Below are 54,763 nucleotides of genomic sequence, written 5' to 3' on the forward strand. Positions count from 1 at the left end.
GGACCAGCTCTATCATCTCTTTTCCGAGTTGGGCTTAAGCTACATACAAACACAGGCCAACTTTGTATTGGTTGACCTTGGTCCAGATGCGAAAAAGGTAAATGATGAGCTGCTGACCAAAGGAGTTATCGTCCGTTACGGAAATACATGGGGCATGCCGGAGCATGTGCGGGTTTCCATCGGCACACAAGAGGAAAACCAGTTCTTTGCAGAAGCACTGCGATCCATTCTCAATAAATAACAACGGAGGTACAGACATTGAATCAAATTGCAAAAAAGCTTAATGAGATGATTGAAGAAAAGAATGAATATATTTATGATATGCTGTCAGATTTAGGAAGGAGTATTTTCTATCCGAAGGGGATCCTCAGCCAGAGTGCGGAGGCGAAAAGTAAGGCAACATCCAGATTTAATGCTACCTTGGGAATTGCTACAGAAGAAGATACACCAATGCACTTCGATCACATCCAGGAAAAGCTGCAGGACTATGCACCGGAGGACATTTATCCATATGCCCCGCCACAGGGGAAAGAATCTCTTCGTAAAGCTTGGAAAGAGAAAATGCTTCGGGAAAATCCTTCACTGGAGGGCAAAGAATTCGGCCGTCCCATTGCTACTAATGCCCTTACCCATGGTTTGAGCATAGCTGGCGACCTGTTTGTTAATCCTGGTGACCATATTATTGTTCCTGATAAATTCTGGGGTAATTACAACCTGACATTTAATGTGCGCAGAGGCGGCAACTTCTCGAAATTTACTTTGTTTGATGAGAACGGAAAATTCAATGTGGAGGCTTTTCGGGAGACTGTGATGGAACAGAAAACCTCCGGAAAAGCCATCGTCATCCTGAACTTCCCGAACAACCCTACCGGCTATACCCCTCATGAAGAGGAAGTAGAAGGGATAGTCTCGGTATTGAAGGAGGCTGCAGACTCCGGAATCAATCTGGTGGTACTTCTTGATGATGCCTACTTTGGCTTGTTTTATGAGGATTCCGTTAAGGAGTCTATCTTCGGTCGCCTGATCAGCCTGCATCCTAGGCTGCTTCCGGTTAAAATTGACGGAGCTACTAAAGAGAATTATGTATGGGGACTGCGTGTGGGCTTCATTACTTTCGGTGTGGAACACAAAGCAGTACAGGATGCCCTGGAACAGAAAACAAAAGGGTTGATAAGAGGGACAATCTCCAGCGGCTCCCATTTGTCACAGACTGTTATTTTGAAATCTCTGGAGTCCGATGACTTTGAAAGAGAGAAAAAGGAAAAATATGCGTTGATGGAGAGCAGGGCAAGAAAAGTAAAAGAAGTACTGGCACAAGAGAAATATCAACAGTCCTGGAAGGTATATCCCTTCAACTCTGGATACTTTATGTGTCTGGAATTGATCAACACAGATGCAGAAAAGCTCCGTGTCCACCTGCTTGAAAAGTATGGGGTAGGCACGATTGCAGTAAATGATACCGATCTCCGCATTGCGTTTTCCAGTGTGGAAGAAAGGGATATTGAAGAGATTTTCGAGCTCATCCACAAGGGAGTACAAGATTTGTCCAATCGTTAATAATAATCGAAGTCCTGGCTGCTATGCTGCCAGGGCTTTTCTTTGGCGCGATTAGACTTAGATATCAGGTATGTCCGGCATTCTTCTGGGTATTCTTTTACTTTTGAGGAGAACATGCGATAATGGGTGAAAAATGTGATGGGATGGAATGATAACAATGGTGATTGAACTGGAAGTACAAAGTCAGGATATAAAAAAGTACCGAAACGGCTATCCGCTGATCAGAAAGGATTCCCTGTCCAATCCTGGTGCCTTGAAGGAAGAGGGGAGCATCATCCATTTGGTAGACAGCCAGCGTCAATTTATCGCCAAAGGCTACTACGGTAAACAGAATAAAGGGCTTGGCTGGGTGCTGTCCCTCAACCAAGGAGAAAAGATAGATTATCTTTTCTTCAAAGATCGGATTCTTAAGGCATTTAATAAACGGGCCTCCTATTATCAGGATGAGCAGACTACTGCGTTCCGTGTTTTCAATGGCGAAGGCGACGGAATCGGTGGGTTGACTATTGATTACTATGATGGTTATTATCTGATCAATTGGTATAGCGACGGAATATACAGCTTTAAGGAAAAGGTCCTTCGGGTTCTGGACGAGCTTGGTGATTATCAAGCGGTATATGAGAAAAAACGTTTTGATTCAAAGGGGAAATATATGGAGGATGACGACTTTGTGAAAGGAGAGCGGGGCGACTTTCCTATTATTGTAAAGGAAAACGGCATGAATTACGCGGTGGACTTAAATGACGGGGCCATGGTTGGGATCTTCCTTGATCAGCGGGAAGTAAGGAAAGCCATCCGCGATAAGTATGCGGCTGGGCGACGAGTCCTTAATACTTTTTCCTATACTGGAGCTTTTTCTGTTGCTGCTGCCTTAGGAGGAGCTGCCAGTACAACCAGTGTAGATCTGGCTAAACGCAGCAAGCCCAAGACTATTGAACAATTCAGTATGAACGGTATCGATTTTGACCAGCAGGACATTGTTGTCATGGACGTATTTGATTACTTTAAATATGCGAAAAGGAAGCATCTTTCCTTTGATATGGTGGTACTTGACCCTCCTAGCTTCGCCCGTTCAAAAAAGCGTACATTCAGTACGGCAAAGGATTACCCTGGGCTTATCCAGGATGCTTTGGAGATTACTGAAAAGGACGGAATCATTGTTGCCTCCACCAATAACGCCACCTTTGGAATGAGGAAATTCAAAGGTTTTATTCAGAAGGCATTCCAAGATAGCGGCAAACGTTTTAAAATTTTAGAAGAATTCTCCCTGCCCGGTGATTTCCAAACAAACCGAAATTACCCGCAGAGCAATTATCTAAAGGTACTGGTCGTCAAGAAACTCGACTGATGCTTAACTCCTGGTTTAAGGTGTATTCCGTGGGGAAAGGGAAAACACAGAGTATCGGAATAAGGAGGGAGAGCGTTGGATATTCTCCGGAACGATTGGCAGCCGAGGTTGGATAAGGAGTTCCGTAAAGACTACTACCAAGAATTGCGTTCTTTTTTAAAAAAAGAGTATGAGACAAAAACCGTTTATCCGGATAAGCATGATATTTTTAATGCGCTGCATCATACGACATACGAAAAAACCAAAGTAGTGATTCTCGGGCAGGATCCATACCACGGCCCGGGGCAAGCCCATGGGCTAAGTTTTTCCGTACAGCCTGACGTAAAAATACCGCCGTCACTTCGGAACATTTTTAAAGAGTTGAAGGAAGATACAGGTGCTCGTATTCCAGATCATGGCTGTCTTACGAACTGGGCTGACCAAGGTGTGCTACTTTTGAATGCTGTTTTGACAGTGAGAAAGGGAGAGGCAAACTCCCATAAAGGGATCGGTTGGGAAAATTTCACGAATGAAGTGATCAGGGAGGTGAATGCAAAAGAAGACCCTGTAGCCTTCATTCTGTGGGGAAGAAATGCCCAGGCCAAGGAAGAGCTCATCACATCTTCCCATCATCTAATCATTAAATCGCCTCATCCGAGCCCTTTTTCGGCGAATAAGGGATTCTTTGGCAGCCGGCCATTTTCCCGTACGAATCAATTTCTAAGGAAAGTAGGCCGTCCAGAAATCGATTGGAGTATTCCGCCAGCGGAAAGATAATAAAAGTGATAAGCAGTCGCAGGGAGCGGCTGCTTATTTTGCAAAAGAACGTATAAAGGTATAAGACTTATCGATTCTAAGGCTAATGGCTCCTGCCAAGACCAGCGCCCGGCAAGTATTTCTTATCATAAATGTTAACCCGGGCACCTTGCTCTTATGACCCTGGCAAGCGAGGTCGTTCTGGTGTTTAAACCCATCCTTTCAGGGAAGAATTTATAAAGGAATGACATTTCAGAAAGGATGAGGCTGTTGGTAAAGACTGATTCACTTTCCCGGGAGAAGGGAATTGACCATAGTTTTGCTCTTATGAGGGAAGGCTATAATTTTATTCCTGACAGAAGACGCAGCTTCCAGTCGGATATCTTTGAAACCCGCCTTCTTGGTCGGCGGGCTATATGTATGGGCGGAAAGGAAGCAGCGGAATTGTTCTACGATAATGATAAATTCAAAAGGTCAGGTGCGGCTCCTGGAATGGTAAGGAAGACGCTGCTTGGAGATAAGAGTGTACAGAATCTTGACGGTGATATGCATTACAACCGCAAGAAAATGTTCATGTCCCTAATGACTACCGACCGGCTGGCAGTAATGGATCAAATCACCACAGAACAGTGGGAAGCTGCACTGGATCGCTGGCTAGAGAAAAAAGAGGTCGTCTTGTACGAAGAAGCAAAGGAACTCATGCTTAGGATTGCCTGTAAATGGGCAGGTGTGCCCTTATGGTCCCATGAAGTCTCTTTACGCAGAGATGATGTGGCTTCCATGTTTGAAGGGGCGGGATCACTCGGGCCAAGGCACTGGAAGGCGCGGAAAGGGCGTGCTCGTTCGGAAAAGTGGATCGGCAGCTTAGTGGAGAAAGTGCGCAGCGGCGAATTGGATCCTCCTGAACAAACAGCTCTTCATACTATTTCGTTATACAGAGATGTCAATGGGGAATTGCTGGATACTCATACAGCAGCAGAGGAAGTATTGAATATAATCAGGCCCATGGTCGCCATCGCCATTTATATCAACTTTACAGCACTTGCTGTTCATCAATACCCCGAGGAGACGAAAAAACTGGAAAGTGGAGATGAAAAGCAGAATTTGATGTTTGTACAGGAAGTACGCAGATACTATCCTTTCTTTCCATTCCAAGCAGCGAAAGTTAAACAGGATTTCACATGGAAAGGGTTTACGTTCCGCAAGAATGATCTCGTACTCATGGACTTTTATGGGACAAACCACGATCCGAAACAATGGGATAATCCCCAGGTTTTCAACCCTGAAAGATTTGCTGATTGGGAGGAGAACCCCTTCGACTTCGTTCCACAGGGCGGGGGAGACTATAACATGGGTCATCGCTGTGCAGGTGAATGGGTGACTGTCCAGGTAATGCAAATTTCGTTGGAATACCTGGTAAATAAGATGGCTTACCATGTTCCTTTACAGGATTTGAGTTACAGTATGGTAAGATTCCCGACCGTATCCAACAGCAAATTCATCATCAATAAGATCGGCCGGAAGGTAGTATAACGGTCAATACACGGAAGAACGCGTGGCATTTCAAACTCACTCGAAAATAAGAAAAAGCTGCAGAATTACTCTGCAGCTGTTTCTTTAACCTCTTCAATTTTGCTGACTTTTAATCCATCTGGATCGATTTTTAATTGGACAACTCGGTAATCCGGCAGTTCTTTCGCCATTTTAACCGCTATCTTCTGTCCGGAGCCTTTTGGGGCAAGGGAGACCATAGAGGGCCCAGCTCCGCTTATGGCCGTGCCATATGCTCCTGCCTGCCTGGCCTTTTCCCTGATTGTGTGGTACAGGGGAAGGAGTTTGGCCCGGAATGGCTCGTGGAGGAGGTCTTGTTCCATCATTTCTCCTGCCTGTTTGAGATCCCCAGTCAATAAGAAAGAAATCATCATGTTGCTAATACTGCTTGCCGCAATCGCTTCTTGCCTGGAAAATCCATCGGGCAGTACGTTACGCGCATCTTCCGTCTTCAATTCAAAATTCGGTATATAGCCAACCACATCTAACATGGGAACCGGAAGTTTTGCCCATTTGACCTGATCCGTTCCAGTCTGGGCTGTTACGGTGAAACCGCCTAGAAGGGCTGGGGCAATATTATCCGGATGGCCCTCTTCTGCGGTGCCGAGAAGCAGCTTTTGCTCTTCGGACAGAGAGAGGTTGCACATTTGGTTTGCCACTTCAATCCCCGCGAGGACAGCGGACGCACTGCTCCCAAACCCCCGTGCAAGGGGAATGTCGCTAAATACCGTTATATTGCATGGAGGAAGTGCCCTGCCATATTTTTTGGCGGTATTCTCTGCCACCTGATAAATGATGTTTTCTCTGTACGGGATATCATCAGGTAAAAAAGCGGAGCGGTTTTCTATGTTCCATGATTCAGCTTCTCTCACATCAAGTGTCAGGTAGAAATCCAAGGCAATACCTGCCGAATCAAAGGCAGGTCCTAAATTAGCGGAGCTTGCCGGAATGGAAACCCTGAAGTTCTTCATGCTTTCACCCGGTTTTCTACATAATCTCTCACTGCTTGCTCATCGTTCGGCAAGGATACCGGATTGACCTCTACCTGTTCAATGGCAGTCTGAGGGTCCTTTAATCCGTTCCCAGTAAGAACGGCTGCTACTTTGCTTCCTTTTTTGATGGTTCCGTTCTTACATTGTTGGATAAGTCCGGCGATCGAAGCACAGGAACCAGGCTCAGCAAAGATTCCTTCTTTTCTTGCCAGCAGCTGCTGGGCATGGAGGATTTCTTCATCGGATACAGAGTGGATTTGCCCTCCAGATTCATCCCTTGCTTTTACAGCAAGCTCCCAGCTTGCAGGGTTTCCGATTCGGATGGCCGTGGCCACTGTTTCCGGTTCAGTAAATATCCGGTTTTCTACAATGGCAGCTGCGCCTTCTGCTTCAAATCCAAACATCTTAGGAAGCCCTGTCTGCTTCTGCTCGTGGTATTCTTTGAAGCCTTTCCAATATGCGCTGATATTTCCTGCATTCCCTACCGGAATTGCCAGTACATCAGGTGCCTGTCCAAGCTGCTCACAGACTTCGAAGGCAGCCGTTTTCTGGCCTTCTAGACGGTAAGGATTTACAGAGTTCACTAAGGTGATTGGGGAGGTTTCACTTAATTTGCGAACGATTTTTAAAGCTTCATCAAAGTTTCCGTCAATTTCAACAATCTCCGCCCCATACATCATAGCCTGGGCCAATTTCCCCAAGGCAATTTTCCCTTTAGGGATGACAATGATCGCTTTCAAGCCGGCCTTTGCCGCATAAGCAGCAGCTGATGCAGAGGTATTGCCGGTAGATGCGCAGATAACGGATTTACTTCCCTCCTCCGCTGCCTTGGCAACGGCCATAACCATCCCTCTATCTTTGAAGGAACCGGTAGGGTTTATTCCTTCTACTTTCCCATATAATTCTATTCCTAATTCTTCCGAGAGGGCAGGGAAATGAATCAATGGCGTATTGCCCTCATGTAGTGTTAGCTCTGGTGTATTTTCTGTAACGGGCAGATATGATTTATAGTGTTTCAGTAGTCCTTGCCATATCATTATCCCCATCTCCTTCCACTTTGTAATAGCTTTTGATTTCGATGACATTTTCCAAATTCTTCAATTCATTCAACGCTTTATTGAAATTCTCCAAAGTTGTTTCGTAAGTAATGAACACTATTTCAGCTAATTCATTGTGTTCGACAGGTGTCTGCAAAATTCGCTGGAAACTTATGCCAAGCTCATGGAACAGCGAGGAAATAGAAGAAAACACACCAGCTTCATCTTTTACATACAGACGTCCGTAGAATTGGCCAAAACGCTGATCGGCAGGTTTCAATTCCTTCTTGAAATGAGGCTCAGCTACTTGGCTTCCTGTCACACCGAGACGCATATTCTTGATGGCTGCTACGACGTCAGCCATTACTGCGGTTGCTGTTGGAAGGCTTCCAGCCCCAGGCCCGTAAAACATGGTTTCTCCGACAGCTTTTCCGTAAACATAGACTGCATTATATTCATTTTTGACATCTGCCAGAGGGTGTTCTTTGGAAAGCAATGTAGGCTGGACGTTCACTTCCAACTTTTGGTTATCAAAATTGGCAAAACCAATGAGTTTCATGGTATAGCCCAGTCTATCACCGTTCTGCAAGTCCTCAAGCTCGATGCCTTTGATTCCGGTTACTTCAACATCGTCTAGTTCAACATCTGTGGAAAACGCGAGGCGTCCCAGAATCGCCATTTTTCTGGCTGCATCCAGTCCTTCGACATCAGCGGTAGGATCTGCTTCCGCGAAGCCGAGTTCCTGCGCCTCCTGTAGTGCATCTTCATAGCTCATCCCATCTGAATTCATCTTCGTCAATATGTAATTGGTGGTGCCATTGACAATGCCCATCACTTGCTGGATGCGGTCGGAAGAAAGCCCTTCAGTAATCCCTCTTAAAATGGGGATTCCGCCAGCAACACTTGCTTCATAGAAAAAATCACATTTGTTCCGGGCAGCCGCCTCTTGCAGCTCCTTCCCATGTAATGCGACCAGGTCCTTATTGGCTGTAATGACATGCTTTTTGGCGGAGAAGGCTTGTAGAATATACTCTCTTGCCTTATCGATGCCTCCCATTACCTCCACAACCACGTCGATTTCCGGGTCGTTCAACACATCATCGGGATTGGTCGTAAGGTGTGTACGTTCTCTATCGATATTGCGTGCTTTATCGGGATTTCGCACCAGGGCGCTTTTCACTTTAACTTTGACTCCCAGCTGGTGTACGAGCTTTTCTTGATGGTCTTCAACCAGTTTGATTACGCCTGAGCCGACAACTCCCAGGCCGAGAAGTCCGATTGATACACTATCTCCCACATTATCACCTCATATTTCCTTTTAATTAACAGAGTAATTATTAGTATATTTAATACATTTAAACACGAATGGGGGAGTATAGCAATAGTGAATTTTTAAACTATTTACATCAAGCGCTTACATTGCGAAAAAGTTGGTACAATATGGTTGGCATCGACCGAGAAGCGGTCTAATTACTGGGCAAATCAAAAAAAGTGGGTGCGATATGGTACAAATAAATGATAGGCTGAAGGAGGCTGATAAACTAATAGATTAGAGGATAAAGGGTAAACATGGTATGAGATGTTAGCGGGGCATAGCACGGAAAAGTGGGGCTTGGGCTTGGACCTATGCCAAGATTTTCGTCGGAAGGATAAGCGATAGGTTATGCAGCTAACGGCATTTCTCTCATTAAAGCAGGCCTTAGGCAGTAAAGGGGACGAATAAGAAGATATCGTCGAGCAAATTTGCTATACTTATAAATAGCAGAAGTGACAGGAGGAGCAAACAGCAAATGAAGGACGCTCAATTACAAAAAGAAGCGATGCGGGTCCTGAAAGAGACCAGCAGAACATTTTATATTCCGATTAAACTGTTACAGCCGACCTTGAAACGAACAGTAGGGTCTGCCTATTTATGTATGCGGGCAATTGATGAAATAGAAGATCATGAAGAACTGGGTTCCGAGGCGAAGCAGCATCTACTGCGCACGATTAGCGATTTAGTGGAAAATGAGCCATTTGATGATATGGCTTATCAGGAACTCATCAAACCTTACAAGGAAATCCTGCCGGAGGTCACCCAAAGACTAAATGATTGGATTGCTTTCTGTCCTGACGGTATTATACATAAAGTGAAGGAATCTCTCAGTATTATGGCACGTGGGATGGCAGACTGGGTGGAAAGAGATTGGCGGGTCGATACGAAGGAAGACCTGGATGAGTATACGTACTATGTTGCTGGCCTTGTCGGTGTCATGCTATCCGATATATGGGAATGGCATGATGGCACCCAAACTGACAGGGGATTGGCTATAGGCTATGGTAGAGGTCTCCAGGCTGTGAATATCCTTAGAAACCAAGAAGAAGATGCTGAGAGAGGGGTCAGGTTCGTGCCGGCCGGGTGGACCAGAGACGACCTCTTTGAATATGCTAACGAAAATCTCAGACAGGCTGATTTGTATATGAAGGATATACATACCCGGAACATTCTTTTATTCTGTAGAATCCCATTGGAGCTGGCAAAGAAAACACTCCGGGCTATGGAGAAAGGAAGAGAAAAAATATCCAGGGATGAAGTGGAGGAAACGGTGGATGATATACTGAATGATTAAGGGGCAGGACCGACCTCCTATCAGAAAGCCGAAAAAATTAAACCAAACTGCGTTTAAAAAATAAGGTAGCCTTAACAGGACACGGAGTGATAATTTGAGGGGCGGAGGGAATGAAATGATAGACCAAGAGGTGAAGCGAGTAGGGGAAAGGTTCGAAGCTGTTCTAAGCGACCTGTTGGATAGATATCCAGGCAGTTTCTTTGAACCGCAAGAAATCAAGGAGAATGTGTTGGAATGCTTGAATCTTTTTGCCGAGGCGTTGCAGGAAAGGGAAAGGCTTTTCGATGATCGTACTTTAGAATATGGGAAAAAAACTGGGGAAATGGCGTTGCGTCATGGGAAGCACCTTGATGATTCCATTACACAGCTGGCAGCGGCCAAAAGAGAGACTTGGCAGCAGCTGAAGGAAATAATGTTGGACTTAGGGGTTTCTGTTGAGACTGCTTTGCAGATAGCAGATATTTTCGATCCTATATTTGACCAAGTCATTTCTTCTTTTACAAGGGCATATATCAAATCATATGATGAAAGCATCAAACATGCTGAAGATGAATTTCTCCGCTTGTCGGCACCGGTAATCACTATTTTTGATGAAGTGGCTGTGCTGCCGATTATTGGAGGCATTAATGAAAAACGAGCGGAGCTGTTGATGAAAACTGCGCTGGATGAAGCGGGGAAAAAGAATCTGAGCCATTTATTCATTGACCTTTCCGGTGTGAAGCTGGTAGACACGATGGTGGCTTATAATATATATAAAATTATTCAATCTTTGGAGCTGGTCGGAGTTGAAACGGTTATTGCCGGAATACGGCCCGAAGTATCCCAGACAATGGTAAGCCTTGGGGTGGACTTTTCAACGATAAGGACTTATAGCTCCTTGAAACAGGCACTTGACAGACATATGCATATTTCTGTACAAAAATAGCAGCTTTTCCTTCATAAATTGACGTTTACATAAAATCTGCCTATAATAGAAAACTACAATAGAGAATCTGGGCGAGTTGGTGGGGGCTGGCAATGGCATCATGCCAGTATTTTTTACAGTTGGCATCATCCCCATCCAACGGTCTTTAATGACGAGGCAATATCATCTTTTAGACACTTGCTTCTCGAAACACTTTAGGAGGAAAAGCGTGGAATCAAACAAGAAGAAGAATCGACTGGACTGGCCTGTTTTCATAGTAAGCGGGGGTTTTTTAATTGCGTTTATTATTTTATCCCTAATTAACAATGAGATGGTCTCAGATGCGGTCAATACATTATTTGCCTATTCATCAGACCTATTTGGAGCATATTGGCAGCTCTTACTGCTTGGTAATTTCTTAGTCGGATTGGGGCTGGCAATCTCTAAATATGGAAAGGTCCGCCTTGGGAACCAATCGGAGCCCAAATATAATTACTTCCGTTGGGTTGCAATGATTCTTGTAACCCTCTTGGCAAGTGGAGGAGTCTTCTGGGCTGCTTCTGAACCGATGTATCATTATATGGACACCCCGCCATTGTTTGGCGGAGGACAATTCAATAATCCGGAAGCAGCCTTTGCGCAAGCCTTCCTGCACTGGGGATTCACCGCATGGGCTATCCTTGGCACCCTTGCAGTTATCGTCATGATGTATGTGCATTACACCAAGGGTTACCCTTTAAAGCCTCGCGGGCTCTTATTTCCCCTTTTCGGTGAGAAGATTTATCACAAAAATGCCTTGGGGTCTGCGGCAGATATCTTTTCTATTATTGCTACTGTAGCAGGTACACTAGGCCCGCTCGGTTTTCTTGGTTTGCAGATATCCTATGGCCTTAACCATATGTTCGGTGTACCGAACACTTTGACCGTAAGTATTTTGGTTGTTTTCTCCCTTGTGATTATAGCAGCTGTTTCGGCTGCGACCGGGGTAGATAGAGGGATTCTTACATTAAGCCGCTATAATGTCGGATTCACCATCTTTTTAGCTGCTGTCATATTGGTAATCGGTCCTACCATGTTTATTATTGATGCATTTGTCGGGGGAACCGGTTTTCATATTCAGAATTTCTTTACGATGAGTATGTACAGGGGCGATGAAGGATGGCTGTCCTTTTGGACGATCTTTTTCTGGGGCTGGTTTATCGGATATGCTCCAATGTTGATCGTTTTCATCAGCAGAATTTCCCGGGGCAGAACCATCAGGGAACTGATCATTGCGGTTTCCATTGTTGCACCTATTGTAAATAACTTTTGGTTCTCTGTGGTTGGGGGAACTGGGGTGCATTTTGAGATGGAGAATCCTGGATCTATATCCAATGCCCTAAATGAAGGGGGAATGCCCGCAGCAGTTATGGCGATCACTGACCAGCTCCCAATGGGCACGCTGATGGGTATTGGGTTTTTGCTCGTTTCCATCATTTTCGTAGCTACTACTACTGACACGATGTCCTATACCGTAGCAGCTACCTTGACGGGGAATGACCATCCAAAACGCTGGCTTCGGGTATTCTGGGCGCTGATTTTTGGTGCAACTACCATGGTGATATTAACTATAGGAGAGAACAGCATCGCCTCCATTCAGAACTCCATTGTTATAACGGCTGTGCCAGTTTCACTACTATTACTCCCGCCGTTATGGACTGCTCCTCGTATTGCCCGCCAGATGGCATTGGAGCAAGGATTGGTCTGGCAAAGGGAAATGAAAAAGAAAATGGATAAATAAGCATCTATAGTTTGCTCTGACTGTTAAGCAGTCAGGGCATTTTTAATGGTTCTGGAAACAGGTCGGGCAAAAAATGTTGGGATGATTGATCTAAAAATATAGCCACATCCTTCGACCAGCCGTCCAGTTCTGGGAAAAATAAAAGGCTGCCGGAGATACCGGCAGCCTTAGGGCTTTGCCTCATCAGTTAATAACATTGGAAAGATTCAATACGGTCCAGATCAATACCAAAGTAGACCCATCTGCGTCCTTGCCAGCGGTATCCAGCAATGGAGTTCCGGCCGACAAAGGTAGGATAAAACCAAAAAGAATCTCTTCTTAACCAAATGTAGGTGAACCTGTAAAGGCATCCACGGATTCCTCCAGGATCCACCGCATACAACTGAAATTGATTCTGATCTGGAGTAAAAGGTGGTGGCGGGGTGCTTGGAGCACCTGCAGGCTGTCCTCCCGGTCCACCCGGGAAACCTCCTGGCCCTCCAGGGAATCCACCCGGAGGACCGAGGCCTGGTCCTCCTTGGCCGAACAATTGGTTCCAAACGAACTGTGGTAAATTAAATTGCCTCTCTTCATCCGAAGGCGGCCATGGACGATGGTTCATAGAATGCCCTCCCAAAAAATGTTTTCCATATACTATATGGGAGAACGACCTACTATGGGAGTAAAATTAACATAATAGGCAGGAGCGGAGATCGTTGACTGGAATTATTTACAAACAGTCCACCACGGAAGCGATGTTATCTGCCCGGGTAATAGCAGAAATCACCGAAACCCCGTCTGCTCCAGCCTTTATGACTGAAGAGGCGTTGGCCGGGGAAATGCCGCCTATTCCGACAATGGGCATGGCAGGATGCTTTTCCCTCAAAGTACTGATCCACTCAGTACCTACTGGCCTTTTGGCATCGGATTTAGTACTTGTAGAAAAAACCGGACCTGCACCGATATAATCAACAAAGGAAAGCGGGCTCGTGGACAGTTCTTCTTCATTGGATAGGGAAAGTCCGATGAGTTTATCCGGGAAGAGCCTCCTGACTTCTTCTGCAGGCTTGTCGTTCTGACCTATATGGATGCCGTCAGCATCCAGCTCATTGGCCAAATGGAGGTCGTCATTCACAATGAATGGAATATGATGGGAACGGCATATGTGCTGCAGTTCTTTTCCCAATGCTCTTTTTTCGTCTCCTTCAAGCGAGCCCTTCCCTTTTTCCCGGAATTGGAAGGCGGTTATCCCAGCCTCAGCGGCTTCTGCAAGGATGACCCGCGGATCACGGGGGCAGTCCTGGCTCCCCATGATGAAATACTTTCTGAGCAGCTGATGGACTTTATCATTCATCTATATCCCTCCTGTTCAACTTGGCGGGGTCCTTGGAAAGAGCATCAATGAACCGGGACATAAATGTGCCGGGCCCTTTAACATCCGGAGAATCTGCAGCATATTCGGCTGCCAAACCATAGAAATTGACGGCAGCAAGTGCTTGTTGATCGGCAGAATGGCCAGTTGTCAGGCAGGCAGCCAGTATGGAGCCCAATAAACATCCTGCGCCTGTCAGTTTTGATAGATAGGGGTCTCCTGTATTATTTTCAATAATTCTGTTGCCTTGGCAAATAATATCTTTTTTCCCTGTAACTATAGCGGTGGTGTCATAGGTGTCTGCAACTTGAGCAGCAATGTTTTCGGTGTTTCCCTCACCAGTCGAATCTACCCCTTTAGTTTCCCAGGGGATGTTTACAAGGTGGGCCATTTCTCCGGCATTTCCTTTGATGGCGGAAGGATGCACCTCAGCCAAAATTTTTTTAACAGCTTGGCTGCGCCAAGTGGTGGCCGCTGCTCCTACAGGGTCTAATACTACCGGTATGCCTATTTGGTTGGCAGCTTTACCGGCAGCAATCATGGCTTCCAGGTCACCGGATGTCAGTGTTCCGATATTTAGGAGCAGTCCATCCGCATGGGAAGCCATTTCTGCTGCTTCCTCTTGGGCCTTGGCCATTACTGGAGAGGCCCCGAAGGAGAGAAGTCCATTTGCCGAGAAATTCATGACTACCTGATTGGTTATATGATGTATTAATGGCTGATGTTCTCTTACTTCTTTAATGATCTCTACCTTCATTGTCTAAAACCTTCCTCCCTGATAGCCCAATGGTTTGTCGGTCCGTTGCCAGTACCAAGATCAAAAGCATGCTGAAGAGATGCTGTAATAAACCTCTTTGCATACTCCACCGACTCTATCAATGGTTTTCCCTGGCTGAGGTAAGCCGTTATGGCTGCTGAGTAAGTACAGCCTGTCCCATGGGTACTGGTAGTGTGAATTCGATGAGCGGAAAAGGAATGGATATCTTGGCCGTCATACAGGAAATCTATTGCCTCGCCTTTGATATGGCCGCCTTTAATTAATGCAGCTCCGACTCCATATGTGTGTACTAGCTCTTTAGCTGCCAGTTTCATATCCGTAACAGTTTCAACTTTTTTATCCAGCAGAAATTCTGTCTCTGGTATATTTGGTGTTACCAAGTCTGCATGTGGCAGCAGGTTTTCGCGGAGGAAAGCACGGGCTTCTTTTTCAATGAGGGCATCCCCGCTGGTAGCCACCATTACTGGGTCCATCACATACGGTCCCTTGATGTCTATGATTTTCTCTGAGATGGCTTCCATCATAGGAATGTTGGCGATCATGCCGGTTTTGAATGCGTGGACCGGCATGTCAGTAAGGACAGAATCAAGTTGCCGGGATATCATTTCCGGTGTCATATGCAGGACATCCTGAACACCTGTTGTGTTTTGGGCGACCACCGAAGTGATCACTGACATTCCATAGCTTTTCAATTCCTGGAATGTTTTCAAATCAGCTTGAATTCCCGCTCCGCCGCTGGGATCGGTACCGGCAATTGTCAAAGCGCATGGTATTTGTTTCATTGTGTATTCCTCCCTGTAATCTCCAATGCATTATTGGTTGATAGCTTTGTCACGATAAACCAGCCGATAATGGCTCCTGTAGTGCTGCTAATGATAAATGGCGGGATAAATGCAAGGGCACCCGCAGAACTGCCCATCAAAATGTTGGCAAAAGGGACGGCAAACAAAGCCCCGATAACCCCGCTTCCCAAAGCTTCTCCGGCTGCAGCCCAGATTCTCTTGCCGAACCAGCGGAAAAGCAGGCCGGCGAACAGGGCTCCCACCATTGCCCCAGGAAAGGCCAATAAGGTGCCGAGTCCCAGCATATTCCTTAATAGGCTGATCATGAAGGCAATAATTACCGCCGGGCCAGGGCCCAGGATGACGGCAGCCATGACATTGATAGCATGTTGTACCGGATAGGCTTTGGCTATGCCGGCTGGAAACCAGAGCAATTGGGAGGTGATAGTGCCAATTGCAATGAATACAGCCATTAATGTCAGTAAATGTGTACGATTCATCTGTATTCTCCCTTCTTTCGGAAACCAAAAAAGCCAGATCCCATGCAGGACCTGGCTTGAATAAGCTGAAAATAGATTGACAAATTGTCGACTACTTCCCTCCGCTGGTATGATCCAGATCAGGTCCGTAAGGGTCGGAAAGTCCATCTTTCCTCTCAGCCTGTATTTCGGCACCCCTAGTAGTTCTTGCTTTTATAGAATTTTCTATATTAGCATAACAAAAGTGTAGCTATTTGTCAGCATACTTGTTCAGTTCTAAGGTTTGAAGATTACTTTGATGCTGTTATCCTCTTTTTTATCGAACATATCATAAGCATCAGCAGCGTCTTCTATCTTCATTTTATGCGTAATAATATCTGTCGGGTCAAATTCCTTATTTTCAATCCTTTTATATAACTCAGGCATCATATGAATGACGGGAGCCTGCCCCATCTTTAAAGAAACATTATGGGTAAAGAAGTCTCCAATAGGGAAATTATTTGCTTCTGTAGCATATACACCTGTAAGTTGAACAGTACCGAATTTACGTACAGCCTGGGAAGCAGTTACAATTGGGCTGATGGTGCCGAACTGGTTATCTTTTTCAGAGCCGAACTCTGTGTTAGGCGGAACAGTCCCGTCCATACCAACACAGTCGATGACTACGTCGGCTCCACCTTTGGTCTCTTCCTTGAGCAACTCCCCGATTTTTTCCTCTTCTTTAAAGTTATAAGTCTCAGCCTGGTTGGTTTTCCTGGCATGTTCTAGTCGATAATCCATTTGGTCAACTGCGATCACCCGCTGAGCGCCTTTCAACCGGGCAAGTTTCTGCGTCATAAGGCCGACAGGTCCAGACCCAAGTACCACAACAGTATCTCCCTCTTTTACACCACTGTTTTCTACGCTCCACCAGGAGGTTGGGATGACGTCGGAGAGCAGCAGTACCTGCTCGTCTTCCAGTTCACTTGATTCAGGAACTTTAAAAGCGGTGAAATCTGCATAAGGAACACGCAAATATTCAGCCTGGCCACCCGGATGGTTGCCGTTCTGCTCTCCGAAACCAAATAATCCACCGACTTCCCCGTGCGGGTTGGAATTGTCACATTGGCTTTCCATTTGGTTTTTGCAGAAAAAGCATTCTCCGCAGCCAATATTGAATGGAATGACTACACGATCCCCTTTTTTGAGTTTGGTTACTTCAGAACCTGTTTCCTCTACAATTCCCATGGGCTCATGTCCGACCACGTAATCTTGTTCAGGGGTGATTCCCCCTTTATACAAATGTAAATCAGACCCACAAATGCCACTTGCCGTAATTTTGATGATAACATCCGTGTTTTCTTCTATATCCGGAGTGTCCACTTTCTTTGCCTTCATAGACTCTTTTCCTTGGAAAGTAACTGCTAGCATAAGTACACTTCCTTTTCAATAGTTTACAATGGATATATCCGCATGGAAGGAAAGGTAAACAAAGGAATTGCAGAGGGAAATAAAAAAGAGAAGCTTCCTTATAGTAAGGAAGCTTCTCTTTGGTGATGGAGCATAGCGGGCTCGAACCGCTGACCTCTTCGCTGCCAGCGAAGCGCTCTCCCAGCTGAGCTAATGCCCCATATCGGCCATCACAAGAATAAATTATATATGGGATTGAACAATTTTTCAAGGGTTTTCGCAAAAAATTTACGTTATTTTATAAATCGATAGGTACCAATAACGGTTTTTTCTATTTGTAGTTATATAGCACTAAATTTGACAAAATTTTACAAATAATTAATAGTATTTTATCAATGGATATGTAATATTAGAAGGGAAAAATACTATTAATAGGAAAGAGAGGTTGATTATGGACTATTTTTCCCGGAAAAAGATGATGTACTTAGTGCTAGTCTGTTTGGTGGTGTTATCCAACCTGTCTCCGGCAGCCACTGTCAGTGCAGCCGGAACGGAGCAAGAGGCCGGCACAGCAGCCGATGAGTTGTTCATTTCGGAATATGTGGAGGGAAGTTCTCATAACAAAGCAATTGAAATTTATAATGGGACGGGAAGTGAGGTGGAACTTTCCGATTATCAGCTTGAACTGTACAGTAATGCGGCGCAATCTCCCAACCACAGTATTACATTGAAGGGCAGCCTGGCAAATGGGGATGTCCTTGTGTTGGCCCATTCGGATGCAGATACAGCCATCCTTGACAAAGCCGATGAAATAGTGTCCTCTGTCATCAATTTTAACGGCGATGATGCAGTGGTACTCAGTAAGAATGGAGAGGCTTTAGATGTACTAGGGCAAGTTGGGGTCGGGGAGACATACGGCCAGGAGGTAACAATGACCAGGGAACCTTCTGTAATTTCTCCAACTTCCACTTATAATCCAAACGAATGGGCTGTTCATGATGAGGACACCTTCGATTATCTCGGCAGCCATACGATGGATGGCATGGATCCGGTGAGTCCACCGGTAGATTCAGGCGACAACCCTGAGCAGGATGCGGAAGAATATAGTATTGAAGAAACACGGGAGCTGGTGGATGGAACTTCCGTTATCGTGCAGGGTGTTGTCACGGCCGACAGCTCCGCCATCAGTAATGGAGAACAGTTTACGACCTACATACAGGATGAGACAGCGGGGATCAACCTGTTTTCCTTTGAACAAGGGGAAATTCCTGACGTAACTAAAGGGGACCTGGTCAAGGTGACGGGTAAACTTGATTCTTATAAGGGTTTGAAGGAAATCATCCCTTCTGAACTTGAAGTGCTGGAAGAAGGATATGATTTGCCGGAGGTACAGCAGATTACCTTAAAAGACCTGCAGGACCCGGCCATAGCAGAGAATTATGAGGGTGAATTGGTCGAGGTGAACGGGTTTATCAGCAATATTCCCGATTCTCCTGCGGGTGGCGGCTACAATGTGTCCATGGTAGATGCGGATTTCCATGGGACGACACTTCGGATTATGGAAAATTCCATGGATATAACAGCCATAGAAGCTGATAAATGGTATAACGTAACAGGTATTGTCAGTCAATATGACAGTTATCAGCTAATACCGACAGGTCAGGAGGATATTCAGACAGCGCAGGATCAGCCTGAAGCTCCGACAGCAGCCGGATATTATGAAGCAACAGTAGCAAGTGTGACGGACGGGGACACCATCCGGGTGGAAGAGCCAGTTTTTGGAGAGACGAGTGTACGGTTTGTGAATATGGATACGCCGGAAACCTACCCTTCAAAAAATGGTGACCCGGACAGGGAGGAAATCAATGAGAACCAGAAGCATTTTGGAGATTTGGCCACCGGCTATCTCAATGAACTAATCCAGCCTGGTGATGAGATATTCCTCAAAGTCGGGGATCAACCGACCGATGATTATGGCCGGATCTTAGCGGAAGTGATTAGGAAAGATGATGACCTCAATATCAATCTGGAAATGGTGAAACAGGGTTATGCATCGACTTATTTCATCGCACCGGTTGATGAAGAGGCATATCCTGCATACCAACAAGCGGTAAAAGAAGCGAAAGAGGCCGGACAGGGGATTTGGGATCCTGAAGAACCATTGATGGAGCTTCCGTTTGTCTTCCGTGCCAATGATGACCAAAAGGGATTCCAGCGGTATGTCGGAAATTCTGAAACCAAGATGTACGTTCAGCCGGAAGATTGGGAAGAAGTTCCAGTAGGAAACAGAATTTTCTTTGCAAGTCCCGAAGAAGCTGAATCATTCGGTTTTGCGCCTGTACAGGATGGAACGGAAACCGACAATCTGGAGGTGCAGCTGCTCGGTGTCAACGACCTGCATGGGAAAATTGATCAGGAATACATGTTGGACGTGGATGGTGACGGAAACAGGGAATTGTACGGCCGAATCGATTATACCTCGGCGGCCATGAAGGCTCGGGAAGAGGAGAATGAGCATACATTAATGGTTCATGCCGGGGATATGATCGGCGGCAGCTCACCGGTGTCAGGGCTGTTGCAAGATGAACCAACGGTAGAAATCATGGAAGAAATAGGGTTTGACGTAGGTACCGTCGGGAACCACGAATTTGATGAAGGGGTGGATGAGCTGCTCCGTATGGTGAATGGAGGTGAGCATCCAGAAGGATCTGGTACAGCGGGGTATGATGGAATGGACTTCCCTGTCCTTTGTGCCAACTGTGTGGATGAGGAGTCAGGGGATGCCTTACTGGATGCCTATCATATTGAAGAAGTCGATGGGGAGAAACTAGGTTTCATCGGCGTGAACACACAAGAAACAGTTAATATGGTCATGCCCTCTTCCCTGGAAGGTGTGGAGTTTACCGATGAAGCAGAAGCAGTAAATACTGCTGTAGATCAATTGACTGCCCAGGGTGTGGAAGCAATTGTTGTCCTTGCCCATATGCCGGCATATCAATCAGGAGAAAGTGCAACAGGTGAGGCGGCTGAATTGGCAAACACCGTAGATGATGGGGTTGACGTGATATTTGCGGCCCATAATCACCAGGTCAATAATGCAATAGTTGATAATAAATTGATTGTCCAAGCCTCAGAGTATGGAAAAGCTTTTTCGGATGTGGATTTGGAAATCGACCGGGAAACCGGGGATGTTGTAAGTAAAGAAGCAGAGGTTGTCTTTGTCAGTCAAAGTGAATATGAGAGAGACCCTGCTGTTACAGAAATCCTGGAAAAGTACGCGGAGGAGATCAGTCCAATCATCAATGAGGTCATCGGTTATAATGCCGAAGATCTAACAGGGGATTACACCAATGATGGTGACCATGGGCTAGGCAACTTGATTGCCGATGGAATGAAATGGAAGATGGATAGTGACTTTGCTATGATGAATGGCGGCGGGATCAGGGACGATCTGCTTGCTGGGGAAGTAACCTGGGGAGACCTCTATAACATTCAGCCATTCGGTAATGTTCTTATGCAGGTGGAAGTAAAGGGAGAGGATCTCTATCCGATTCTCAATGAGCAAATTTCACCTAAGTATGGCCCTGACTACAGTATTTCCGGTTTACATTATACTTGGAACCCCGAGTTGAACGAGGTGGTGGAGATCACCTTGCCGGACGGTACACCGATAGATGAGGAGAAAGTCTATACTTTAACGGTGAATAATTATATGGGTACTTCAGATGGTCCGATAAAAGAACTTGGGAAGAATCCGATCATGGGGCCGGAGGATATTGATGCAACGGTGGATTATGTAGACAGCTTGAACAGTTCGGAGGAAAACCCGATCGTTTACGGTCCGGAGGGAAGGATTACGGAAACGGACAAAGTACCGAATGAATCGGACGAAAACCATGAACCCGCTGTAGAAGTGGCTCCGCGGAACGATAGGGGAACGGCCCATTTACGGACGAGCGAACTAGCTGTCCTTGGCCAAGGGGACAAGATAGTCGTCCCGATATCGCAAGAAAGCAGATCAAGAAAGCTAATAGTGAATAAAAAACAAGTGGATATCTTAAGGGATAAGGAAGTTGTATTAACTGTCATGAATGGCAAATATTCGAAAACGGTGAATATGGCGGATTACGAAGGCAATGTATTGAAGGTTGAATGGAAGAAGTAATCGGCTGTAGATTTTAAGGGATCCTGCTACCAGGCAGGGTCCCTTTATCTATGAAGAAATGAAACGTGCAAAGATAGAGGGATGTCAGATATACTGGGGGAATGCCACATGATATTTACATATTAAAATTGATAGGTTATATTGATAGAATAGTAAAATTTTTTAGAAATGGGGGATGAAAGGTGGCTGGCAAGTCGGAAAGAAAGGATGACCGGTATAAAATCGCCAACAGGGAAGCGTTGATTGGAGTGGCATTGGTTATTTTCAATTTTATCTGGTGGTACGGGTTCGCCTATGGGCTCGGCAGCAAAGATCCGGAAGACTACTCCTATGTCCTAGGGCTTCCCGCATGGTTCTTTTATAGTTGTGTACTGGGGTTTATTGTAATGGCTGTATTGGTGACAGTGATCGTCAAGAAGTTTTTTGTGGAAGTATCTTTGGAAGATGAGGGAGAAGAGAAATGAATTGGCAGGCGTTAATACCTTTAATTATACTTTTAGTGTTGATGTTCGCGGTAGGGATTTGGTCCAGCAGAAATGTTAGGTCATCCGAGACATTCCTTGAGTCCTATTTTTTGGGCGACCGGGGAATGGGAGGTTTCATCCTGGCAATGACCATGACGGCTACATATGGAAGTGCAAGCAGTTTTATTGGGGGTCCCGGCACCGCGTATACACAGGGGCTCGGCTGGGTATTGCTGGCGATGACACAGGTGGTTACCGGTTATTTTGTGCTTACAGTACTTGGAAAGAAATTTGCTATCGTCACCAGGAAGTATAAAGCGGTAACAATGGTTGATTTCCTGAAAGAACGGTATCAATCCAAATGGGTGGTGCTTTTCTCCGCTTTAAGCATCATCATTTTTCTTTTCTCCGCAATGGCTGCACAATGGATCGGTGGGGCACGGCTGATAGAATCATTGACAGGCCTCCAATATACGACGGCCCTGTTCATATTTGCTTTATCTGTCTTGGTCTATGTAATTATCGGCGGTTTTCGTGCAGTGGCTTTGACGGATGCTATCCAGGGAAGTGTGATGTTCGTCGGTACCCTGATCCTCCTGATAGCAACCATTATTGCAGGGGGAGGAATCCCGGCTATCATGGACGACCTGGCCAGTGAAAACATCAATTTGATTACTCCTTATGGGGCAGAAGGAACATTGACACCGACGTATGTATCCTCTTTCTGGATTCTCGTGGGAGTTGGGGTGGTTGCCCTTCCTCAGGTAACTGTAAGGGCTATGTCCTATAAAGATTCCCGTTCCATGCATAGGGCGATAATTATCGGTACTATTGTTGTCGGATTCATTATGCTTAACATGCATTTAATTGGTGTGTTTGCCCGTCCGATACTTCCAGGTATTGAAATTGCTGATCAAGTAATGCCGCTGATCGCTTTGGAAGTGCTTCCTGCCTGGGTAGCGGGATTGGTGCTAGCTGCTCCGATGGCTGCCATCATGTCGACTGTGGACTCTTTATTGCTATTAGTAAGCTCGACCATTGTCAAGGATGTCTATTTGAATTACATAGAAACGAAGGCATCTCAGCAAAAAGTGATGAAGCTGAGCATGGGGGTTACTGCTGTTTTGGGGATTGGTGTATTTCTCATGTCATTAAATCCTCCAGATCTGATTATCTGGCTTAATCTATTTGCATTCGGAGGCTTGGAAGCGGCATTTATCTGGCCTATCATACTCGGCCTCTATTGGAAGAAGGGTAATAAATATGGTGCACTTGCTTCCATGGTTACCGGAGTTGGGCTGTATATCCTGTCTGACAGCTTCTTCCCACAGCCTTTGGGGCTTCATTCGGTTGTCCTTCCGGTTGTCTTCTCCCTCGCTTCTTATATATTAGTAAGCTTTGGAACACAGCATAAACAGAGTCCGGCGCCGGAAATTTAATAACACACCTAAAAAGACAGCCTCCTATGACGGCTGTCTTTTTAGGTAAGGGGAAAGTTTGTTTATAGCGTGTGCTGGAACTTTTCTGCAAATTTGATGAAGTATTGAAGGGATTCCTTGTTACTTAATGACCCCATATTGACAACTTGATCGGCAGGCTGCCCCATCAATATTTTCTTGACTGGTATCTCCAGCTTTTTGCCATTTAAAGTTTTTGGGATATCTTTTATTTGATAGATTCCTGTCGGTGTATGGCGGGGAGAGCATTGTTCCCGGATATGCTGTTTAATTTTGTTCCTGACTGCTTCCGTAAGCTCTGTTCCTTCCTTCATGACGACAAACAGCGGGGTGGAGGAGCTGCCCTCTTGATCAGGAACATCAACAATCAGGCTATCCTCCACTTCATTTACCTGATCCACTGCCCTATATATCTCACTGGAACCGATGCGTATTCCTCCCCGGTTGATGGTTGCATCTGAGCGGCCATAAATTACACCTGTGCCCCGCTCCGTGATCTTGAGGTAGTCGCCATGGCACCAAATCCCGGGGTACACGTCAAAATAGCTGTCGTGCAAACGGCTTCCATTGGGGTCATTCCAAAAATAGATCGGCATGGATGGGAAGGGTTCTGTCAATACCAATTCTCCGACTTCTCCGATTTTGGGCTCTCCTTTCTCATCATAGCTTTCCAACTTGGCACCGAGTCCTCGGCATTGCAGTTCTCCGGCATAAACGGGAAGTGTTGGTGCTCCAAGTATGAAAGCTGTACATACATCGGTTCCTCCGCTAATGGAAGCAATCCAAATATCTTCTTTTACTTTGTCATAGCACCATTGGAAGCCTTCTGGCGGCAATGGCGATCCGGTGGAGCTTATATTTCTTAAATAGGTTAAATCGTGGCTCTTGCCTGGATGGAGTTCCCCTTTCATACAGCTGGTAATGTAGCTGGCACTTGTGCCGAACACCGTCATTTTTGTATCCTCTGCAAATTTCCACAGAACATGTTTATCCGGATATGTTGGGCTGCCGTCGTACAGGATAGCAGTACTGCCGGTCAAAAGGCTTCCTACAAGGAAATTCCACATCATCCAGCCGGTTGTGGTGTACCAGAAAAAGCGGTCCTCTTCTCTGAGATCCTGGTGGAAAGTCAGCGCCTTCAGGTGTTCCAGAAGGATTCCGCCTTGACTATGAACAATGGGTTTTGGTTTACCGGTAGTTCCCGAAGAATATAATATCCATAACGGGTCATTGAACGGTACGTATTCATAGTGAAGCTCGCCGCTATGATTCGTCTTGGCAGCTTCTTGCCATGTCACAGCGTTTTTCAGCTTATTGAAATCAGCCTTGCCGTTAAGGTAGGGGACCCCGATGGTTGCTTCCAGTGTTGGAAGCTCCTTTTGAATCTCCTCCGCCACAGGCAACCGGTCAAAATCTTTTCCTCCGTATCGATAGCCGTCTACTGTGAACATGAGCTTTGGTTCTATTTGCTTAAAACGGTCAATGACACTTTGTGTACCGAAATCGGGAGAAGCGCTCGACCAGATGGCACCGAGGCTTGCTGTGGCCAGAAATGCCACGATGGTCTCGTAAATGTTTGGCAGATAGGCTGCCACCCGGTCTCCTTTTTGAATGCCATAATCTTTCAATGAATTCTGTAACGCAACTGTATCATTGTACAGCTTCGCCCAGGAGACTTCGGCTTTGTCCCGTAATTCGGAGGCGTGAATAATAGCTGTTTTATTCTCTTTATGGTTTCTGAATACATGTTCCGCATAGTTGATTTCTGCTCCTGGAAACCACTTGGTTCCAGGCATTTGATGAGAGGATAAGACGGTCTGGTAGGGTTTCTTCGATTGTATGTCAAAGTACTCCCACTGTGTCTCCCAAAACTCCTCCAGTTCATCGACAGACCAAGCCCATAGAGAAGCGTAATCTTCAAAATTTAGATGTTTATGTTCCTTCAGCCAATCCTTATACTTATTGAGGTTGGCTTTCTCTTTGCGAGACTCGCCTGGTTCCCATAACAGCGTGCCTTCTTCCATCCTGCTCATCCTATCCCCTCCCGAATTTTATGATAATTAACACTATTATATGAACTCGTTCCCGCTATGTAAAGCATCCTTGTATGAAACGGAAAAAAAACCCCCTTATATCAAGAGGGTTCCCTTATTGTCCGGCCAGTTTGCCCACAAAAGCTTCCATATACGCAGGAAGATCTGGTGGACGGCGGCTTGAAATGATATGGCCGTCGATGATCACTGCTTCATCATGCCATTCTGCGCCGGCATTCTTCATATCATCTTTGATTCCGGGAGTGCTTGTCACAATCCTGCCTTGTAAGATATCCGCTGAGATAAGTACCCAGCCTGCATGGCAGATCTGTCCTATTGGTTTTCGGGATTCATCCATCTTTTTGATCAATTCAAGCACCTCAGGGTAGCGGCGTAATTTATCCGGCGCCCATCCGCCAGGAACTAAGATGGCATCATATTCATCAGCCTTTATGTCTTTAAAAGCAAAGGCGGATTTTGCAGGAACCCCATATTTTCCTGTATAGGTTTTTTCTGCTTCCTTCCCTGTTAAATCCACCGTGGCCCCCTCTTCCTGCAGACGCAGGACAGGATACCAAAGCTCTAAGTCTTCAAAGTCGTCTTCTACTAGGGCAATTACTTTTGTACCCTCTAGCCGCATACAGATTCCTCCCATTCATGATATGCCAATTGTACCAAAGGAAGGCGATGAAGGCGAACTATCTGCAGAATGGATAAGATCAACTCTGCCTCTGTTGATATTCTGCAAATTTCACAAACGTCTTTTCATCTTCAATTAGGCCGCAAGACCCGCATTGCACTTTGTATTCGGGTCCGTGGTAGAGGGTGTGGAACACTTCAGGAGCTTCACTGATATAGGTGGCGACAGTGTCGCCCGTCTGCGGATCCAGCTTTACGGGGGTTGCCTTTTGCTCTATAATGTTAAACCGTGTGCTATTTGTCTTGCAATTAGGACAACGGTATGGCTGTGCCATTACATACACCTCCTGATTTTTAGTATTCTCATTAATCATCAATTTATGATAAAAACATACAGGTCTTTTAACGTGTTTTGTTCGATAGAATGCGTACATTTTATTTTTGATGGCCTTTTCCTGGTTGGCTGTATTCTCATATAATCCTACCAACCAGGAAAACATAGGATAAAGGGAGAGATTTTATGAAGAATGTCACAAATGTTTTTTGGTACTCTATTGCTATATGCCTGGCTGTAGTAATTTGGGGCTCTACAGCCCCGACTCATTTGGAGGAAGTTTCTGCAGCGGTAACCGGGTTTATTTCTGTGCGTTTTGGCTGGTATTATCTGCTGATTGTTGTACTTATGCTTGCTTTCTGTATTTATATTAGTTTTTCCCGTTATGGAAGGGTGAAACTGGGCAAAGAACACGATAAACCGGAGTTCAGCCTGCTTACATGGTTCGCTATGCTCTTCAGTGCAGGCATGGGAATGGGACTTGTATTCTGGACGACAGCCGAACCAATTTCCCATGCTTTTATCAGCACACCCACCGCGGAACCAGGGTCTGATGAAGCGGTAAAGGAGGGGCTGCAATATTCATTTTTTCATTGGGGCGTCCATGCATGGGCGGTATATGGAATTGTAGCCTTGGTGTTGGCCTACTTCAAGTTTCATAAGGATGCACCAGGTCTGATCAGTGCTACTCTTGTTCCGATTTTTGGGGAAAAGAGCATGAGGGGACTTGCGGGAAAACTTATTGACACACTGGCTGTTTTCGCCACAGTAGTTGGTGTGGCGGCTACATTAGGATTTGGCTCTGCACAGATTACAGGAGGACTATCCTTTCTGTTCGGCACGCCTGAAACTTTCCGTGTTCAGCTGCTTGTACTGGTCATAGCAACCGGGCTATTTATTATCTCCGCCTGGTCCGGAATCGGAAGAGGGATCAAGTACTTAAGTAATATTAACATGGGGCTGGCAACAGTTCTCTTGCTCATGCTTTTTATAGTTGGGCCGACGTTGTATATACTGAATATGTTTACTAGCACGTTGGGAAGCTATCTATCTGATTTCTTTGATATGAGCCTCCGTTTGGCACCGCTTGATGAGGAAAATCGGGGATGGATTAATGCCTGGACGATCTTCTACTGGGCATGGTGGATATCGTGGGCACCATTTGTCGGCATCTTCATCGCCAGAATTTCCAAAGGCCGTACAGTAAAAGAGTTTATGTTGGGAGTTCTATTGGTTCCAGCTATTGTCTGCTTTATATTCTTTGCTGTGTTTGGTGTATCTGCCTTAAATTTAGAACAAAATGGAATAGCTGCCATCTCCGAGTTTTCGGTGGAAACTTCAACTTTTGGAGTACTTGCCGAGTATCCATTAGGCACCTTGATGTCCATGATCACTATTGTAGTAGTAGCTATATTTTTCATTACGTCTGCCGATTCGGCTACCTTTGTACTCGGGATGTTAAGTACAAACGGCCTGCTTAATCCCAAAAATTCGGTGAAAATTACATGGGGTCTTACACAGTCTGCGGTCGCTGCGATTATTGTCTATTTTGGCGGCACTCAAGGCTTGCAGAATATGCTGATCATTGCCGCCTTGCCGTTTTCACTGGTTATCCTTCTAATGGGAGGAGCCTTTTATAAATCAGTTAGGGCCGAATATGGGCCGAGAAAATAGAGGGCTTCCAGGAGGCAGATAATCGAAGTTTTTCGCCTTGCGCGGGAAACAACAGCAAAAAGTGAGTCAAAATAAACCCCGTACAAGTTCATCTATAAACTTGGACGGGGTTTTTAGTTTGTTTAGGAATGTAAACCGATAGCATGCCTCTGACGCCGAACCACCCGTGAAAGTGAAAGAAGTCGGAAGAGCGCGCCTCTTTTTAAAACCATTTTTTAAGTTTGGACAAAAGGGAAGAGGATTCTTCCTTTTTATCATCTGAGTCGGCTGCAGTTTTTTCTTCCATAAAAATATTTTCCTTATCAATTGCATAGTCGTAAGTAAGCACAGCTCCGATATCTGTATCATTTTCTTCATCCGTAATAGTTGTGTAAGGTATATTATACTTTTTGGCTAGCTCTTTTTCTTCTTTGAGAAAACGATGGGAGACATGACCATTGATCAACAAGCTTGCATCTGGATGGGATTTCATCTCTTCCTCCAGTGCTCTCAGGCCGGAATCACTCATTATCTGCCCCTTATTAAGAGCAAGAACAATCCTTTCTCTTAGAGTTCCAAGGAATTTCTTCCTTTCCTCGTCCTTTGGCAGCCGGACGCCATACATGCCTTCCGTTAGATAATCGTCTACATTTTTGTTGGTCATAGCGATTCCTCACTTTTTTACCTTTTTAGGCCATTTTAGCAGAAGTTTGAGCATCAGCAATCATAAGAGGGTATCCCATCAAGGAGATACCCTTTATTTTGTAAGGAAAAACTATTTTTTCTTTGCCCGGAGGTCAGCTTCTCTGCTTCTTTGCTGGGCAACTTTATCATCGGTGTCTGCAAATTCTTCGGCAAATTCAATATCCCGGCCGTCAGAAATCTGATTTTTTGGTGTTTGAGACAAAAAGTTGTTCTTCCGTTTATTATGCTCATCTCTGCCCATCTGCTCACCCCTGATTAAAGTATTACAGGTATAGTATGGCTCTCACAGCAAGGTCTATCCCTGCCAGTATCTTCTGCCTCTGCTTAATTCATAAAAAAAGCCCTATTCAGTAATACTAAGGCAAAAAAGGAGGAGTGATCATGATGGGAAGAGATGAATTGTGCAGGGCATGTGAAGGGACTGGAATGCTGGCGGATGATGAGGGATGGCAATACACCTGCAGCATTTGCAGAGGAGACGGCTCCTATAGTAAAGATGATGCAGCCAAAGGAGCAAGAGTGCTGGAAGTGGATGAAACCAACCGGCTGTTAGACTAAAGGAAAACTGCCTGCTACTGTAAAATGTCCTTCGATATCAAGGTATTTTACGTGTGGCAGGCAGATTTTCAATTGTTAAGGAATCTGTGGGGATGGGGACAGATTCTGTTTACTGGAGCATGCCAACCTATCCGTGGGCGGTCTCCGGCATGGTCCTTATGCCGTTAACCGGGCCATTGTGTCTTTAGTTGATTAATGAGCCATCGGATTTTGGATGGGAGCAAAGCTGTTCATATAATTCTGCATATCCTGCTGTTTTAACTGAGGCACTTGATAGTACTGGTTTTTATTTTGGTATTGGAATACCTCATATGCCATTTCAATAACGTGAGGAATGCTGTCTGCAAATACTCGGCGCAGAACCGGATTAGTTGCTTCCAAAGCAGTCATGGTAAATGCGGAAGCACAGGTCTTCAGATGGCCCATCATGAAGCTGGAGATACTTTGGTCATTCAATTCATTGACAGACTGAGCCGGCGTTTTAGGCTGGGACGGCTGCATGCCGTATACCACATCGTTGCCTTGGGCCATATTGTAAGTCTGTGTCTTAACAGCTGGTTCCTTCCCGGTCTGGAGTGTTTCCACTATGGTATTGTATGTCTGGGAAAGATAAGTTTTATGCTGTTGGAGCATGGTTTTTAGTTCGGGATCCTGGATATGGTTCTGATACAATAAATAATGCTCCAGCGTTCCCACTACTCCGGAAACTGCTTCATGGACATCGAGCATTTCATGGCCGCCATGGCTCTCCTTGGCTGCCATTTGAGAGGAATCCTGCAAGTTTTGGTTTTGTTGCTGATTGTTCATTATCATAACCTCCTAATCATTTTCCTGCTTATTTTAAACAGATTGGTTCAGGTTATTCATATGAAAACAAGCGATGATATCGCCTTGCAAGAAAAGTCTGGAAATGCGCGACCAATAAATGAAAATTATGATATTATGAGAAAAGAGACAGAATTCGTTTTTAGGAGGCTGCTTATGGAGGAAAGAGAGCCAATACGGCTGGATGATCGTATACATTTGATTGATGGATTCGATTTAGGGGTGCCAGACCGTACAGGTACGTATGTGATTGACGAGGAAGATTTGACAATTATTGAGACAGGGCCGAGTCCTTCCGTAAAATATGTCAAAAAGGGGTTGGAGGCACTTGGTTTTTCCCTTGATCAGGTGAAGTATATTATCGTTACACATATTCATCTTGATCATGCAGGAGGGGCTGGGCTATTATTGCGCGAGTGCCCTAATGCAACTGTGGTTGTTCATCCAAGAGGTGAAAGGCATTTGATCAATCCAAAAAAACTGGCTGCAGGGGCGAGGGCCGTCTACGGAGAGAGCTTCCAAGAACTGTTTGAACCAATTGTTCCGATTCCCCAGGACAGACTGCTCCTAAAAGAGGATGGTGAGACATTGCAAATCGGTTCCGGCTGTCGCTTGGAATTTCTCGATACTCCCGGCCATGCAAAACATCATTTCAGTATATATGACCCGGTTAGCAAAGGAATATTTACTGGAGACACAGTAGGCGTGCGTTATGAACATCTGGCCAGGGAAGGGGTGCAATTATTTCTTCCCTCTACTTCTCCGAATCACTTTAATCCTAATTCGATGCAGGCTTCCATTGACCGTATCTCCGACCTGAAGCCGGAGCGCATTTACTATGGCCATTTTGGAATGACAGAACAGCCGGAGGAAGCGTTGCAGGAGGTTTCTGAATGGCTAGGAATATTTATGGAGGAAGGGGAACAGGCACTTGCTGAGGGGAAGGGTTACGATGAACTGTCCAGGAGCATGCTTGGTAGAGTCCGAAAGCATTTGCAGGATGTAGGGATAGCTGATGATCACGAAGCGTATATCATTATCAATTTGGATATGCAGATTAGTGCCCTTGGGATCATCGATTATTTTAAGACCATTAAACAGTAAGAAGAAAATCACCCGTTCCGAAGAGGAATGGGTGATTTATGTTATTTTTCTCCGTCCAGTCTCATGAATGTGAGGATCAGGAAAAATAAAAAGCTGAGTAATAGGATGGTGCCTCCTGCGATGAAAAAAACGGTGACAAATGTGTCGGGCAAGGAAAATGGGCGCACATAATAGAGCCACATTCCACTAGTCAAGCCAATGGATCCGATGATCGCAGACCAGACATGAAGGGAAGCCATAATTCTGGAAGCCGGGGTGAATACCCTATAGAAGACGGCCCAGGAAAAAAGGGATAGCCAGCCGACAACCAAAATATGGGCGTGAACCGTTTTGAATTCCAGCCCCCCTGCCCCTGCCATATGGGAGCCAATGACGGCGCCTAGAAACGCAAAGGCAGCTGAAAAACGAAGCAGTATTTTACTGTAGGATTTCATTTGAATCTCTCCTTATTTAAGTTGATCTTTGGTTTCCAGCAGGATCGGGCAATGGTCACTTCCCATCACTTTTGCGTGTATTCGCGAATCAATGAGGGATTCCACCAGCCGATCAGAAACGATGAAATAATCAATCCGCCAGCCTATATTCCTTTCTCTGATGGTTTTCATATAAGACCACCAAGTATAGAGGCCGTCCGTATCCGGGTAGAAATGGCGAAGCGTATCGGTAAACCCTGCATCAAGGAGGCGGCTCATTTTGCTCCGTTCTTCTACGGTAAACCCGGAATTCCCGTGGTTTGTCTTATCATTTTTAAGATCAATTTCTTGGTGGGCTACATTTAAATCACCGCAGTATACGACCGGTTTCTGTGCATCAAGCTCTTTGAGGTGCTCATACAACTCATCCTCCCATTGCAGCCGGTAGCCGAGTCTGCTCAGATCCCTTTTGGAGTTGGGGGTGTAGACATTGACCAGATAAAAATTTTCAAACTCGAGGGTGAGAATCCTTCCTTCTTCTTCTGAATCATCTTTTCCTACCCCATATTGGACAGATAAAGGCTTTTCCTTTGTAAAGACTGCTGTCCCAGAATAACCCTTACGTACAGCATAATTCCAATACTGGTGATAATCATTGATCTCCAGATCGATTTGCCCTTCTTGCAGCTTGATTTCCTGCAGGCAGAAAATATCTGCATCAATATCGTGAAAGTAATCCAGAAAGCCTTTGCGTACACAGGCCCTTAATCCATTTACATTCCAAGATACCAGTTTCATAGATACCACTCTTACCCCTTCATAATTCTTCTCTATGACGTTTATTTTAGCATACAGATAGGGGAAGTTCGAAATTTGTCGAGGAGTTTTTTAAGGAGAAATATTGACTTTCTAAGTGTATTAGCCATATAATACAGATCAGTGGTGTATGAAGTGATTAATACACCATTTTTGCCTGAAGTGTATTAATTGGGTAATACACTCTAATGAGCTGTTAGGAGCTGTTGCTATGGAAGTGAAATTCAATAATCGTGACCCGGTATATATACAGGTTGTCCGGCATTTCAAGGAGCAGATTGCTACGGGTAAGCTGGAGCCGGGACAGGAAATACCTTCCCGCAGAGAACTGGCAAACAAGCTGAAGATCAATCCGAACACGGCCCAGCGGGCATATAAGGAGATGGGGGAAGCTGGCTTGATCTATACAGAGAAGAACCTCCCAAGTAAAATCACCAAGGACGTAAAGGTTCTGGAAGCAGTAAGGGAGGAACTTATTACAGAAGCAGTGGAAGATCTGGTGGCATCGGTTCGCCCAATCAATGTTCCTTTAGAAGAACTGATTGGCCTGATAAGGGAAAAATATGGTGAGTCTTAAAGATTCAAAGGGGGGTTACGAGAATGATTGAGGTAAATGGGATCACAAAGAAATATGGAAGGAAGAAAGTGTTGGACGGTGTTTCTTTCACCGCGGAAAAAGGTGAAATTACTTGTCTGATAGGAATCAATGGAGCGGGAAAGACGACGATCATGAATGCAATTATGTCGATGACTCCTATTAAAGGCGGGAGCATTCTCATGGATGGTGATGAAATAGGCAAGGACAGCTATGAGAAAATTACGTTCATTCCTGATGCTATAACTATGCTTCCGCAGATGTCTATTGCAGATGCCATGCAATTCATGAAGGATTTCTACAAGGGATGGAACGAAAAGCGGGCTGATGAGCTTCTAAGCTTTTTTCGGTTGAAGCAGGAAGATAGGATTTCCAGTCTTTCGAAGGGGAACAGGGCAAAGGCCAATTTACTGTTGGGATTGGCTTTGGATGTGGATTATTTACTGATGGACGAACCATTTTCTGGTATTGATCTGTTCAGCAGGGAGCAAATCGCTGAAGTGTTTGCCAGCCATTTAGTGGAAGATAGAGGAGTGCTCATTACCACCCATGAAATCAATGACATTGAACATCTGATAGATAAAGTAGTCATGCTGGATGATGGGAAGGTTCTTACAGAATTCAGGACAGAAGAAATGCGGGAAGAAGAGGGGAAATCTGTAGTCGATGTCATGAGGGAGGTATATCAGTAATGAACAGATTTTTAAAATTGGTCAACTTTGAACTGGGCCGGTTTATGAAAATTTATCTGGTTCTGGTTGGAATCACGATAATTTCACAATTTGCTGGGGTCATTGCCCAATCGAAGGATTATCTAAATCATGCAGAGACAGTTATGTTTGAGCGGGCAATGAATATGGGGGCCTATGTAGAGGCATATGGAGCGATGAGCATGAGGCAGGTAACGGCCAGTCTATGGTTTATGGGACCGATCGCCCTGTCTGCAGCAGCATTGATATTTTACTGCTTTTTTATTTGGTACAGGGATTGGCTGGGAAAGAATACATTCATTTACCGTCTGCTGATGCTTCCTACAGCCAGGCTGAATGTTTTCCTTTCAAAGGCAGCAGCCATTTTTCTAATGGTACTTGGCCTGATTTCCCTGCAGATTGTTCTGCTGCCGTTATTAAGTACAGTACTGCAATGGACGGTACCTGCCGACTTGCGTCTGGATATGAATGTACATGAAATCATTAATAATATTTATCAATTGCAGATCATCATTCCAGATACTTTTGTAGGATTTTTGGTAGCCTATGGCATCGGATTTATGGCAGTATTCGTGGTATTTACAGCAATTCTCTTTGAACGAAGCTTTCGCTTGAAGGGGGCTTTAATGGGGGCGGGATATGCCATTTTGTCCGGAGTTATCTTTTTGGGGCCTGTAATCCTGCAGATATCTCCTAATACAAGATTTCTATACCCCGGAGAATTGTTTGCTGTAGAACTGGTCCTATTATTGCTCGTTTCAGGTGTTTCCATCTGGCTGAGCCATTTCCTGTTAAAGAAAAAAATCACTGTTTAAGGGAGGAGGAAGAATATGCGTTATTGGAAACTGATAGTTATTCCTGCATTCATTGTTTTAGTCACAGGGGTATATTACATACAGCACGCTATGGCGGGGCATGGCTATCCGGAATTCAAGTTGACCAAGGTCAACGGGGAGGAAGAGGTTGCAAGAGATATAACCGTATTGGCTAATTACCAAAAAAACATCAATGATATTGCGTTGAAAATCTCAGGGGATGGGGCAGTGTCTTCCAATGACCTTTCCTATTTCGACCGGCTGTCAGGGGGGCTGTATAAGGATCCTGCGATTGAAAAACTTCAGGAGGAGTACCGGAATTTTATGAGAGGGAAAAATGAGAGCCCCCATTACTTCAGTAAGTATGGTGATCTCTTGGCATATGTATCTATGAAGGAATCAGACCAAGCATTTATGATAGCTGTGGAGACATTAAATACAAACACGGAGGATACTGCTTCCTTCCATATAGAAGTGCCAGGCAGCAGAAAAAACCAAATGATATATATGGAAGCGGTGGAACTCAGCGATGGGGTCTTAAATATATTTACCAGAAACTTCACTAATGGCGGTGATAATTTAAACTATTATCGTATTGATATGGAAACTCGAACATTAATTGATTCAAAGTCATTGCTGTCTGCAACATCTTCTGGTAGAGAAAGTTGGACGGAAATGAGTTCTCTGACTATGGGGAGGGGAATCAGTGCAGCAGAGTACAGCCTATTCCTTGTCAGTGAATGGGAGGAGGTACCAGGTCCCTATGGTCATCCACAACCCGAATCAGTAGCTGAGGAGCTTATCCTTGTAAATAATGCAACAGGTGAGGCAGAAGAAGTGGAAATTCCAGAGAATCTAAAAGATTCCATCCATACAGCGGCCATGGAAGGTTCGGTCATATATCTCAGTAATATGAATGAAGAAGGTATGGAAGTACTCGCATACAATCTGGAAAGTGCGGAAAAGGGAGAAGCGCAGCAGGTGATACAGCTGCCGTTGACGAAAACGGAGAGGAGGGGAGGACCACCTTCCGTTGTGAAAGGTGGAAAGCTGTATTTGGCGGGTTACCAGGAATCAGTTCCAAGTGTTTTCGTAGTGGATTTATCTGACGGTAATGTCTTGTATGAAGGTATAGTGGAGGCTGGCCAGAATAGAGGAAAATTGCACATCAATGAATTAATGGTGTATTAGAAAATGCGGCCGGATTTTCATTCGGCCACATTGTTATATAATTTATCCAGTTTCTCTTCCAAAAGACCCATATGAATAATTCGTGCTTCCCGCAGATATTCCTTGCCATCCCAGAAAACAAGCAAAACCGGTACAGTGAAAATGGAAAAGCGCCCTGCCAATTCCTCTGTCTGCTGCACATCTGCGTGCCCCAGCTCCATGGCAGGGTACTTATCCATCAACTTCTGGACTTGGGGTTTGAGACCATGGCATACGCTGCAATTAGGTCGGGATATATATAGGAGTGCCAGCTCATTTTCAGCAATCCATCGATCAACTTCTTCCAGGCTGCTAAGGTTGTGGAATTCTCTCAAGAACATTCACCTCCATTTATAGTTTGAAGCGATTATAGCAAAGTATTTGACCTAAGGGCATCTGAAGAGGTTTATCATCTCCAATTATAAGGAAAATGTCTATAAAACCTGAAGAATGGGGTGAAACAATGGGTGCAAAAGACAAGGAAAGGATTAAGGATAATAAAAGCAGAGCAAATGAAGAAGAACGAAGTGAATTGGATGGATTCAAAGAACAACAGCTGGTTGATGATATGCCGATGGAGGATTTGAAGATAGAGCAGAAACACGAAAAGGAAAAGCATAACTCTCAAGATGCTTCTCAAAGTGAACGCAAATATACCACAAATGATGGAAAAGACAATTAAAATCACTAAAACCTAGTAAACCCCCTGTACCCAAATTGGTGCAGGGGATTTTTTAGAGTGCAAGAAAGTTGCCTAACATACAGATATCATACCAATAGAGATCAAAACTTCCTACATAATTTTCGCCCGATTGTGTTATCGCTGCATTTTTTGTATAATAAATGCTCATGTGAAATCGAGGAGGAAGAGGAGAAAGATGGAGAGAGTGAAGTCAGGGCGGAACAGGAAATTTGAGTTTCCGCATGTATTTGTTATTCTATTCAGCCTAGTGGTTATAGTAGCTATTGCTACATATTTTATTCCTGCGGGAGAATATGAGCGGGAAATGAGTGAAACAGGAACGGAGACGGTAGTGGATGGTACCTATTCCACCATAGAGAAGACGCCGGTCGGTTTCTTTGATATTTTCCAGTCCATCCATGCTGGAATGGTCAACTCAGCGGAAATCATCTTCTTCATTTTTATCGTAGGAGGGGCATTTGGTATTTTAAACGCTACCCATGCGTTGACAGGGGCATTTGGTTCATTGTCCAAAAAGCTTGCAGGAAGGGAAATGCTGATTATACCCATTACTATGAGCGCCTTTGCACTTGGTGGGGCCACTTTCGGTATGGCTGAAGAATCGATTCCCTTTATCATGATCATGGTGCCGGTTGCCATAATGATAGGATTTGACTCGATGGTCGGTCTTGCCATGGTGCTTGTCGGTGTCTATGCTGGATTTATTGCTGCTTTTATGAATCCATTTACAGTGGGGGTCGCACAGGGGATATCCGGGCTGGCGACATTCTCAGGGATGGGTGTACGGGCTGTGTTTTTTGTCATTTTCCTTGCTGCAAGTATTGCTTATGTCATGATTTATGCAAGGAAGATCAAGAAAGATCCGTCCAAAAGTTTGGTATATGAGGAAGACAAGCAAAGAGAAACAGAGGTGAATTTAGAGGAACAGCCGGAAATGACCAAACGGCAGGGATTGATTGTCGGGGTGCTCATTCTAACCGTCATCGGGCTTGCCCTCGGGGTTACGCTCCAAGGATGGTATATGCAGGAGATTGCCGGTTTATTTTTATTGATGGGAATAATTGTTGGGTTCATTGCAAGGATGCGGGTAAATGAGATGGCCCAGTCTTTCCTTAAAGGCTGTGAAGAGCTGGTAGTAGGAGCGCTCGTTGTCGGATTCGCCTATGGCATTTTAGTTGTCCTCCAAGATACTAATACAATTGACACCTTGCTTTACAGTATATCATCCATGGTATCTGGTTTGCCTTCTAGTCTGGCTGCGCTCGGCATGCTGTTCACACAGAGTCTGCTGAATTTCGTTGTGCCATCCGGCAGCGGCCAGGCAGCGTTAAGTATGCCGATCATGGCTCCGCTAGGTGATTTATTAGGAGTTGAACGGCAGACAGCAGTATTGGCTTACCAGTTCGGTGATGGAATTTCAAATATACTCACGCCCACTGCCGGGGTTCTGATGGCTTCTTTGGCTGTCGCTAAGATCTCTTGGGTGAAATGGGTGAAGTGGGCCTGGCCGCTGCTCGTTATATGGTACATACTAGCTGCAATCTTTGTCACAGTTGCACATTTGTTTATTTGGTAGGAGGGAAGAGAAATGCTTGAAAATATTTATAATAGGCTAGAGGAAATATTCCCAGAAATCGTGGAACTCCGCAGGGATTTCCACATGTATCCAGAACTCTCCCATGAGGAAGAAAAAACACCCGAAAAAATAGCCGAATATTTGAAGGGTCTGGGCATAGATGTTCAGACAGGTGTAGGCGGGCGGGGAGTCATAGGTATCCTCAAAGGTGGTAAGCCTGGAAGGACCATCGCTCTGCGTGCCGATTTTGATGGACTTCCTATCGAGGAGGAGAACGATATAGATTATAAATCCCGAGTTCCAGGGGTCATGCACGCATGCGGCCATGATGTCCATACGGCTTCCCTGCTTAGTGTGGCGAAGGTGCTGAGTGAGGTACGGGAGGAAGTGCCGGGAACGGTAGTCTTCGTTCATCAGTTTGCTGAGGAAGCCACGCCAGGTGGTGCCCAAAGCATGATAGAAGACGGCTGCTTGGATGGAGTCGATGTTATCTATGGTGCACATGTTATGTCTACGGAAGTTTTCGGCACCTGTACAGTAAGGGAAGGTTACTTTTCTTCTGCTCAGGATGACTTTTACATTAAAATATATGGTAAAGGTGGCCATGGCTCCGAACCTCATAATACGGTGGATCCGTTGGTGACGGGAAGCCAGCTGGTCGTGAATCTGCAGCAGATTGTCAGCAGAAGAGTTAACCCTCAAAGTGCTGCAGCTGTGACCGTCGGTTCATTTCACAGCGGAAAAGCCACCAATGTCATCCCTGATACTGCTGTTATTAAAGGAACCGTACGTACATATGACCAGGAAGCAATGGAAATCATTGAACAATCTATGAGGCAGATTGTCAAAAGCACCTGTGAAGCAGCTGGTGCAGAAGTGGATTTTGACTATGTGAAGGACTGCCCATCCATATGGAACGATCCAGAAGAAACGGAAAAGGTCCGGAAGAATGCTGTGACTGTATTTGGGAAAGATGCAGTCCACACGGAGGAGCCAATGCATGGCAGTGAAGATTTTGCTTTTTATCAGCAGGTGGTGCCGGGAGTCTACTTTACGGTAGGCGGAGGAAACCCAGAGATTGATGCTGTTTACCCACATCATCACCCTAAGTTCAAAGTAGATGAGCGGGCGATGCTCCATATTGGCAAGATGTTCGCTCAACTGGTATTTTCTGACAACTAGGAGATGCTTCCGGTGCAAAAACACCAGCTGTCCCGATAGAGGGCGGCTGGTGTTTTTTTATGGAAACTTACTAGAATTGGAAATCAACTTCTGATTCTTCTTGTTGTTCCACGCCTTTCATGTATTTAATCCTGCGTTGGGCTGATGCATTGCTTACTTGTTCGTCGGCATGGTAAGAAGAGCGTACCAATGGCCCGGCTTCACAATGCTTGAATCCTTTCTCTAGAGCGATCTTCTTTAATTCTTCAAACTCATCTGGATGATAGTAGCGTTCTACTTTAAGATGTTTCTTGGTTGGCTGAAGGTATTGGCCAATGGTCATAATATCGACATTATGTGCCCGCAGATCGTCCATTGCTTCAATGATCTCTTCCTTGGTTTCTCCAAGGCCTACCATGATGCTTGATTTCGTCGGTGTATTCGGTGCTATTTCCTTAACCCGTTCAAGAAGCTGGAGCGACCGGTCGTACATAGCGATGGCTCTCACTTTCTTAGTAAGGCGGCGGACAGTCTCAATATTGTGATTGAAAATATCCGGCCCACTATCCATCAGCGTGTGAAGGCTCTCATAGTCGCCCTTCATATCAGAAGGAAGTATTTCAATGGTGGCTGCAGGATTTTGCTTGCGTATTTGCCGGACGGTTTCGGCAAATACCGCGGCGCCTCCATCTTTCAAATCATCCCTTGCCACTGCAGTCACCACAACATGCTTAAGTCCCATCACTTTGACAGAATCAGCGACCCGCTGTGGCTCTCCCCAGTCAAGTTCATTCGGAAGGCCTGTTTTAACCGCACAAAAACGGCAGCCTCGTGTGCAGGTATCCCCTAAAATCATAAAGGTCGCTGTTTTCCGCTCGCTCCAGCATTCATGGAGGTTGGGACACCGTGCTTCTTCACATACTGTGTTCAGTTTCTTGTCGCGCATCAGATGCTTGAGCTTTCTGTAAGATTCGTTGGTATTGATCTTTGTCTTCAGCCAATCGGGTTTACGTATGTACTCTGCTTGCTTCGCCATTATCGACACGCTCCTTCGATGTTTGATAATTCCATGTTTCCGATGAGTATTTTGTCTCCGCCAGCTGATATACTTCGTTCCATTGTGCATCCGACAGGGCCATCGGGTGCAGATTAATGTCGAGCCCATCTTCAAACCCTTTTTTGAATGCCTCCGTCATATCCTTATAGGACAGCTCTTTTCCTGTCAGTTGTGCAATATCCGCTGCTTTTTCAGCAAAGGATTCTCTTTTCCTCACGCGGTGTTTTTCGGATGAGAAACGGAATAGGTCAAATAGCATTTCGGTATCCATGCTTATTGGGATGGAACCATGCTGGAGCACTACGCCATTTTTCCTTGTCTGGGCATTTCCGGAGATTTTCCTTCCGTCTACAACCATCTCGTAGAACGCCGGTTTTTCGAAACAAATGGAGGTTCTCTCTCTTTCCCGCTTTCTTTCAGGAAGGGCATAGTCTGCATCAATTCCAATGTTTCTATAACCTGATAGGACACCCTTGGACAGGATATGATATGCTTCCTGAACAGAGGCGGGTATGGAAGGGTCCTGCTCATTGATCACCAGGCTGTAGGTGAGCTCATTGTCATGCAGGACAGCACTACCGCCTGTCAGCCTCCGGACTAACTCACAGTCGTGCCGCTTCAGAGCTTCCATGTTGATGGATTTCAGCTTTTGAAACCGCCCGATGGAGAGGGTTGGTTTTGACCAGCCATAGAATCGTAGAGTCGGAGGTATCATACCTTTGCTGTGCCAGTTCAACAACGATTCATCCAAAGCCATATTTGTCGCGGCATCATGGAAACCGCTGTCCAGAATAGCCCATTCTTTCTCCAAATTGTTACCTCCTGTTCCGTCACCAAACGGAGACAGCGGCTGAACCCGCAGCCTCAAAAAAAGAGACTGCACTCACGGAGAATGCAGTCTGACAATATATGAAGTGATATGCATATATATCAACTGCACTTTCCCACGCTAGCATTACCTAAATCGGGTGCAAGGGTCAGGGCGAATGCCCCTCTCAGCCGTACCTCTGGCTCCCCTAGTGCTTAAATTTTTTAATTATTCCATATCTATGCTACCTTATATTTCCTTAATTGTAAATCTTGGCGAAAGTCCGATAAAACGAATCATACTTTTACGTTAGTTTGTGTACTATCTTGAATTAGTTGCCTAATTGCTTCTGTATCCCCTTGATGGAGAAGGTCCACAATCTTGCTGCCGACAATCACACCATCTCCAGACTTGCTGAGTTCTATCGCCTGGTTGGCGTTGGATACGCCGAAGCCGGCAAGTACAGGGACATTGCTGTGACTTTTGAGCATTTCCAAGAATCCTTGCACCTTCTCGTTATGCGAGGTTCTCGCCCCTGTAGTTCCAATGACGGAAACAGCATAGAGGAATCCCTCTGATCTTCTGGCGAGCTCAGCGAGTCTTTCATCGGGACTTGTCATTGCTGCAAGTTGGATGAATGCAATATCATTCTCCTTTAAATAACCACTGACAATATACTGCTCTTCCAATGGGAGGTCGGGAATGATTACGCCGTCTACACCTGCTTGTTTGCAGGCCAATGCAAAGCGTTCTGGTCCATAGATAAGTATGGGATTGAAATAGGTCATCAGTATAACGGGTATGTTTCGCTCTTTACGGAAAGAAGCGAGTTCATCCAGCACCATGGAAAGGGATGTGCCCTTTTCAAGAGCGCGGATCCCAGCTTCCTGAATGGTCGGTCCGTCTGCCACTGGGTCGGAAAATGGTATGCCCAGCTCCACAGCAGAAGCTCCGCTTTCCTCAAGAAAGGAGATGCGTTCTTCCAAATTTTCCAGGCCGCCATCCCCAGCCATAATATAGGGTACAAATAGATTTTGCCCCGATTCCTTTCTTTGGTTCAATGTATTTTCCAATTTTGCTTTCCCCATTATTGTTCCTCCTCGATTTTCTCTTTTACTTGGTCTACATCTTTGTCTCCTCGACCGGACAGACAGATCACCAAGGATTCGCCTCTCTCCATCTGCTGTGCCAGTTTGACTGCATATGCTACAGCATGTGCACTTTCCAATGCTGGAATAATCCCCTCGGTTTTTGAGAGATATTGGAATGCCTCCAGTGCCTCTTCATCGGTAATGGAGGTGTAGGCCACCCTTTCTGTTTTATACAGATGGCTGTGTTCAGGCCCCACTCCAGGATAGTCAAGCCCAGCAGAGATGGAGAAGGCTTCTTCGATCTGTCCGTTGCTGTCCTGCAGCAGGTGGGTCATTGTACCATGCAGGATTCCTACTCTTCCTCCGGAGAGAGTGGCCGCATGCTGGTTCGTTTCCAGCCCTGCGCCACCTGCTTCCACTCCATAAAGCTTGACGTCGGTATCTTCGATGAATGGGTGAAACATCCCCATAGCATTACTTCCGCCGCCTACACATGCAACCACTGCATCTGGCAGTTTTCCTGTCTGATCCATGATCTGCCTTTTTGTCTCTTTTCCGATAACAGACTGCAAATCGCGTACAATTTGCGGGAATGGATGGGGACCTACAACCGAGCCTATGATGTAATGCGTGTCTTCTACGTGGCTCACCCAGTATCTGAGTGCTTCGTTCACTGCATCTTTCAATGTTCCGCTGCCTTGAGAGACACCACGCACCTCCGCGCCCAACAACTCCATACGAAATACATTAAGCTTCTGCCGGCGTATATCCTCGTCTCCCATGAACACTACACACTCTAGGCCAAGCAGTGCGCACACTGTGGCGGTGGCCACTCCATGCTGGCCTGCGCCTGTTTCTGCAACTACCTTGTTTTTGCCCATCCGCTTCGTTAATAATGCCTGGCCGATCGTGTTATTGATTTTATGGGCACCTGTATGGTTTAAATCCTCTCTCTTGAGATAAATGTCCGCTCCCCCTAATTTTTCAGATATATTGGCTGCATGATAAAGGGGGGTTTCACGGCCGATATATTGTCTTAGATAGTAATTAAGCTCTTCCACAAATTCGGGGTCGTTCATTGCTTCCTTATATGCTTCTTCCAATTCGATAACCGCAGGCATCAGCAGCTCCGGTACAAACCTCCCGCCGAAATCTCCGTATCTTCCTGATTGGTCAGGCATGGTATATGTGGTCATTGGCCTCATCCTTTCTTATCTGTTTTGCATTCTTGATGAATTTCCGTATCTTGGTTGGATCCTTTTCTCCATTCGTCTCCACTCCACTGGAGACATCCACTGCAGCTGGATTGACCATTTTAATAGCTTGCTGAATATTTTCCGGGGTAAGCCCGCCGGCCAAAATGGTCTTTTTTCTGCTGACTGGCAATTTCTCTGTCAAAGCCCAATTAAATGTCGTTCCATTCCCGCCACGGTTGTTTCCTTTTGGACTATCTATCAAATAGTAATCACATGAGTATCCTGTGATTCTATTAATTTCCTCTTCTTTAAAAGGGAAGGCTTTAATAACCTTATAGGGAAGTTCCGCTGCTTTCTGTTCCGGTTCGTCACCATGGAGTTGGATGTAATCCAGGCCAACCTGACTGGCAATTTGCAGAATGTTCTCGGTGCTTTCATTGACGAATACTCCTACTGTTTTCACCTGGGAAGGGAGTGAATGAGCAATCAGTGCTGCATCTTCAGGAGTGATCCGCCGTTTACTGGGTGCAAAAACAAATCCAATGAAGTCAGCCCCAGCCTGTACTGCGGAGTGGGCTGCAGCAACTGTTTTTATTCCGCAAATTTTAACTTTCATCCTACCTCACCTCTTCTTCCTTGACGGCTAGCTGCAATTCACGGAAGGTATCCACAAGATTATCCGACCTCATCAATGTTTCGCCGACAAGAATGGCCCGGGCTCCTGATTCCTTCGCTCGATATACATCTTCGCCGGTGCGGATGCCGCTTTCGGATACCAGGACAGTGCTTGGATTGGAAACCATGGCAGCCAGCTTTTCTGTCGTTTTTATATCCACTTCAAAAGTATTGAGGTTACGGTTATTGATTCCGATGATTTCCGGTTCTAATAGGAGCACCCGGTGCATTTCTTCCTCATTATGGACTTCACATAATACTTCCAAATCCAGTTCGCATGCATATTGGTAGAGCTGCTGCAGCTGTTCATCCGTAAGGGCGGCCGCAATTAACAGAATAATATTAGCCCCTGCTTCTTTCGCCTGGTCAATCTGTACCGAGTCGATGATAAAGTCTTTGCAAAGAATAGGGAGGTCTACGGCTTCCCTGACTGCTCTTAAATCATCCATGGATCCATTAAAGAAGGAACGGTCAGTCAGTACGGAGATAGCGGATGCGCCCGCTGCTTCATACTGTTTCGCCTGTTCAACAGGATCCACATCCATACGTATCTCTCCCTTGGAAGGGGAAGCACGTTTAATTTCCGAAATAATGTTCATGTTATTGCTGTTCTCCACTGTTTGTTGAAAGCTGGAAATTGCTTTGGGATGAGTTTTGTTGAACTCCCTTTTTTTGAGTTCAACTACTTCCTTTTCTTTTTCTAAAATGATTTTCTTCAGGATTGACAATTAGGACACCTCGCTTGGAATTTTACTGCTGTATTCTACTAGGCGATTCAGCCTTTCCAGGGCTGCGCCTGAATCAATGCTTTCTCTGGCTAATTCGACCCCTCCGCGGATGGTCTCTGCCTCTCCGCTGGTAAATAGAGCCAAACCAGCATTTAAGAGTACTGTGTCATAGTAAGAACCTTTTTGGCCGTGCAGGACATTTCTTAGAATCTCTGCATTCTCTTTTGGGTTGCCGCCACGGATCTCATCGATGGTATAGGATGGGAGGCCCACATCTTCCGGGTAGAGGGAGATGGCTTTCTTCTCTCCGTTTTCCAGGATGATCAAATGGTTTTCGCCGGCGAGGGAGGCTTCATCCATATTACCTGCCCCATTTACGACTACTCCGCGCCTTCTTCCAAGTTGATGCATTGCCTCGGCAAGAAGCGGAAGAAGTTCTTTCCGGTAGACCCCTATAAGTTGTGTATCCAAGTTTACCGGATTAGTCAGTGGCCCGATAGCATTGAATATGGTAGGTATGCCGAGGTTCTTACGTACTTGGGTAAAAGGCTTCAACGCGGCATGGACATGCGGTGCAAATAGAAATGCTATTTTATTTTTCTGCAGCATTTCTTCTACATTCTCCTTAGAAAAGGATAGGGATACACCGAGGTGTTCCAGCACATCAGCACTGCCGGTCTTGCTTGAAATACTTCGGTTGCCATGCTTAGCAATTGTCACTCCGGCACCGGCAATCACAAAAGCGGAAGTAGTACTGATATTGAAACTGTATGATTGGTCACCGCCTGTACCGCAGTTGTCCATGGCATGCATAACCGGTCCAGTATGGAAGGAAGAACGGGAGCGGATGACTTCTACGATGCCGGTAATTTCTTCCGCAGTTTCTCCCTTAGCCTGCAGAGCCGTCAGGAAGGAGGCTATTTCTGCTTCCGTTACAGAATCAGTGAAACAGTAATTTGTTGCATCCTTCATTTCCTTGAGACTTAAGTTCTCCTGTTTAATCAGCTTATTAAGATATTGTTTCATTCAATTCGCTCTCCTCTCTGATTTCCTTCAAAAAGTTTCGAATGATATTCTTGCCTGTTGTGGTTCCAATTGATTCAGGATGAAACTGCACTCCGTATAAAGGGTGGTTTTTGTGTTTGATCCCCATGATTTCGTGGTCATCGTCCGACCTCGATTCAATATCCAGGCAAATGGAGGCAGGCAGGCTATCTACTACGTACGAATGGTAGCGCATTACTTCCAAAGGATTTGGCAGGTCTTGATACAGTCCCACGCCATTGTGAGTTATGAGGGAAGTTTTGCCATGCATAATAACCTTTGCCGGCCTTAATGAACCTCCCAGAGCTTGGGCGATACACTGCTGACCAAGACATACACCAAGGATAGGAATATCGCGGTGGAAACGCTGTATGGCTTCCAGACAGATTCCTGATTCATCCGGGAGGCCGGGGCCTGGTGAGATGATAATGGCCTCAGGCTTCATTTTGTCTATTTCTTCTACAGTAATCTCATCGTTTCTTTTTACGATTACATCCACTAATTCTTCTGATACATATTGATAAAGGTTGTAGGTGAAAGAGTCATAGTTATCCAGTAATAAAATCAATTTTGTTCACCTCCATGAGTGATTTCGCTTTCTGCATGGTTTCCCTGTATTCGTTCTCCGGCAAGGAATCATAGACAATACCGGCACCAGTCTGGAGATATGCATAAGATCCTTGGATGACTAGTGAACGTATGGCTAGAGCGATATTTACATCCTGGTTGAAGTTGATGAATCCGATCCCCCCGGCATAAACACCTCGCTTTTTTTCCTCCAGGTCATTAATGATCTGCATTGCCCGTATTTTAGGTGCACCGGAAACAGTACCGGCAGGCAGGCAAGATGCAAGTGCATCGAGAGGGGAAAAGCCTTCTTTCAATCTCCCTTTCACTTCTGAAACAATATGCATGACATGCTCATATTTTTCTATTTTCATATAGGTTGGTATGGTGATGCTGCCGGTTTCACAAACACGGCCAAGGTCATTCCGGCTTAAGTCCACCAACATGCGGTGTTCCGCGATCTCCTTCTCATCTGAGAGCAGGTCTTTCTCTAAAGCGGCATCCTCTTCCGGCGTTTTTCCTCTTGCACGGGTGCCTGCTATCGGGTTGGTTATTATGTCCCTTCCTGTTGTCTGTACTAGACTTTCAGGGGAAGCCCCCAGTACTAGGTAATCTTCAAAGTCAATATAGAACATGTATGGAGAGGGGTTAGCCTTCCTCAGTTTTCGATAAAAGGAAAAGGGGTCACCCTCGAATTCAGCCTTCATTTTTTGGGACAGCACCACTTGGAATATATCCCCGCGTTGTACATGTTTCTTCGCTGTTTCGACTTTTTTATGGAATTCCTCCGCTGTGGTTTCCGGCTGAAATTCTATATGTTTTACCGGGTTTTCTTCCACGTCTGTCGGGGAAGCCAGCATATCCTTCAGGTTCTCCAGCCGGTCGACCAATTCCGATTCGGTATCATTGTTCGGATTCATGACGATCAGGTAGATATTTTCTTTAGCATGATCGTATACAATGGTATCCTGGTAGACCATAAAGTGGATATCTGGCATCTCCAGTTCGTCAGGCAAACTCTCGCCGATATATTCATATTGCCTGATGGCATCATATCCGATATAGCCGATTGCTCCTCCATAGAAAGGAAGAGGAAGGTCAATATTTATGGTTGGCAGGTTTTCCTGTATATAAAGGAGGGCTTCCTGCTCAAATGTTCCGGATGTACCATCCACATGAGAGGTATCGGTTGTTTTGTTCCCGTAACCGATGATTTCCCTGTAAGGATTGGCTCCGATAAATGAGTATTTTCCTTTTTCTTTATGGGGAAAAGTGCTTTCCAGAAGGAATTTTTTTCTTCCGGTAATCCTCTTGAATATTTCGATGGGAGTCAGGGTATCAGCGTTCATCTTGATCAATTTGTAGGTAGACTGTTCGGTTTCCTTCATCGGGTTCATCCTTTCTTAAATAAACTAAAACGCCCTCTGCGGGCACAATCGTAATGTGCCTGCAGAGGGCGTTGGACCGCGGTGCCACCTCTATTGAAAAGACCTTGCCTTTTCATCTTACCGGATACTGGGCATGATCCAATATCCTATCCCGGTAACGGGGGAAACCGTGTTCTTCTAATGACCCCGGACAGCCATGGGCGTTCAAAGAACCTCTCCTAAGTCCATTCAGCATGTCAGGCGTGCCGGGATTCCACCCACTCCAGCTCTCTATGACGCCTTGCAAATGCTTACTAATCTTATTCACCGATTTATATTTATTGTTGTTATGTTATGGATACGATCAAACTCGGGGACCGGGCAATTTCGCCTTTTTTATACAAAAAGGCCCCACATCCAAGAAAGGACGAGGGACCGTGGTACCACCTTTATTAGCTGAAAACAGCTCACTTTGGGATAGGAAGCCATACTGCTTCTTATCTGTCCCGGGTAACGGTAGGACTAAATCGCCAAAGCCTACTGCATATCGGTTCGGTTTGGGAGCTCGGAAGTCCATTCATCTACTGAAACACACTGGTTTGCACCGGCCACCAGCTCTCTTTGGTGATTCACATAGATTACTACTCTTCGTCATCGCTGAACTCATTTACTTATTACAGATAATATTAGAATACTTAGAAATAGATGTCAAGAGTTTATTAGAAAATTTTGGTTTTTATTTTCCGATCTATCTTCCTATACTCTTTCATTTCCCGGGAAATATCGACAAAAACCTGACGGTCGATTCATGATTAATGATAATGGCAGAAAGGGAATAATATTGAAGAGGTGATTTCATGCTTACAGAGGGATTCTTACGCATTATATTGATGGTTATTGTATTGACAGCGATCATAGTTATTCTTGTAAGATTTCGGGCCACAAAATCGGATGAAGAATCTCGTGATTCCCTGAATGTACTCAAAGAAAAACTGGATAAAGGGGAAATCAGCAGGGAGGAGTATGAGGATGCAAAGCGGAGAAGAGGCAAATAATCGCTGGAAAATGAACCACTCCCAATTTGGGGTGGTTCATTTCTGATGCTGCAGCCTCTCATATAGATGATGGCGGAATAATTATTTACTTATTTTACTTCTAAGTACAGGCCGTTTTATGCTATTTTAAGTATAGGTTTTTTGCTTGGAAGGGTGACTGCTTACGTAAAAATCTGCAGCAATTGTGCAGTCAGCCGATTATGAGAAGGAAGGTGTCATGATGACTAAGACGAAGGTGGGTATCATTTTTGGCGGAAAATCTGCTGAGCATGAGGTTTCCCTGCAATCTGCAAAGAATATTGTAGAGGCAATGGATAGACATAAATATGACATTGTACTGATTGGTATAGATAAAGAGGGGAAATGGCATGTGAATGATCCATCCTCCTATCTGATCAATGCCGACGATCCTAAACAGATTAAATTGAACAGGTCCAATGAAAATGTAGCAATTGTTCCCGGTGCCACGAGAAACCAGTTCATTCACCAATCTACCTATGATCAGTTGGATCAGCTGGATGTCGTGTTTCCAATTGTACACGGAACGCTAGGAGAAGATGGAAGCCTGCAGGGCATGCTTCGGCTTGCAAATCTCCCATTCGTCGGTCCAAGTGTTATTGGGTCGTCTGTATGTATGGACAAAGATGTGGCTAAAAGGCTGCTAAAAGAAGCGGGGATTAATGTAGCAAAAGGCCTTTCATTTACCAGGGCTAAGAAACATAAGATCGATTATGCCGAGGCTGTGGAATATCTTGGCACACCTATGTTTATTAAACCTGCCAACCAAGGTTCCTCTGTAGGAGTAAGCAAAGTGTCAACGAAAGGGGAATTTGATAAGGCGATAGAAGATGCTTTCCTATACGACCGGAAGCTGATTATTGAGGAGAATCTTAATGGGCGGGAAATTGAATGTTCCGTCCTTGGAAATGATGAGCCAAAGGCGTCTAAGTTGGGAGAAATCCTGCCTCAGACAGATTTTTACTCTTATGAGTCTAAATATATTGATGAAAAAGGTGCAGAACTGGCCATTCCGGCAGACCTTTCCGATGAAGATACTAAAAGGATGCAGAGGGTTGCTGTTGAGGCGTTCGAAGCGTTGCAATGTGAGGGAATGGCACGTGTGGACTTCTTCCTGACAGAAGATGGAGAAATCTATGTAAATGAAGTGAATACATTACCAGGGTTTACGAAGATCAGCATGTATCCAAAGTTATGGGAAATAAGCGGATTGCCTTATAAAGATTTAATCAATCGTTTGATTGAATTGGCTCTGGAGCGGTATCAACAAGAAAGAAATCTTAAAAGCACAGTGTAGGAATAAGGAAAGACACCAAGCCTTCAGAGTTTGGTGTCTTTTTCAATGCTAGTAAACTATTTCATTTATTTTAGCCTGATGTTTATCCTTGAAAACGGGTGAATTTATCGTCTACACTAATTCTCTCTTTTGCCGGCGGCTGTTCATCAAAGTAGCCCATATGGATGAAACCTACAATTTTTTCATGGTCGCCGACTCCCAGAATCTTCTTCACTTCAGGGTCAGCAATATGAGGATTTGTTTTCCAGCAGATGCCAAGCTGCTTCTCCCAGGCGAGCAGCCAGAAGTTCTGGATCATTGCTGCTGTTGCCGCATAATTTTCTTCCCATTGTTTAGGGATGTCAGGCTCTTCCATCACGACTACGAGGATAGCATTCGGCTCATTCAGATAATCTTCCCGGTTTTGCTGTCTTTCTTCAGGATAAGTGGCAGCAATCTTTTTCGCGAAATTAGGAAGTTCCTCTTCTCCTACAAAAATAAACCTCCATGGCTCTCGCATCCCATGGTTAGGTGCCCAGATGGCATCGTCCAATAAGCTGCGGACCACTTCCTCTGTAACTTTTTTGTCTGTATATCCTTTTTTTACCGCCCGGCGTTCGCGGATCAATTTGGCTAATTCGGTGCTATTTGCTGTATCCATTATTTTTCCAGCCCCTTTGCTGCATATCTATAAAAGATCTTTATTTTCAGTTAAAATTTTAGCTGATATTATCAAGAAAAGCAACAAGGAGCGGCTGCCGCTATGAAGGGAAGGCAGAGATGCGGAGAGCTCTCTGCCCAGCTGCTGTTTACTCCTTGATAAATTACAAAAGAATAGTAATAATAGATATATGTTTTGAAGGATATCTTGTGAAGTTTTTCACTACTGGGAGAAGGGGGAAGGAGAAACGATGAAGAACTTTTTGGCTCGAAAAGGAGTCAGCCTATCTATTAGAGAATACACAATAACCGCATTAAGCTACATGGCTTTAGGACTTTTCTCCTCACTAATTATCGGACTGATCATCAAAACAATAGGTGAGCAAGTTGGTATGCTGTCTTATATGGTGGAGATGGGTGAATTCGCCATGGATACAAAAATCATGGGAGGAGCTATTGGGGTTGCTATCGCCTATGGCTTAAAGGCTCCGCCGCTGGTTTTGTTTTCCGCATTGTTCGCTGGGGCTTTCGGTGCGGAACTGGGTGGCCCTGCAGGTAGTTATGTTTCTGCACTATTTGCCACTGAAATTGGAAAAATAGTATACAAGACCACAAGGGTGGATATTATCATTACCCCTTTAGTAACCATTTTTGCTGGTTTTACTGCGGGAACCATAGTCGGACCCCCTATAAATTCATTTATGGTAGGATTCGGTGATCTTATAAACTGGTCTACAGAGCAGCAGCCGGTTCTAATGGGCATTTTGGTCGCTGTTTTGATGGGGCTTGCCTTAACTGCTCCTATCTCTGCCGCAGCGATTGCCATCATGCTCTCTTTGGAAGGAATGGCGGCTGGAGCTGCTACCATCGGCTGTGCTGCACAGATGGTTGGTTTTGCTGTATCCAGTTATAGAGATAATGGGTTTGGAGGTCTGGTTGCCCAGGGAGTAGGAACATCCATGCTTCAAGTGGCGAACATTATTAGAAAGCCATTGATTCTCCTTCCTCCGACCATTGCTGGGGCTGTTCTTGCCCCTATAGGAACTGCCTGGCTGGGCATGGTCAGCAATGCGGAAGGAGCTGGAATGGGGACAAGCGGATTTGTAGGCCAGATCATGACATTCGAATCCATGGGTTTCACCATGGAAGTATTTTGGAGTGTTCTGCTACTGCATATCGTCGGACCAGCTATTATCAGTCTGGTTATCTCAGAAGGTTTTCGAAAAGCCGGTTGGATCCAACCTGGAGATATGAGGATAACTTATGAATAAAGTGTGACTGAGGTCACTTTCCTGCTCGAACTCTATATGTATAATCAGGGTATCCCATGAGGGCGAAAATAGATCATAGGATATATTTACTTACCTTTAAAAGAGGAGTAAAATCTTTGAAAAGATTCAAAAATGGAAAGGAGCTTGGTATGAAGCGTATCTTTTTCATCAGTGATATACATGGGAATTACTGCCTTTTTAAGAAGTTGATTGATTATGTGGAGTTCGATGCGGAAAAAGATGAGCTAGTGATCGGCGGGGATATGATCAATGGAGGTCCAAGAAGTGCAGAGATGCTTCAGTGGGCAAAAGAAAACAGCCGAAAGTATCCCGATAGTGTTCATGTGATAGCGGGAAACCATGAAGAAATGATGATTTGGTTCATGAACGAGCTTTCTCCGATATGGATGGAATTCGGGGGAGAAGAGACAATCAAGAGCTTCAAAAAGGTGTATGGTGATGAAAACGGCTGGGATATCGCAGAGGACTATGCTTCCTGGCTGGAGACTCTCCCTCTGCTCCATGAGGACGAGCATGCTATATATACCCACGCGGGGATAGAACCAACAGCAGACAGGGAGAGTCAGCCGAGGGAGATTCTATGGCTGAACACAAAAGAATTGCTGGAGATGGATATGCAGGAGCTCAGGAGCTGGACGGAAGAAAGACCGATCTATCGCGGCCATAACCCTCAAACGACAGTTAGAAGGGAAGGCATGTTCGTCCATTGTGATCTAGCCATAGAGCTTTATCCGGAAAAAGAAGGAGCTTTGGCTTTAGTAGATGTGCTGGGCTCCCGTTATTTTTCCTGTACAAGTGAAGGGGAGGTTTCCAGCCATATAATTGAGGGTATGGAGAATGTATCTTTTTCTTCTAAATGAGGGAGATTGGGACATAGTAAAACATTTAACTCTATAGGCGAACAATAATCTAAATTAGCGGAGGAAATATACGTAGACTCCTGCGGGAGGAAAGGCATAGGTGAGACCCCGCAGTGCGTAGCACAAGGAGGCTCACCAGCCGCCCGCGGAAAGCGAAGTATATTCCGAAGCGATTTATATCCACTAATCAAACTTTCTAGTTCGTTCGGATTAATCATTGGATGAAACACTTTTGTCCCAGCCTCTTTTTCTGAAGATAATTGAAGAGGAGGGGAAGCATGGATAACTCAATAGTGGAAAAAGCATTATATCAGGCTGGCGACCAGTCACGATTAGTTAGTACAGTGCAAATACATGGAGGATCCATTAACAAAAGCTTCTATGTTGAAACGGAGAAGAACCAATATTTTATAAAGTATCATCCCGATCCACCGGAAAATTTCTTTCATACGGAGGCACATGGACTTGAATCAATACGGAGAACGGACTCCGTGCAAGTGCCGGAAGTATTTACATATTCTGATACTCCGGGTGAAGCTTTTTTAGTTATGGAATGGATAGAGGGGAAGGCTTTTCAAGAGACAGATGCATTGTTGGGGGAAGGGATAGCTAAAATGCACCGGGCCCATGCAGGTAAACATGGCTTTTCGGAGGATACCTATATTGGTCTCCTTCCCCAGAAGAACGGCCTGTATGAAAGATGGATTGATTATTATAGGGAAAGCAGGCTTACCGCTCAATGGAAGCTGGGTATACAAAAGGGCAGAATTGACGGGAAGAGAAGGGAAAGGATGGAGACACTGCTGGCGGGATTGGATAAGTGGATACCGTCTGGGATAAAGGCTTCCTGTCTGCATGGAGATTTATGGGGAGGAAATTGGATCATCGGATCGGATGGAGTGCCGTTCGTCATTGATCCTTCTGTTTTATATGGGGACAGGCATTTCGACTTGGCTTTTACTGAAGTGTTTGGCGGTTTTAGCTCACAGTTCTATGAGGCATATAATGAATGTTACCCCATCGAAGATTATTATCAGGAGGTAAAGCCGTTGTATCAGCTGTACTATCTGCTTGTCCATTTGAACCTTTTTGGAGAATCCTATGGAAGCAGTGTAGATGCAGTGCTCAGGAGGTATACAGGAAAATAAACAGCCCCTAAGTGCGGAACATCACAATTTTTACGTAGAGAATGGTGTATGATGATGCTGGATACACAACGGGGAGGACTGCATCATGGGCTTTTATGAAATATTGGTATTTGTTCACGTATTCTCTGCGATTATTGGGATGGGTCCGGGTTTTGTTATGATATTCGTAGTAAAGCATGCGTCAACTATGACGGAGCTGAAGCATGCCTATTTTATCCGTGGGAAGCTGCATGTTTTTACGCTGGTCGGGGGGACTTTGCTTTTAATAACAGGCTTATGGATGGGGTTTTTGAATACCTATTTATTTGCTCAAGGATGGTATTGGCTTAGCCTAATTCTATTCATGATCGCTCTGGCCTGCGGACCACTGCTGTTGTCACCACGCTCCAAGCCTATGAAAGATTTTCTTAAACGGTGTAAAGGCGAAGAAATTCCGAAAGAATACTATTTACTGTCTGGAAGGCTTTTCGCTGCTGAAAGACTGGAAAACAGCATTTTTCTAGTGATCATTGGTTTAATGATTTTAAAGCCTTTTTAAGTAAAAAGAGCGTATCAGTCTGATACGCTCTCAGCTTGTAGAGAAACCCCGTGTTTTTCTACAAGCTTTTTTTCTTGCCTCCAGGAGCACGAACCATTCCCTTTCCGCGGACGAACGCCCGAGCCTCCTCGTGAAAACCCACACTGCGGGGTCTCG

General features: G+C 45.2%; 55 protein-coding genes, 1 tRNA gene, 2 riboswitches and 2 other annotated features (1 of these 60 running past the window's edge). Of the genes, 27 read left to right on the forward strand and 29 right to left on the reverse strand.

Going from position 1 to position 54,763, the window contains the following annotated elements; translation table 11 throughout:
- The 5 genes from hisC to ACFODW_RS03720 form a co-directional block, all read left to right on the forward strand.
- Window positions 1–241 carry the 3' portion of a histidinol-phosphate transaminase gene (gene hisC / locus ACFODW_RS03700; RefSeq protein ID WP_390303163.1) on the forward strand. It extends 866 nt beyond the left edge of the window, so 241 of the gene's 1,107 nt are visible here — the last part of the coding sequence; the start codon falls outside the window, past its left edge; its stop codon occupies window positions 239–241.
- Window positions 242–258: 17 nt separating this feature from the next.
- The gene (locus ACFODW_RS03705) at window positions 259–1,557 is read left to right on the forward strand and encodes an aminotransferase class I/II-fold pyridoxal phosphate-dependent enzyme (protein WP_390303166.1); all 1,299 of its coding nucleotides are present in this window, start codon (window positions 259–261) and stop codon (window positions 1,555–1,557) included.
- A gap of 148 nt (window positions 1,558–1,705) precedes the next feature.
- Complete coding sequence (locus ACFODW_RS03710; protein ID WP_390303168.1) at window positions 1,706–2,905, forward strand: class I SAM-dependent rRNA methyltransferase; 1,200 nt, start codon at window positions 1,706–1,708, stop codon at window positions 2,903–2,905.
- Between the two features lie 75 nt (window positions 2,906–2,980).
- A complete protein-coding gene (locus ACFODW_RS03715) occupies window positions 2,981–3,661 on the forward strand; it encodes a uracil-DNA glycosylase (protein WP_390303171.1) in 681 nt (226 codons plus the stop codon).
- A 240-nt stretch (window positions 3,662–3,901) separates the two neighbouring features.
- On the forward strand, window positions 3,902–5,173 hold the full coding sequence (locus ACFODW_RS03720) for a cytochrome P450 (protein WP_390303173.1): 1,272 nt from the start codon (window positions 3,902–3,904) through the stop codon (window positions 5,171–5,173).
- A gap of 65 nt (window positions 5,174–5,238) precedes the next feature.
- On the opposite strand, the gene thrB is transcribed toward ACFODW_RS03720, so the two are convergent.
- Genes thrB through ACFODW_RS03735 form a run of 3 tightly spaced genes read right to left on the reverse strand, consistent with a single transcriptional unit; the run spans window position 5,239 to window position 8,517 of the window.
- Window positions 5,239–6,162, reverse strand: coding sequence for a homoserine kinase (gene thrB, locus ACFODW_RS03725; protein ID WP_390303176.1), 924 nt, complete (start codon window positions 6,160–6,162; stop codon window positions 5,239–5,241).
- Window positions 6,159–7,217, reverse strand: a complete 1,059-nt coding sequence (gene thrC / locus ACFODW_RS03730; protein ID WP_390303324.1) for a threonine synthase — start codon at window positions 7,215–7,217, stop codon at window positions 6,159–6,161. Before thrC ends, thrB begins: the two co-directional genes overlap by 4 nt.
- On the reverse strand, window positions 7,189–8,517 hold the full coding sequence (locus ACFODW_RS03735; protein WP_390303179.1) for a homoserine dehydrogenase: 1,329 nt from the start codon (window positions 8,515–8,517) through the stop codon (window positions 7,189–7,191). Before ACFODW_RS03735 ends, thrC begins: the two co-directional genes overlap by 29 nt.
- A 493-nt stretch (window positions 8,518–9,010) precedes the next feature.
- On the opposite strand from ACFODW_RS03735, the gene ACFODW_RS03740 reads away from it, so the two are divergent.
- The 3 genes from ACFODW_RS03740 (at window position 9,011) to ACFODW_RS03750 (ending at window position 12,513) form a co-directional block, all read left to right on the forward strand.
- The gene (locus tag ACFODW_RS03740) at window positions 9,011–9,829 is read left to right on the forward strand and encodes a squalene/phytoene synthase family protein (protein ID WP_390303182.1); all 819 of its coding nucleotides are present in this window, start codon (window positions 9,011–9,013) and stop codon (window positions 9,827–9,829) included.
- A 115-nt stretch (window positions 9,830–9,944) separates the two neighbouring features.
- Window positions 9,945–10,754, forward strand: coding sequence for an STAS domain-containing protein (locus ACFODW_RS03745; RefSeq protein WP_390303184.1), 810 nt, complete (start codon window positions 9,945–9,947; stop codon window positions 10,752–10,754).
- A 208-nt stretch (window positions 10,755–10,962) separates the two neighbouring features.
- Window positions 10,963–12,513 (forward strand): BCCT family transporter, encoded by a 1,551-nt coding sequence (locus ACFODW_RS03750; RefSeq protein ID WP_390303187.1) that lies wholly within the window; start codon window positions 10,963–10,965, stop codon window positions 12,511–12,513.
- 187 nt (window positions 12,514–12,700) lie between these two features.
- On the opposite strand, the gene ACFODW_RS03755 is transcribed toward ACFODW_RS03750, so the two are convergent.
- From ACFODW_RS03755 to ACFODW_RS03785, 7 genes are all read right to left on the reverse strand, one after another.
- Window positions 12,701–13,114: a hypothetical protein gene (locus tag ACFODW_RS03755; RefSeq protein WP_390303190.1), complete on the reverse strand. Its 414-nt coding sequence runs from the start codon at window positions 13,112–13,114 to the stop codon at window positions 12,701–12,703.
- A gap of 108 nt (window positions 13,115–13,222) precedes the next feature.
- Entirely contained in the window at window positions 13,223–13,846 is a 624-nt protein-coding gene (gene thiE / locus ACFODW_RS03760; RefSeq protein WP_390303193.1) for a thiamine phosphate synthase, read from the reverse strand.
- Entirely contained in the window at window positions 13,839–14,621 is a 783-nt protein-coding gene (gene thiM / locus ACFODW_RS03765; protein WP_390303196.1) for a hydroxyethylthiazole kinase, read from the reverse strand. The genes thiE and thiM overlap by 8 nt, the downstream gene beginning before the upstream one ends.
- Window positions 14,618–15,424 (reverse strand): bifunctional hydroxymethylpyrimidine kinase/phosphomethylpyrimidine kinase, encoded by an 807-nt coding sequence (gene thiD / locus ACFODW_RS03770; RefSeq protein WP_390303199.1) that lies wholly within the window; start codon window positions 15,422–15,424, stop codon window positions 14,618–14,620. The genes thiM and thiD overlap by 4 nt, the downstream gene beginning before the upstream one ends.
- Window positions 15,421–15,924 carry an energy coupling factor transporter S component ThiW gene (thiW, locus tag ACFODW_RS03775; RefSeq protein ID WP_390303202.1) on the reverse strand — a complete coding sequence of 168 codons (504 nt, stop codon included), beginning with the start codon at window positions 15,922–15,924 and terminating at the stop codon, window positions 15,421–15,423. The genes thiD and thiW overlap by 4 nt, the downstream gene beginning before the upstream one ends.
- 79 nt (window positions 15,925–16,003) lie before the next feature.
- Window positions 16,004–16,112: riboswitch (TPP riboswitch) on the reverse strand.
- Between the two features lie 67 nt (window positions 16,113–16,179).
- Window positions 16,180–17,313 (reverse strand): zinc-dependent alcohol dehydrogenase, encoded by a 1,134-nt coding sequence (locus tag ACFODW_RS03780; RefSeq protein WP_390303205.1) that lies wholly within the window; start codon window positions 17,311–17,313, stop codon window positions 16,180–16,182.
- Between the two features lie 126 nt (window positions 17,314–17,439).
- Window positions 17,440–17,512, reverse strand: a tRNA-Ala gene (locus ACFODW_RS03785).
- Window positions 17,513–17,743: 231 nt separating this feature from the next.
- On the opposite strand from ACFODW_RS03785, the gene ACFODW_RS03790 reads away from it, so the two are divergent.
- From ACFODW_RS03790 to panF, 3 genes are all read left to right on the forward strand, one after another.
- On the forward strand, window positions 17,744–21,457 hold the full coding sequence (locus ACFODW_RS03790; RefSeq protein WP_390303208.1) for a 5'-nucleotidase C-terminal domain-containing protein: 3,714 nt from the start codon (window positions 17,744–17,746) through the stop codon (window positions 21,455–21,457).
- 182 nt (window positions 21,458–21,639) lie between these two features.
- Window positions 21,640–21,921, forward strand: a complete 282-nt coding sequence (locus ACFODW_RS03795) for a YhdT family protein (protein WP_390303211.1) — start codon at window positions 21,640–21,642, stop codon at window positions 21,919–21,921.
- Complete coding sequence (gene panF / locus ACFODW_RS03800; RefSeq protein WP_390303214.1) at window positions 21,918–23,360, forward strand: sodium/pantothenate symporter; 1,443 nt, start codon at window positions 21,918–21,920, stop codon at window positions 23,358–23,360. Before ACFODW_RS03795 ends, panF begins: the two co-directional genes overlap by 4 nt.
- Before the next feature lie 62 nt (window positions 23,361–23,422).
- On the opposite strand, the gene ACFODW_RS03805 is transcribed toward panF, so the two are convergent.
- The 3 genes from ACFODW_RS03805 to ACFODW_RS03815 all read right to left on the reverse strand — a co-directional run bounded on the left by ACFODW_RS03805 (window position 23,423) and on the right by ACFODW_RS03815 (window position 26,385).
- Window positions 23,423–25,411, reverse strand: coding sequence for an acetoacetate--CoA ligase (locus ACFODW_RS03805; RefSeq protein WP_390303217.1), 1,989 nt, complete (start codon window positions 25,409–25,411; stop codon window positions 23,423–23,425).
- A 115-nt stretch (window positions 25,412–25,526) separates the two neighbouring features.
- Entirely contained in the window at window positions 25,527–26,051 is a 525-nt protein-coding gene (locus tag ACFODW_RS03810; RefSeq protein ID WP_390303220.1) for a type 1 glutamine amidotransferase domain-containing protein, read from the reverse strand.
- A 79-nt stretch (window positions 26,052–26,130) separates the two neighbouring features.
- A complete protein-coding gene (locus ACFODW_RS03815) occupies window positions 26,131–26,385 on the reverse strand; it encodes a DNA alkylation repair protein (RefSeq protein WP_390303223.1) in 255 nt (84 codons plus the stop codon).
- A gap of 185 nt (window positions 26,386–26,570) precedes the next feature.
- On the opposite strand from ACFODW_RS03815, the gene ACFODW_RS03820 reads away from it, so the two are divergent.
- Window positions 26,571–28,058 carry a BCCT family transporter gene (locus ACFODW_RS03820; protein ID WP_390303226.1) on the forward strand — a complete coding sequence of 496 codons (1,488 nt, stop codon included), beginning with the start codon at window positions 26,571–26,573 and terminating at the stop codon, window positions 28,056–28,058.
- Between the two features lie 202 nt (window positions 28,059–28,260).
- Here ACFODW_RS03820 and ACFODW_RS03825 read toward each other — a convergent pair whose 3' ends face one another.
- Complete coding sequence (locus tag ACFODW_RS03825) at window positions 28,261–28,701, reverse strand: YueI family protein (protein ID WP_390303229.1); 441 nt, start codon at window positions 28,699–28,701, stop codon at window positions 28,261–28,263.
- Window positions 28,702–28,812: 111 nt separating this feature from the next.
- Complete coding sequence (locus ACFODW_RS03830) at window positions 28,813–28,983, reverse strand: YfhD family protein (RefSeq protein ID WP_390303232.1); 171 nt, start codon at window positions 28,981–28,983, stop codon at window positions 28,813–28,815.
- A gap of 140 nt (window positions 28,984–29,123) precedes the next feature.
- On the opposite strand from ACFODW_RS03830, the gene ACFODW_RS03835 reads away from it, so the two are divergent.
- On the forward strand, window positions 29,124–29,300 hold the full coding sequence (locus ACFODW_RS03835; RefSeq protein WP_390303235.1) for a hypothetical protein: 177 nt from the start codon (window positions 29,124–29,126) through the stop codon (window positions 29,298–29,300).
- Window positions 29,301–29,492: 192 nt separating this feature from the next.
- Here ACFODW_RS03835 and ACFODW_RS03840 read toward each other — a convergent pair whose 3' ends face one another.
- Window positions 29,493–30,107 (reverse strand): spore coat protein, encoded by a 615-nt coding sequence (locus ACFODW_RS03840; protein WP_390303238.1) that lies wholly within the window; start codon window positions 30,105–30,107, stop codon window positions 29,493–29,495.
- A gap of 174 nt (window positions 30,108–30,281) precedes the next feature.
- Between ACFODW_RS03840 and ACFODW_RS03845 the strand changes: the two genes are divergently transcribed.
- Window positions 30,282–31,229: an MBL fold metallo-hydrolase gene (locus tag ACFODW_RS03845; RefSeq protein ID WP_390303241.1), complete on the forward strand. Its 948-nt coding sequence runs from the start codon at window positions 30,282–30,284 to the stop codon at window positions 31,227–31,229.
- A gap of 41 nt (window positions 31,230–31,270) precedes the next feature.
- Here the strand turns inward: ACFODW_RS03845 and ACFODW_RS03850 are convergent, their stop codons facing one another.
- A complete protein-coding gene (locus tag ACFODW_RS03850; RefSeq protein ID WP_390303244.1) occupies window positions 31,271–31,663 on the reverse strand; it encodes a hypothetical protein in 393 nt (130 codons plus the stop codon).
- 12 nt (window positions 31,664–31,675) lie between these two features.
- Window positions 31,676–32,440, reverse strand: coding sequence for an exodeoxyribonuclease III (locus ACFODW_RS03855; RefSeq protein ID WP_390303247.1), 765 nt, complete (start codon window positions 32,438–32,440; stop codon window positions 31,676–31,678).
- Window positions 32,441–32,669: 229 nt separating this feature from the next.
- Here ACFODW_RS03855 and ACFODW_RS03860 point away from each other — a divergent pair, with 229 nt between their 5' ends.
- From ACFODW_RS03860 to ACFODW_RS03875, 4 genes are read left to right on the forward strand one after another with little or no spacing between them, the layout of a single operon-like run.
- Window positions 32,670–33,035 (forward strand): GntR family transcriptional regulator, encoded by a 366-nt coding sequence (locus ACFODW_RS03860; RefSeq protein ID WP_390303250.1) that lies wholly within the window; start codon window positions 32,670–32,672, stop codon window positions 33,033–33,035.
- 23 nt (window positions 33,036–33,058) lie between these two features.
- On the forward strand, window positions 33,059–33,745 hold the full coding sequence (locus tag ACFODW_RS03865; protein WP_390303253.1) for an ABC transporter ATP-binding protein: 687 nt from the start codon (window positions 33,059–33,061) through the stop codon (window positions 33,743–33,745).
- Window positions 33,745–34,578, forward strand: coding sequence for a hypothetical protein (locus tag ACFODW_RS03870; RefSeq protein WP_390303256.1), 834 nt, complete (start codon window positions 33,745–33,747; stop codon window positions 34,576–34,578). Before ACFODW_RS03865 ends, ACFODW_RS03870 begins: the two co-directional genes overlap by 1 nt.
- Before the next feature lie 15 nt (window positions 34,579–34,593).
- Window positions 34,594–35,769 (forward strand): hypothetical protein, encoded by a 1,176-nt coding sequence (locus tag ACFODW_RS03875; RefSeq protein ID WP_390303259.1) that lies wholly within the window; start codon window positions 34,594–34,596, stop codon window positions 35,767–35,769.
- 17 nt (window positions 35,770–35,786) lie between these two features.
- Here ACFODW_RS03875 and ACFODW_RS03880 read toward each other — a convergent pair whose 3' ends face one another.
- Entirely contained in the window at window positions 35,787–36,128 is a 342-nt protein-coding gene (locus ACFODW_RS03880) for a thioredoxin family protein (protein WP_390303262.1), read from the reverse strand.
- A 122-nt stretch (window positions 36,129–36,250) separates the two neighbouring features.
- Here ACFODW_RS03880 and ACFODW_RS03885 point away from each other — a divergent pair, with 122 nt between their 5' ends.
- From ACFODW_RS03885 to ACFODW_RS03895, 3 genes are all read left to right on the forward strand, one after another.
- Complete coding sequence (locus tag ACFODW_RS03885) at window positions 36,251–36,469, forward strand: hypothetical protein (protein ID WP_390303265.1); 219 nt, start codon at window positions 36,251–36,253, stop codon at window positions 36,467–36,469.
- 196 nt (window positions 36,470–36,665) lie between these two features.
- The gene (locus tag ACFODW_RS03890) at window positions 36,666–38,066 is read left to right on the forward strand and encodes a YfcC family protein (protein ID WP_390303268.1); all 1,401 of its coding nucleotides are present in this window, start codon (window positions 36,666–36,668) and stop codon (window positions 38,064–38,066) included.
- A 12-nt stretch (window positions 38,067–38,078) separates the two neighbouring features.
- A complete protein-coding gene (locus ACFODW_RS03895) occupies window positions 38,079–39,248 on the forward strand; it encodes a M20 metallopeptidase family protein (protein WP_390303271.1) in 1,170 nt (389 codons plus the stop codon).
- 70 nt (window positions 39,249–39,318) lie between these two features.
- Here the strand turns inward: ACFODW_RS03895 and lipA are convergent, their stop codons facing one another.
- The 9 genes from lipA to trpE form a co-directional block, all read right to left on the reverse strand.
- Window positions 39,319–40,263, reverse strand: coding sequence for a lipoyl synthase (gene lipA / locus ACFODW_RS03900; RefSeq protein WP_390303274.1), 945 nt, complete (start codon window positions 40,261–40,263; stop codon window positions 39,319–39,321).
- Entirely contained in the window at window positions 40,235–41,095 is an 861-nt protein-coding gene (locus tag ACFODW_RS03905; RefSeq protein ID WP_390303277.1) for a lipoate--protein ligase family protein, read from the reverse strand. Before ACFODW_RS03905 ends, lipA begins: the two co-directional genes overlap by 29 nt.
- Before the next feature lie 113 nt (window positions 41,096–41,208).
- Window positions 41,209–41,312: riboswitch (TPP riboswitch) on the reverse strand.
- Between the two features lie 76 nt (window positions 41,313–41,388).
- Window positions 41,389–42,180 (reverse strand): tryptophan synthase subunit alpha, encoded by a 792-nt coding sequence (trpA, locus tag ACFODW_RS03910; RefSeq protein WP_390303280.1) that lies wholly within the window; start codon window positions 42,178–42,180, stop codon window positions 41,389–41,391.
- Entirely contained in the window at window positions 42,180–43,379 is a 1,200-nt protein-coding gene (gene trpB / locus ACFODW_RS03915) for a tryptophan synthase subunit beta (protein WP_390303283.1), read from the reverse strand. The genes trpA and trpB overlap by 1 nt, the downstream gene beginning before the upstream one ends.
- The gene (locus ACFODW_RS03920) at window positions 43,357–43,995 is read right to left on the reverse strand and encodes a phosphoribosylanthranilate isomerase (protein ID WP_390303286.1); all 639 of its coding nucleotides are present in this window, start codon (window positions 43,993–43,995) and stop codon (window positions 43,357–43,359) included. The genes trpB and ACFODW_RS03920 overlap by 23 nt, the downstream gene beginning before the upstream one ends.
- Window position 43,996: 1 nt before the next feature.
- On the reverse strand, window positions 43,997–44,782 hold the full coding sequence (trpC, locus tag ACFODW_RS03925) for an indole-3-glycerol phosphate synthase TrpC (protein WP_390303288.1): 786 nt from the start codon (window positions 44,780–44,782) through the stop codon (window positions 43,997–43,999).
- The gene (gene trpD, locus ACFODW_RS03930; protein ID WP_390303291.1) at window positions 44,783–45,808 is read right to left on the reverse strand and encodes an anthranilate phosphoribosyltransferase; all 1,026 of its coding nucleotides are present in this window, start codon (window positions 45,806–45,808) and stop codon (window positions 44,783–44,785) included.
- Complete coding sequence (locus tag ACFODW_RS03935; RefSeq protein ID WP_390303294.1) at window positions 45,792–46,394, reverse strand: anthranilate synthase component II; 603 nt, start codon at window positions 46,392–46,394, stop codon at window positions 45,792–45,794. Before ACFODW_RS03935 ends, trpD begins: the two co-directional genes overlap by 17 nt.
- Window positions 46,375–47,781, reverse strand: coding sequence for an anthranilate synthase component I (trpE, locus tag ACFODW_RS03940; RefSeq protein ID WP_390303297.1), 1,407 nt, complete (start codon window positions 47,779–47,781; stop codon window positions 46,375–46,377). The genes ACFODW_RS03935 and trpE overlap by 20 nt, the downstream gene beginning before the upstream one ends.
- A 61-nt stretch (window positions 47,782–47,842) precedes the next feature.
- Window positions 47,843–48,097 (reverse strand) — a binding site (T-box leader).
- A gap of 83 nt (window positions 48,098–48,180) precedes the next feature.
- Window positions 48,181–48,424 (reverse strand) — a binding site (T-box leader).
- A 193-nt stretch (window positions 48,425–48,617) separates the two neighbouring features.
- Here trpE and ACFODW_RS03945 point away from each other — a divergent pair.
- Both ACFODW_RS03945 and ddlA read left to right on the forward strand, forming a co-directional pair.
- The gene (locus tag ACFODW_RS03945) at window positions 48,618–48,815 is read left to right on the forward strand and encodes an SHOCT domain-containing protein (RefSeq protein WP_390303300.1); all 198 of its coding nucleotides are present in this window, start codon (window positions 48,618–48,620) and stop codon (window positions 48,813–48,815) included.
- 220 nt (window positions 48,816–49,035) lie between these two features.
- Entirely contained in the window at window positions 49,036–50,130 is a 1,095-nt protein-coding gene (gene ddlA / locus ACFODW_RS03950; RefSeq protein ID WP_390303303.1) for a D-alanine--D-alanine ligase, read from the forward strand.
- 82 nt (window positions 50,131–50,212) lie between these two features.
- Here the strand turns inward: ddlA and ACFODW_RS03955 are convergent, their stop codons facing one another.
- Window positions 50,213–50,770 carry a nitroreductase family protein gene (locus ACFODW_RS03955; RefSeq protein ID WP_390303306.1) on the reverse strand — a complete coding sequence of 186 codons (558 nt, stop codon included), beginning with the start codon at window positions 50,768–50,770 and terminating at the stop codon, window positions 50,213–50,215.
- 250 nt (window positions 50,771–51,020) lie between these two features.
- Here ACFODW_RS03955 and ACFODW_RS03960 point away from each other — a divergent pair, with 250 nt between their 5' ends.
- The 4 genes from ACFODW_RS03960 to ACFODW_RS03975 all read left to right on the forward strand — a co-directional run bounded on the left by ACFODW_RS03960 (window position 51,021) and on the right by ACFODW_RS03975 (window position 54,607).
- On the forward strand, window positions 51,021–52,040 hold the full coding sequence (locus ACFODW_RS03960) for a PTS transporter subunit IIC (protein ID WP_390303308.1): 1,020 nt from the start codon (window positions 51,021–51,023) through the stop codon (window positions 52,038–52,040).
- 116 nt (window positions 52,041–52,156) lie between these two features.
- On the forward strand, window positions 52,157–52,921 hold the full coding sequence (locus tag ACFODW_RS03965) for a metallophosphoesterase (RefSeq protein WP_390303311.1): 765 nt from the start codon (window positions 52,157–52,159) through the stop codon (window positions 52,919–52,921).
- Window positions 52,922–53,199: 278 nt separating this feature from the next.
- Window positions 53,200–54,069 carry a fructosamine kinase family protein gene (locus ACFODW_RS03970; RefSeq protein ID WP_390303314.1) on the forward strand — a complete coding sequence of 290 codons (870 nt, stop codon included), beginning with the start codon at window positions 53,200–53,202 and terminating at the stop codon, window positions 54,067–54,069.
- Window positions 54,070–54,154: 85 nt separating this feature from the next.
- Window positions 54,155–54,607: a DUF2269 family protein gene (locus tag ACFODW_RS03975; protein ID WP_390303318.1), complete on the forward strand. Its 453-nt coding sequence runs from the start codon at window positions 54,155–54,157 to the stop codon at window positions 54,605–54,607.
- The last annotated feature ends 156 nt before the right edge of the window (window positions 54,608–54,763 follow it).

Origin of the sequence: Virgibacillus sediminis (assembly GCF_042643265.1) — a bacterium.
In the GTDB taxonomy this organism is placed as follows: Bacteria; Bacillota; Bacilli; order Bacillales; family Amphibacillaceae; genus Virgibacillus_O; species Virgibacillus_O sediminis.

Excerpts from the sequence above, each read along its gene's own strand:
- ACFODW_RS03920 (WP_390303286.1), bottom strand. The coding sequence starts at position 43,995 with ATGAAAGTTAAAATTTGCGGAATAAAAACAGTTGCTGCAGCCCACTCC.
- ACFODW_RS03745 (WP_390303184.1), top strand. The coding sequence starts at position 9,945 with ATGATAGACCAAGAGGTGAAGCGAGTAGGGGAAAGGTTCGAAGCTGTT.
- thiE (WP_390303193.1), bottom strand. The coding sequence starts at position 13,846 with ATGAATGATAAAGTCCATCAGCTGCTCAGAAAGTATTTCATCATGGGG.
- thiM (WP_390303196.1), bottom strand. The coding sequence starts at position 14,621 with ATGAAGGTAGAGATCATTAAAGAAGTAAGAGAACATCAGCCATTAATA.
- ACFODW_RS03860 (WP_390303250.1), top strand. The coding sequence starts at position 32,670 with ATGGAAGTGAAATTCAATAATCGTGACCCGGTATATATACAGGTTGTC.
- ACFODW_RS03885 (WP_390303265.1), top strand. The coding sequence starts at position 36,251 with ATGGGTGCAAAAGACAAGGAAAGGATTAAGGATAATAAAAGCAGAGCA.
- ACFODW_RS03710 (WP_390303168.1), top strand. The coding sequence starts at position 1,706 with ATGATAACAATGGTGATTGAACTGGAAGTACAAAGTCAGGATATAAAA.
- ACFODW_RS03830 (WP_390303232.1), bottom strand. The coding sequence starts at position 28,983 with ATGGGCAGAGATGAGCATAATAAACGGAAGAACAACTTTTTGTCTCAA.
- trpD (WP_390303291.1), bottom strand. The coding sequence starts at position 45,808 with ATGAAACAATATCTTAATAAGCTGATTAAACAGGAGAACTTAAGTCTC.
- ACFODW_RS03845 (WP_390303241.1), top strand. The coding sequence starts at position 30,282 with ATGGAGGAAAGAGAGCCAATACGGCTGGATGATCGTATACATTTGATT.
- ACFODW_RS03825 (WP_390303229.1), bottom strand. The coding sequence starts at position 28,701 with ATGACCAACAAAAATGTAGACGATTATCTAACGGAAGGCATGTATGGC.
- ACFODW_RS03955 (WP_390303306.1), bottom strand. The coding sequence starts at position 50,770 with ATGGATACAGCAAATAGCACCGAATTAGCCAAATTGATCCGCGAACGC.
- ACFODW_RS03855 (WP_390303247.1), bottom strand. The coding sequence starts at position 32,440 with ATGAAACTGGTATCTTGGAATGTAAATGGATTAAGGGCCTGTGTACGC.
- trpA (WP_390303280.1), bottom strand. The coding sequence starts at position 42,180 with ATGGGGAAAGCAAAATTGGAAAATACATTGAACCAAAGAAAGGAATCG.
- ACFODW_RS03865 (WP_390303253.1), top strand. The coding sequence starts at position 33,059 with ATGATTGAGGTAAATGGGATCACAAAGAAATATGGAAGGAAGAAAGTG.
- panF (WP_390303214.1), top strand. The coding sequence starts at position 21,918 with ATGAATTGGCAGGCGTTAATACCTTTAATTATACTTTTAGTGTTGATG.
- ACFODW_RS03875 (WP_390303259.1), top strand. The coding sequence starts at position 34,594 with ATGCGTTATTGGAAACTGATAGTTATTCCTGCATTCATTGTTTTAGTC.
- ACFODW_RS03970 (WP_390303314.1), top strand. The coding sequence starts at position 53,200 with ATGGATAACTCAATAGTGGAAAAAGCATTATATCAGGCTGGCGACCAG.
- lipA (WP_390303274.1), bottom strand. The coding sequence starts at position 40,263 with ATGGCGAAGCAAGCAGAGTACATACGTAAACCCGATTGGCTGAAGACA.
- thiW (WP_390303202.1), bottom strand. The coding sequence starts at position 15,924 with ATGAATCGTACACATTTACTGACATTAATGGCTGTATTCATTGCAATT.
- ACFODW_RS03880 (WP_390303262.1), bottom strand. The coding sequence starts at position 36,128 with ATGTTCTTGAGAGAATTCCACAACCTTAGCAGCCTGGAAGAAGTTGAT.
- ACFODW_RS03975 (WP_390303318.1), top strand. The coding sequence starts at position 54,155 with ATGGGCTTTTATGAAATATTGGTATTTGTTCACGTATTCTCTGCGATT.
- trpE (WP_390303297.1), bottom strand. The coding sequence starts at position 47,781 with ATGAAGGAAACCGAACAGTCTACCTACAAATTGATCAAGATGAACGCT.
- ACFODW_RS03850 (WP_390303244.1), bottom strand. The coding sequence starts at position 31,663 with ATGAAATCCTACAGTAAAATACTGCTTCGTTTTTCAGCTGCCTTTGCG.
- ACFODW_RS03820 (WP_390303226.1), top strand. The coding sequence starts at position 26,571 with ATGAAGAATGTCACAAATGTTTTTTGGTACTCTATTGCTATATGCCTG.
- ACFODW_RS03810 (WP_390303220.1), bottom strand. The coding sequence starts at position 26,051 with ATGCGGCTAGAGGGTACAAAAGTAATTGCCCTAGTAGAAGACGACTTT.
- ACFODW_RS03945 (WP_390303300.1), top strand. The coding sequence starts at position 48,618 with ATGCTTACAGAGGGATTCTTACGCATTATATTGATGGTTATTGTATTG.
- ddlA (WP_390303303.1), top strand. The coding sequence starts at position 49,036 with ATGACTAAGACGAAGGTGGGTATCATTTTTGGCGGAAAATCTGCTGAG.
- ACFODW_RS03835 (WP_390303235.1), top strand. The coding sequence starts at position 29,124 with ATGATGGGAAGAGATGAATTGTGCAGGGCATGTGAAGGGACTGGAATG.
- ACFODW_RS03740 (WP_390303182.1), top strand. The coding sequence starts at position 9,011 with ATGAAGGACGCTCAATTACAAAAAGAAGCGATGCGGGTCCTGAAAGAG.
- ACFODW_RS03790 (WP_390303208.1), top strand. The coding sequence starts at position 17,744 with ATGGACTATTTTTCCCGGAAAAAGATGATGTACTTAGTGCTAGTCTGT.
- ACFODW_RS03960 (WP_390303308.1), top strand. The coding sequence starts at position 51,021 with ATGAAGAACTTTTTGGCTCGAAAAGGAGTCAGCCTATCTATTAGAGAA.
- ACFODW_RS03805 (WP_390303217.1), bottom strand. The coding sequence starts at position 25,411 with ATGAGCAGGATGGAAGAAGGCACGCTGTTATGGGAACCAGGCGAGTCT.
- ACFODW_RS03755 (WP_390303190.1), bottom strand. The coding sequence starts at position 13,114 with ATGAACCATCGTCCATGGCCGCCTTCGGATGAAGAGAGGCAATTTAAT.
- ACFODW_RS03895 (WP_390303271.1), top strand. The coding sequence starts at position 38,079 with ATGCTTGAAAATATTTATAATAGGCTAGAGGAAATATTCCCAGAAATC.
- ACFODW_RS03815 (WP_390303223.1), bottom strand. The coding sequence starts at position 26,385 with ATGGCACAGCCATACCGTTGTCCTAATTGCAAGACAAATAGCACACGG.
- thrB (WP_390303176.1), bottom strand. The coding sequence starts at position 6,162 with ATGAAGAACTTCAGGGTTTCCATTCCGGCAAGCTCCGCTAATTTAGGA.
- ACFODW_RS03780 (WP_390303205.1), bottom strand. The coding sequence starts at position 17,313 with ATGCTAGCAGTTACTTTCCAAGGAAAAGAGTCTATGAAGGCAAAGAAA.
- ACFODW_RS03720 (WP_390303173.1), top strand. The coding sequence starts at position 3,902 with ATGAGGCTGTTGGTAAAGACTGATTCACTTTCCCGGGAGAAGGGAATT.
- ACFODW_RS03840 (WP_390303238.1), bottom strand. The coding sequence starts at position 30,107 with ATGAACAATCAGCAACAAAACCAAAACTTGCAGGATTCCTCTCAAATG.
- ACFODW_RS03890 (WP_390303268.1), top strand. The coding sequence starts at position 36,666 with ATGGAGAGAGTGAAGTCAGGGCGGAACAGGAAATTTGAGTTTCCGCAT.
- ACFODW_RS03870 (WP_390303256.1), top strand. The coding sequence starts at position 33,745 with ATGAACAGATTTTTAAAATTGGTCAACTTTGAACTGGGCCGGTTTATG.
- trpB (WP_390303283.1), bottom strand. The coding sequence starts at position 43,379 with ATGACCACATATACCATGCCTGACCAATCAGGAAGATACGGAGATTTC.
- thiD (WP_390303199.1), bottom strand. The coding sequence starts at position 15,424 with ATGAAACAAATACCATGCGCTTTGACAATTGCCGGTACCGATCCCAGC.